The 56608-nt window shown below is 73.0% G+C and carries 52 protein-coding genes and 2 pseudogenes (1 of these 54 running past the window's edge); 23 read left to right on the plus strand and 31 right to left on the minus strand.

Features of this window, described 5'->3' with window-relative positions:
* On the minus strand, positions 1-182 hold the 5' portion of the coding sequence (locus tag CP980_RS35320; protein ID WP_167535907.1) for a hypothetical protein. 466 nt of this gene lie to the left of the window's left edge; only the first 182 of its 648 coding nucleotides appear in the window; its start codon is at positions 180-182; its stop codon lies beyond the left edge, outside the window.
* Positions 183-393: 211 nt separating this feature from the next.
* Between CP980_RS35320 and CP980_RS31425 the strand changes: the two genes are divergently transcribed.
* The gene (locus tag CP980_RS31425; protein WP_229907021.1) at positions 394-2964 is read left to right on the plus strand and encodes a galactose oxidase family protein; all 2571 of its coding nucleotides are present in this window, start codon (positions 394-396) and stop codon (positions 2962-2964) included.
* Between the two features lie 139 nt (positions 2965-3103).
* Positions 3104-4720 carry a serine/threonine-protein kinase gene (locus tag CP980_RS31430; RefSeq protein WP_150529663.1) on the plus strand — a complete coding sequence of 539 codons (1617 nt, stop codon included), beginning with the start codon at positions 3104-3106 and terminating at the stop codon, positions 4718-4720.
* Positions 4721-4742: 22 nt separating this feature from the next.
* On the opposite strand, the gene CP980_RS31435 is transcribed toward CP980_RS31430, so the two are convergent.
* The 3 genes from CP980_RS31435 to CP980_RS31445 are packed head-to-tail and all read right to left on the minus strand — an operon-like array spanning position 4743 to position 7231.
* Entirely contained in the window at positions 4743-5618 is an 876-nt protein-coding gene (locus CP980_RS31435; RefSeq protein WP_132760052.1) for an alpha/beta fold hydrolase, read from the minus strand.
* Entirely contained in the window at positions 5615-6352 is a 738-nt protein-coding gene (locus tag CP980_RS31440) for a TetR/AcrR family transcriptional regulator (protein WP_150529664.1), read from the minus strand. Before CP980_RS31440 ends, CP980_RS31435 begins: the two co-directional genes overlap by 4 nt.
* Before the next feature lie 12 nt (positions 6353-6364).
* The gene (locus tag CP980_RS31445; protein WP_099888139.1) at positions 6365-7231 is read right to left on the minus strand and encodes a class II aldolase/adducin family protein; all 867 of its coding nucleotides are present in this window, start codon (positions 7229-7231) and stop codon (positions 6365-6367) included.
* Between the two features lie 126 nt (positions 7232-7357).
* Here CP980_RS31445 and CP980_RS31450 point away from each other — a divergent pair, with 126 nt between their 5' ends.
* A complete protein-coding gene (locus CP980_RS31450) occupies positions 7358-8026 on the plus strand; it encodes a GNAT family N-acetyltransferase (protein WP_150529665.1) in 669 nt (222 codons plus the stop codon).
* Here CP980_RS31450 and CP980_RS35325 read toward each other — a convergent pair.
* Entirely contained in the window at positions 7915-8511 is a 597-nt protein-coding gene (locus CP980_RS35325) for a VOC family protein (RefSeq protein WP_167535908.1), read from the minus strand. The two genes, CP980_RS31450 and CP980_RS35325, sit on opposite strands and share 112 nt — an antisense overlap.
* A gap of 197 nt (positions 8512-8708) precedes the next feature.
* Here CP980_RS35325 and CP980_RS31460 point away from each other — a divergent pair, with 197 nt between their 5' ends.
* Entirely contained in the window at positions 8709-9815 is a 1107-nt protein-coding gene (locus CP980_RS31460) for a sugar ABC transporter substrate-binding protein (protein WP_150529666.1), read from the plus strand.
* Between the two features lie 12 nt (positions 9816-9827).
* On the opposite strand, the gene CP980_RS31465 is transcribed toward CP980_RS31460, so the two are convergent.
* The 6 genes from CP980_RS31465 to CP980_RS31490 form a co-directional block, all read right to left on the minus strand.
* Positions 9828-11303, minus strand: a complete 1476-nt coding sequence (locus tag CP980_RS31465; protein WP_150529667.1) for a sensor histidine kinase — start codon at positions 11301-11303, stop codon at positions 9828-9830.
* 1 nt (position 11304) lies between these two features.
* On the minus strand, positions 11305-12018 hold the full coding sequence (locus CP980_RS31470) for a response regulator transcription factor (RefSeq protein ID WP_132760129.1): 714 nt from the start codon (positions 12016-12018) through the stop codon (positions 11305-11307).
* Positions 12019-12084: 66 nt separating this feature from the next.
* Positions 12085-12843, minus strand: a complete 759-nt coding sequence (locus CP980_RS31475) for a DUF5666 domain-containing protein (protein WP_132760058.1) — start codon at positions 12841-12843, stop codon at positions 12085-12087.
* A 32-nt stretch (positions 12844-12875) separates the two neighbouring features.
* Positions 12876-14099 (minus strand): ABC transporter permease, encoded by a 1224-nt coding sequence (locus tag CP980_RS31480; protein WP_150529668.1) that lies wholly within the window; start codon positions 14097-14099, stop codon positions 12876-12878.
* Entirely contained in the window at positions 14096-14881 is a 786-nt protein-coding gene (locus tag CP980_RS31485; protein WP_132760060.1) for an ABC transporter ATP-binding protein, read from the minus strand. The genes CP980_RS31480 and CP980_RS31485 overlap by 4 nt, the downstream gene beginning before the upstream one ends.
* Complete coding sequence (locus CP980_RS31490; protein ID WP_150529669.1) at positions 14878-16209, minus strand: efflux RND transporter periplasmic adaptor subunit; 1332 nt, start codon at positions 16207-16209, stop codon at positions 14878-14880. Before CP980_RS31490 ends, CP980_RS31485 begins: the two co-directional genes overlap by 4 nt.
* Positions 16210-16474: 265 nt before the next feature.
* Between CP980_RS31490 and CP980_RS31495 the strand changes: the two genes are divergently transcribed.
* On the plus strand, positions 16475-17068 hold the full coding sequence (locus CP980_RS31495) for a hypothetical protein (RefSeq protein ID WP_150529670.1): 594 nt from the start codon (positions 16475-16477) through the stop codon (positions 17066-17068).
* Between the two features lie 87 nt (positions 17069-17155).
* On the opposite strand, the gene CP980_RS31500 is transcribed toward CP980_RS31495, so the two are convergent.
* From CP980_RS31500 to CP980_RS31510, 3 genes are all read right to left on the minus strand, one after another.
* The gene (locus tag CP980_RS31500) at positions 17156-17638 is read right to left on the minus strand and encodes a lamin tail domain-containing protein (protein ID WP_132760063.1); all 483 of its coding nucleotides are present in this window, start codon (positions 17636-17638) and stop codon (positions 17156-17158) included.
* A 432-nt stretch (positions 17639-18070) separates the two neighbouring features.
* Positions 18071-18433: a VOC family protein gene (locus tag CP980_RS31505; protein ID WP_150529671.1), complete on the minus strand. Its 363-nt coding sequence runs from the start codon at positions 18431-18433 to the stop codon at positions 18071-18073.
* Between the two features lie 49 nt (positions 18434-18482).
* Positions 18483-18845: a hypothetical protein gene (locus CP980_RS31510; RefSeq protein WP_229907022.1), complete on the minus strand. Its 363-nt coding sequence runs from the start codon at positions 18843-18845 to the stop codon at positions 18483-18485.
* 198 nt (positions 18846-19043) lie between these two features.
* Here CP980_RS31510 and CP980_RS31515 point away from each other — a divergent pair, with 198 nt between their 5' ends.
* Entirely contained in the window at positions 19044-19832 is a 789-nt protein-coding gene (locus tag CP980_RS31515) for an ATP-grasp domain-containing protein (RefSeq protein WP_150529672.1), read from the plus strand.
* A gap of 18 nt (positions 19833-19850) precedes the next feature.
* Here CP980_RS31515 and helR read toward each other — a convergent pair.
* A pseudogene (helR, locus tag CP980_RS31520) lies at positions 19851-22095 on the minus strand (RNA polymerase recycling motor ATPase HelR).
* A 249-nt stretch (positions 22096-22344) separates the two neighbouring features.
* On the opposite strand from helR, the gene CP980_RS31525 reads away from it, so the two are divergent.
* Positions 22345-22857 carry a carboxymuconolactone decarboxylase family protein gene (locus tag CP980_RS31525; protein WP_132760068.1) on the plus strand — a complete coding sequence of 171 codons (513 nt, stop codon included), beginning with the start codon at positions 22345-22347 and terminating at the stop codon, positions 22855-22857.
* A 63-nt stretch (positions 22858-22920) separates the two neighbouring features.
* Here CP980_RS31525 and CP980_RS31530 read toward each other — a convergent pair whose 3' ends face one another.
* From CP980_RS31530 to CP980_RS31550, 5 genes are all read right to left on the minus strand, one after another.
* Positions 22921-24267: a ricin-type beta-trefoil lectin domain protein gene (locus CP980_RS31530; RefSeq protein WP_229907023.1), complete on the minus strand. Its 1347-nt coding sequence runs from the start codon at positions 24265-24267 to the stop codon at positions 22921-22923.
* Between the two features lie 219 nt (positions 24268-24486).
* Entirely contained in the window at positions 24487-25092 is a 606-nt protein-coding gene (locus CP980_RS36780; protein WP_373312868.1) for a hypothetical protein, read from the minus strand.
* Positions 25093-25166: 74 nt separating this feature from the next.
* Positions 25167-26441: a serine hydrolase domain-containing protein gene (locus CP980_RS31540; RefSeq protein WP_150529673.1), complete on the minus strand. Its 1275-nt coding sequence runs from the start codon at positions 26439-26441 to the stop codon at positions 25167-25169.
* Positions 26442-26562: 121 nt separating this feature from the next.
* Complete coding sequence (locus CP980_RS31545; protein WP_150529674.1) at positions 26563-27492, minus strand: hypothetical protein; 930 nt, start codon at positions 27490-27492, stop codon at positions 26563-26565.
* A 159-nt stretch (positions 27493-27651) separates the two neighbouring features.
* A complete protein-coding gene (locus CP980_RS31550; protein WP_150529675.1) occupies positions 27652-28062 on the minus strand; it encodes a hypothetical protein in 411 nt (136 codons plus the stop codon).
* Positions 28063-28260: 198 nt separating this feature from the next.
* Between CP980_RS31550 and CP980_RS31555 the strand changes: the two genes are divergently transcribed.
* Both CP980_RS31555 and CP980_RS31560 read left to right on the plus strand, forming a co-directional pair.
* Positions 28261-29430, plus strand: coding sequence for an FAD-dependent oxidoreductase (locus CP980_RS31555; protein WP_341874209.1), 1170 nt, complete (start codon positions 28261-28263; stop codon positions 29428-29430).
* Between the two features lie 272 nt (positions 29431-29702).
* A complete protein-coding gene (locus CP980_RS31560; protein ID WP_150529676.1) occupies positions 29703-30218 on the plus strand; it encodes a GNAT family N-acetyltransferase in 516 nt (171 codons plus the stop codon).
* On the opposite strand, the gene CP980_RS31565 is transcribed toward CP980_RS31560, so the two are convergent.
* Both CP980_RS31565 and CP980_RS31570 read right to left on the minus strand, forming a co-directional pair.
* Complete coding sequence (locus CP980_RS31565) at positions 30219-30764, minus strand: hypothetical protein (protein WP_150529677.1); 546 nt, start codon at positions 30762-30764, stop codon at positions 30219-30221. It abuts the gene before it with no gap.
* A gap of 70 nt (positions 30765-30834) precedes the next feature.
* On the minus strand, positions 30835-31614 hold the full coding sequence (locus CP980_RS31570; RefSeq protein ID WP_150529678.1) for a maleylpyruvate isomerase family mycothiol-dependent enzyme: 780 nt from the start codon (positions 31612-31614) through the stop codon (positions 30835-30837).
* Between the two features lie 192 nt (positions 31615-31806).
* Here CP980_RS31570 and CP980_RS31575 point away from each other — a divergent pair, with 192 nt between their 5' ends.
* Positions 31807-32334 (plus strand): WhiB family transcriptional regulator, encoded by a 528-nt coding sequence (locus tag CP980_RS31575; RefSeq protein ID WP_229907024.1) that lies wholly within the window; start codon positions 31807-31809, stop codon positions 32332-32334.
* A gap of 70 nt (positions 32335-32404) precedes the next feature.
* On the opposite strand, the gene CP980_RS31580 is transcribed toward CP980_RS31575, so the two are convergent.
* A complete protein-coding gene (locus CP980_RS31580; protein ID WP_150529679.1) occupies positions 32405-33217 on the minus strand; it encodes an alpha/beta fold hydrolase in 813 nt (270 codons plus the stop codon).
* 210 nt (positions 33218-33427) lie between these two features.
* Here CP980_RS31580 and CP980_RS31585 point away from each other — a divergent pair, with 210 nt between their 5' ends.
* From CP980_RS31585 to CP980_RS31605, 5 genes are all read left to right on the plus strand, one after another.
* Positions 33428-34036, plus strand: a complete 609-nt coding sequence (locus CP980_RS31585; RefSeq protein ID WP_150529680.1) for a TetR/AcrR family transcriptional regulator — start codon at positions 33428-33430, stop codon at positions 34034-34036.
* Positions 34037-34131: 95 nt separating this feature from the next.
* The gene (locus tag CP980_RS31590) at positions 34132-34368 is read left to right on the plus strand and encodes a hypothetical protein (protein ID WP_099888113.1); all 237 of its coding nucleotides are present in this window, start codon (positions 34132-34134) and stop codon (positions 34366-34368) included.
* Between the two features lie 48 nt (positions 34369-34416).
* Entirely contained in the window at positions 34417-35928 is a 1512-nt protein-coding gene (locus CP980_RS31595; RefSeq protein ID WP_150529681.1) for a class I adenylate-forming enzyme family protein, read from the plus strand.
* A 163-nt stretch (positions 35929-36091) separates the two neighbouring features.
* Positions 36092-36508, plus strand: a complete 417-nt coding sequence (locus tag CP980_RS31600; RefSeq protein ID WP_150529682.1) for a hypothetical protein — start codon at positions 36092-36094, stop codon at positions 36506-36508.
* A gap of 107 nt (positions 36509-36615) precedes the next feature.
* A complete protein-coding gene (locus CP980_RS31605; RefSeq protein ID WP_150529683.1) occupies positions 36616-36816 on the plus strand; it encodes an antitoxin in 201 nt (66 codons plus the stop codon).
* Positions 36817-36960: 144 nt separating this feature from the next.
* Here the strand turns inward: CP980_RS31605 and CP980_RS31610 are convergent, their stop codons facing one another.
* The gene (locus CP980_RS31610; RefSeq protein ID WP_150529684.1) at positions 36961-37740 is read right to left on the minus strand and encodes a dienelactone hydrolase family protein; all 780 of its coding nucleotides are present in this window, start codon (positions 37738-37740) and stop codon (positions 36961-36963) included.
* 134 nt (positions 37741-37874) lie between these two features.
* Between CP980_RS31610 and CP980_RS31615 the strand changes: the two genes are divergently transcribed.
* Positions 37875-38702 (plus strand): helix-turn-helix domain-containing protein, encoded by an 828-nt coding sequence (locus tag CP980_RS31615; protein ID WP_229907025.1) that lies wholly within the window; start codon positions 37875-37877, stop codon positions 38700-38702.
* Positions 38703-38880: 178 nt separating this feature from the next.
* Positions 38881-39003 carry a hypothetical protein gene (locus tag CP980_RS36445; protein WP_260145634.1) on the plus strand — a complete coding sequence of 41 codons (123 nt, stop codon included), beginning with the start codon at positions 38881-38883 and terminating at the stop codon, positions 39001-39003.
* 160 nt (positions 39004-39163) lie between these two features.
* Here CP980_RS36445 and CP980_RS31620 read toward each other — a convergent pair whose 3' ends face one another.
* Together CP980_RS31620 and CP980_RS31625 are read right to left on the minus strand one after the other, a co-directional pair.
* Entirely contained in the window at positions 39164-40813 is a 1650-nt protein-coding gene (locus tag CP980_RS31620; protein WP_150529686.1) for a PKD domain-containing protein, read from the minus strand.
* A 62-nt stretch (positions 40814-40875) separates the two neighbouring features.
* Positions 40876-41523 carry a GNAT family N-acetyltransferase gene (locus CP980_RS31625; protein ID WP_150529687.1) on the minus strand — a complete coding sequence of 216 codons (648 nt, stop codon included), beginning with the start codon at positions 41521-41523 and terminating at the stop codon, positions 40876-40878.
* Between the two features lie 419 nt (positions 41524-41942).
* Here CP980_RS31625 and CP980_RS31630 point away from each other — a divergent pair, with 419 nt between their 5' ends.
* Positions 41943-44012: a phosphocholine-specific phospholipase C gene (locus CP980_RS31630; RefSeq protein ID WP_132760084.1), complete on the plus strand. Its 2070-nt coding sequence runs from the start codon at positions 41943-41945 to the stop codon at positions 44010-44012.
* 151 nt (positions 44013-44163) lie between these two features.
* Here the strand turns inward: CP980_RS31630 and CP980_RS31635 are convergent, their stop codons facing one another.
* Positions 44164-44496: a MazG-like family protein gene (locus tag CP980_RS31635; protein ID WP_099888103.1), complete on the minus strand. Its 333-nt coding sequence runs from the start codon at positions 44494-44496 to the stop codon at positions 44164-44166.
* A 195-nt stretch (positions 44497-44691) separates the two neighbouring features.
* Entirely contained in the window at positions 44692-44898 is a 207-nt protein-coding gene (locus CP980_RS31640; protein WP_150529688.1) for a hypothetical protein, read from the minus strand.
* 280 nt (positions 44899-45178) lie between these two features.
* On the opposite strand from CP980_RS31640, the gene CP980_RS31645 reads away from it, so the two are divergent.
* Positions 45179-47053 (plus strand): serine/threonine protein kinase, encoded by a 1875-nt coding sequence (locus tag CP980_RS31645; protein WP_150529689.1) that lies wholly within the window; start codon positions 45179-45181, stop codon positions 47051-47053.
* 235 nt (positions 47054-47288) lie between these two features.
* Positions 47289-49406 (plus strand): PIG-L family deacetylase, encoded by a 2118-nt coding sequence (locus CP980_RS31650; RefSeq protein ID WP_150529690.1) that lies wholly within the window; start codon positions 47289-47291, stop codon positions 49404-49406.
* Here the strand turns inward: CP980_RS31650 and CP980_RS31655 are convergent.
* Positions 49403-50740 (minus strand): glycoside hydrolase family 15 protein, encoded by a 1338-nt coding sequence (locus tag CP980_RS31655; protein ID WP_150529691.1) that lies wholly within the window; start codon positions 50738-50740, stop codon positions 49403-49405. The two genes, CP980_RS31650 and CP980_RS31655, sit on opposite strands and share 4 nt — an antisense overlap.
* A gap of 220 nt (positions 50741-50960) precedes the next feature.
* Here CP980_RS31655 and CP980_RS31660 point away from each other — a divergent pair, with 220 nt between their 5' ends.
* From CP980_RS31660 to CP980_RS31670, 3 genes are all read left to right on the plus strand, one after another.
* Positions 50961-52568, plus strand: a complete 1608-nt coding sequence (locus tag CP980_RS31660; protein ID WP_150529692.1) for a hypothetical protein — start codon at positions 50961-50963, stop codon at positions 52566-52568.
* Between the two features lie 107 nt (positions 52569-52675).
* Positions 52676-54172: a sensor histidine kinase gene (locus CP980_RS31665; protein ID WP_150529693.1), complete on the plus strand. Its 1497-nt coding sequence runs from the start codon at positions 52676-52678 to the stop codon at positions 54170-54172.
* Positions 54169-54867: a response regulator transcription factor gene (locus CP980_RS31670; protein ID WP_150529694.1), complete on the plus strand. Its 699-nt coding sequence runs from the start codon at positions 54169-54171 to the stop codon at positions 54865-54867. The genes CP980_RS31665 and CP980_RS31670 overlap by 4 nt, the downstream gene beginning before the upstream one ends.
* Here the strand turns inward: CP980_RS31670 and CP980_RS31675 are convergent.
* Together CP980_RS31675 and CP980_RS31680 are read right to left on the minus strand one after the other, a co-directional pair.
* Positions 54862-55548: pseudogene (locus CP980_RS31675) on the minus strand (phosphatase PAP2 family protein); the annotation flags it as partial. The gene CP980_RS31670 and the pseudogene CP980_RS31675 sit on opposite strands and share 6 nt — an antisense overlap.
* 97 nt (positions 55549-55645) lie before the next feature.
* Positions 55646-56509, minus strand: coding sequence for an alpha/beta fold hydrolase (locus CP980_RS31680; protein WP_150529695.1), 864 nt, complete (start codon positions 56507-56509; stop codon positions 55646-55648).
* Positions 56510-56608: the final 99 nt, after the last annotated feature.

Consider the following 56608-nt stretch of genomic DNA (forward strand, 5'->3'; position numbering starts at 1 on the left):
GCGATGGCCTCGCTCGCCGCCAGGGCCAGTACCAACTGCCGCAGTTCCGCCGAGTGCCGCACCCCCGGCCCCGCCCGCCGCCGCACCAGCACCGCGGCCAGCGACCCGGCCCACACCCGTACGATCCCGGCCCTCGTCGGCCGGGCCGTCACGTCCCCCCGCGCCCGCTCCATCGCCGTCACGTACGCGTCCCCCTCACTCTCGTGCCATCGCCTTCGTCATCCAGCCTCGGACCGCTCCGGCACGGCGGAAAGTGATGAATGTCAGGGATAAAGGGCCTACTTGTCATCGGGTGGCGCTGGTTCGCGCCAACTCACCTTGATTCCCTCTGAGTTGTGATGCCACTGGCCTATGTTCTGTGGGGTATGCACCAGTTCACCCCCGGAGGTCAGATTGCAGCACAGGCGACGCTTCCTCGCCTTTCCCCGCGCGTTACGCCGCTCCCACCTGCTCATCGCCTTGGGGCTGGGATCGCTGCTGATCGGGCTGATGCCCTGGATCGCGGTCACCGGTCCGGCCGCGGCCGGGCGCGCTCCCTCGCCGCGGCCCGCACCCGTTCCCTTCGACCAGCAGACCGCGCGGCAGTCACCCCACCACGGCATCGCGCCCGCCAACGCCATGGAGCCCACGGCTCCCGTCCTCGACCGGACCGGCTGGACGGCCACGGCCGGTGACGAGGAGACCTCCGGGGAGAACGGCCGCGCGGCCAACGTGCTCGACGGCAACACCGGCACCATCTGGCACAGCAAGTGGGCCGGTACGCCCGCCCCGCTGCCCCACACCCTCACCATCGACATGCACCGCACGGCCGTCGTCTCCGCGCTCGTCTACCTCCCCCGCACCGACGGACCCAACGGCCGCGTCGGCGAGTACGGCATCAGCGTCAGTACGGACGGTCGGAACTGGGCGGAGGCGAACCCCGTCGCCTCCGGTACGCTCGCGGACGACGGCAGCGCCAAGACGCTCGGCTTCGCCCCGCAGGGCGCCCGCTTCGTACGGCTGACGGCGCTCACCGAGGCCGGCGGCCGCGGGCCCTGGACCTCCGCCGCCGAGATCAACCTGCTCGGCGACCCCGGCACCCCCGCGGCCACCGTCGACCTGTCCCGGACCGGCTGGACCGCCACGGCCGGCGACGAGGAGACCACCGGCGAGAACGGCCGCGCGGCCAACGTGCTCGACGGCGACGCCAACACCCTCTGGCACAGCCGGTGGTCGGGCACCCCCGCCCCGCTGCCGCACAGCATCACCATCGACATGCACCGCACCGCCGCCGTCTCCGCCCTCGTCTACCACCCCCGCCTGGACGGGGGCAACGGCCGGGCCGGCGCCTACACCATCACCACCAGCACCGACGGCACCGCCTTCGGCGCGCCGGTCGCCGCGGGCACCTGGCGCGACGACGACACCGTCAAGACCGCCACGTTCCTGCGCACCGAGACGGCGCGCTTCATACGGCTGACCGTGACCAGCGAGGCCGGCGGCCGAGGCCCCTGGACCTCCGCCGCCGAGATACGCCTCAGCGGACCGGCCAGCCCGGCCGTCCACGGCTCCTGGGACCGGATCACCGGCTTCCCCCTGGTGCCCGTCGCCACCGCGGCCCTGCCCGGCGACAAACTGCTCGCCTGGTCCGCGTACGCCGTCGACCGCTTCGGCGGCAGCAACGGCTACACCCAGACCGCGATCCTCGACCTGAAGACCGGCAAGGTGACGCAACGGCGCATCGACAACACCGGCCACGACATGTTCTGTCCCGGCATCGCCATGCTGGCCGACGGACGCGTCCTCGTCACCGGCGGGAGCAACGCCGAGAAGGCGAGCATCTACGATCCGGCCACCGACCAGTGGTCCGCCACCACCAGCATGAACATCGCCCGCGGCTACCAGGCCATGACCCTGCTCTCCACCGGGGAGGCCTTCGTGCTCGGCGGGTCCTGGAGCGGAACCGCGAACACCGACAAGGCCGGCGAGGCCTGGTCGCCGGACACCCGTACCTGGCGCAGGCTCCCCGGTGTCTCGGCCGTCCCCGCGCTGACCGCGGACCCGGCCGGACCCTACCGGGCCGACAACCACATGTGGCTGTACGCCACTTCGGGCGGCAGGGTACTGCAACTGGGCCCGAGCAAGCAGATGAACTGGATCTCCACCGCCGGTCAGGGCAGCATCACTGCCGCCGGCACCCGCGCCGACAGCCAGGACGCCATGACCGGCAACGCCGTCGCGTACGACATCGGCAAACTGCTCACCCTCGGCGGTTCGCCCGCCTACGAGAAGACCCCGGCCACCCGGCGCGCCTACACGGTGAGCATCTCGGACGGCGGCCGGACCGTACGGGCCGCCCGCACCGGGGACATGGAGCACGCCCGCGCCTTCGGCAACAGCGTCGTCCTGCCCGACGGCAAGGTGGCCGTCTTCGGCGGACAGGCCTATCCGGTGCCGTTCAGCGACGCCACCTCGGTACTGGCCCCCGAGCTGTGGGACCCGGCGACCGGCACCTTCACCCCGCTCGCCACCATGGCCATACCGCGCAACTACCACAGCACGGCCAACCTGCTGCCGGACGGCCGGATCTTCTCGGGCGGCGGCGGCCTGTGCGGTGACTGCGCGACCAACCACGCCGACGGATCCGTCTTCACCCCGCCGTACCTGCTGAACGCGGACGGATCGCCGAAGCCGCGTCCCGTCATCACCGGGGGCGTACCCTCCAGGGCGGCCCCGGGCACCTCGCTCACGGTGAGCACCCAGGCGCCGGTGGCCTCCTTCGTCCTGATGCGGGCCGCGGCCGCCACCCACTCCACGGACAACGACCAGCGGCGGGTCCCGCTCGTCTCCACGGCCACGGGGACCGGCGCGTACACGGTGTCCGTACCGGCGGACACCGGCGTGGTCCTGCCGGGGACCTACATGCTCTTCGCCCTCGACGCCCAAGGGGTGCCGAGCACCGCGAAGTTCATCACCGTCTCCTGATCCCCCGCGCGGTGTCCGGCGGCCGCCGAGCCGACCGGACACCGCCGCGGTGCCCGTCCGCTAAGTTGATCCACCGGACGGCCCGTTCGCCGCGGGCCGTGCAGCAGTCCGTGGGGGACGGGGGAGTTCAGTGGAGTCTTTGCGGCCTGGTGACCTGCCGGAGATCGGTGGATACCGACTGCTGGCGCGGCTCGGCGAGGGCGGAATGGGCGAGGTGTTCCTGGCCCGGACCCCCTCCGGCCGGCCGCTGGCCCTCAAGACCGTGCACCGCGAGCTGAGCCTGGAGCCGGACTTCGCCGACCGGTTCGCCCGAGAGATACGCACCAACGACCGCGTACGCAGTCCGTGGACGGTCTCGGTGGTGGACTTCAGCCCGCCGGGAGTGCTCCCGCAGTGGCTGGCGACGGAGTACGTCCCCGCGCCCTCGCTCGGCGACTGGGTGCGCCGCCACGGGCCGTTGCCGCAACCGGCCCTGTGGTGCCTGGCCCGGGAACTCTCGGCCGCGCTGGTCGCCGTACGGGGGGTGGGAGTCGTACACCGGGACATCAAGCCGGCGAACGTGCTGCTCGGCCCCGAGCGGCCCTTCCTCATCGACTTCGGCATCGCACGCGCCGTACGCGACCCCCGCCACACGCAGACGGGCGCCGTCATCGGCACACCCGGCTTCCTCGCGCCCGAGCAGGCGGTCGGCGCCGTGGCGGAGGCCCCGGCCGACGTGTTCTCGCTGGCCGCGGTCCTCGTGTACGCGGCGACCGGCCACAGCCCCTTCCTGGCGGGCGGCGAGGAGCTCTCGGTACCGGCCGTGCTGTACCGGATCGTGCACGACGAGCCCGTCCTCGACGGGGTGCCCGGGGCGCTCCTCCCCCTGGTACGGGAGTGCCTGGCCAAGGAGCCGGCCGCGCGGCCGACGGCCGAGGAGGTACGGGCACGGCTCGGCGCCGCGCAGGACGGGGACTGGAGCGCGGCCGCGCCGCCGGCCCTGGTCGCGGACGCCGGCCGCCGGGCGGCCGAACTGCGCGGGCTCATGACCGCGTCGCAGCCCGCGGCCGGAGCCCCCGCGGGGAGGGGCCCCGGGCCGCTTCCCCCGCCGCCGCCCCCGTACGCGCCGACGCCGACGCCGACGCCGACGGCGGGTGGGACGGGGAGCGGGACCGGAGGCGGACCCGGGGCCGGGTGGGCCTCCCGGCGGCGGGCGGTGATCGGCGCGGCCGCGGGTGTCGTCGTACTCGCGACGGCCGTGACGCTCGCGATCGTGCTGCACGAGGGCGATGGCGAGCGCGGATCCTCCGCCGCCTCGCCGCCGGCGTCCTCCACGGCGCCGTCCACCGCTCCCTCCTCCCCGGTGTCCTCCGCCGGGTCCTTGCCGCAGACGTGGGTCGGCACCTGGTCCGGCGTGGGGCCCGGGACGCCGAACGCGGACGGGATCACCCGGGCGAGGACGGGGGAGTTCGCGGTCACGGTGACGCTGAACGCCGGGGCCGTGGGGGAGATGGTCGGCAAGCAGGTCAGCAACGTCAAGGAGACCTCCTCCGGGCGGGACCTGGGGTGTACGGAGGCCCTCAAGCTCCAGCAGATCAAGGGGAACACAGCGGTCTTCGCCGCGGTGACCAGCCATCCGAGCGACCGCGCGGCCTCCTTCGACTGCCCCCAGGGCAACCTCTACGTACTGAAGATGGAGTCGGCGGACCGGTTGACGCTCGAAGCGGAGGGCGCCCAGTCCGCCGGAGCCCCGGCGGCCCTGGCCCGCAACCCCTGAGCCCGGTCTCCCGCCCGGCGCCTCAGGGGGCCAGGAACCCGGCGAGGGCCGCCGCCACCGCCTCCGGATCCTCCAGCTGGGGGTAGTGCCCGACGGCCGGCGGGCCCGTCAGCTCCACGATCCGGGCGTCCGGCATACGCACCCGGATCCGGGCCAGTACGTGGGCGCCGCTGATCGGATCGGCCGGGCCCCACACGAACAGCGTGGGGCCGGTGAACCCCTCCAGCGCCGAGACCCACCGGTCATGGTGCACACGCCGTTCGTCGATGTAGCGCAGGAGGCGCGGGGCGAGGCGGTGGCCGCCGGCGCGGGAGGCGGCCAGCCACAGATCGCGCAGGTCCTCGTCATGGAGGGGCCGGCCCAGCACGGTACGCAGGGTCGCCCCGAAGCGGCGCTCCGAGGTGAACGGTGCCAGGAGCGGGCCGAGTCGACCGTGCAGCAGGCGCTGGATCGGCACGGGGCGGTGCAGATCGGGGTAGAGGCCCCCGTTCAGCCAGGCCGTGCGGGTGACGCGGGCCGGGTCGCGGGCCAGCAGTTCCTGGGCGACGCTCACTCCGTAGTCGTGCGCGACCACGGCCGTGTCGCCGATTCCGCATCGCCGCCAGACCTCCTCGACGAGCGAGGCCTGGTCCAGCACCGAATAGCGGTGGCGCCGGGGTTTGTCGCTCTCCCCGAAACCGAGCAGGTCGAGCGTGGTGACCCGCAGTCCGGCCGCGACGAGCACCGGTACCACGGCCGCCCAGTCGTGGGAGGAGGTCGGGAACCCGTGGACGAGGGTGACGGGCGGGCCGTGGGGCGGGCCGTCCTGGCGTACGAAGACGCGGTGCCCGCCGATCCGCGACGTACTGCCGCCTTCGGTCCACCGGTGCAGCGGTGGCAGGACGCGTTCGCCGTTCATGCGGGGGCCTCCTCGGCGTGCCGGTGGTCCAGTCCGTACAGCAGGGTCCGCAGTCCGAACTCGAACTCCGCCTCGGGATCGGGGGAGTTGAGGAGCTCGGCGTGGCGGTGTACGGACGGGTGGGTGAGCGGGGAGAGGGAGCCGAACAACTGGGCCATCGCGGCGCGCTGTCCGGTGGTCCGGGCCGCGCCGCCGGAGTCGAGCACGGCGGCGCCGATCACGAAGTGGGTGATCGTGAGGTAGACGTGGACGGCCGACCGCGGACTCCACCCGTGGGCGAGGAGCTGTCCGAGGGCGTGCTCACGGGCCCGCAGGGCGTTGGGGCCGAGCAATTGCCCGGAGGTCAGCAGCGGGACGACCGCCGGGTGCGCCGCGAGGACCCGGCGGAACTCCAGGGCCCCCCGCTCCAGCCCGGCCCGCCAGTCTCCGCGCAGCTCGGGCAGCCGGATCTCGCCCAGCATGTGGTCGACTGTCTCGATCAGGAGCTCCTCCCGGCTTCCGACGTGCCGGTACAGGGAGGTGTGGCGCACCTGGAGGTGCTCGCCGAGCCGGCGCATCGTGAGCGCCTCCAGGCCCTCCCGGTCGGCCAGTTCGAGCGCGCCGGCCGTGATCCGGTCGAGCGTCAGCCCGCCCTGGCGCGGCCTGCGCCGGTCGCGTTCGGCGTACCGTGCCTGCCACCAGGCGGGGGATCCGGCCTGCGCGGAGGGCGGACCGGTTTCGTGCGGGGGCGTCATGGGTCGCGGAGCCTACTCGAAGAGGTCGGGTTCCGTGCGGACGATCTCGTCCCACAGGGGCTGGAAGGAGAACCACCCCGCGAGCGGGAACCCGGTCTGGTCCCGCGTGTAGCGGGCGGACTCGGGGTCGATGAGGTGCGGGGTGCCCGCGGCCTCGGCGAGCAGCTGCGCCTGGGCGCTGCGCTCCATGGAGATGAACCACCAGGCCGCCTCGTCGACCGATCCGCCGACCGTGAAGATGCCGTGGTTCTGGTGGATGACGGCCTTGTGCGGCCCCAGCCCCGCCGCGAGCTGCCGGCCGGCCTCCTCCTCGACCACCACGGCGCCGGCGCCGTCCCGGTGCACGGCGTGCTGTTCGTACACGGCGCACGCGTCCTGGGTGATGGGGTCCAGCGGACGCCCGAGGCTGGAGAAGGCCTTGCCGTGGACGGCGTGGGCGTGGCAGGCGGCGATCACGTCGGGACGGGCCGCGTGGATCGCGGAGTGGATCACGAACCCGGCCCGGTTGACGGGCCGCCTGCCGTGGCGGACCTGTCCTTCGTGGTCGACGAGGATCAGGTCGCTGACGCGGACGTGGCGGAAGGACATGCCGAACGGGTTGACCCAGAACATGTCGGTGTACTCCGGGTCCCGCACGGTGATGTGTCCCGCGACCCCTTCGGAGAAGCCGAGGCGGCCGAAGACGCGGCAGGCGCCGGCGAGCCGCTGCTTGCGGTGCTCGCGCTCCTGCGCGGGGTCGGTGAACACCGGGGGCAGGGGCAGTTCGAGGTCCTCCTGACGGGGGACGAAGGCACTGCCGCGCCACCCGTTCCCACCGCCTCCCGGTCCGGTGCCCGGGTCCGTCTCGTGGTGTCCGTGGGTGCCCGTCGTACGGTCCATGCCCCGCCTCACTCGATTATGCGTCCAGTGGACGCATATCTTGCGTCCACTGGACGCTTCACGCAAGACCCGGGCCTGTGGCCATGGGGCACCCCGGTCCGGGCATGGAAGATCATCCGGTGCAGAATGAGGCGTATGTCGATGACAAACATGCCGAAACCGGCAACGATTGACGAGGCGTCACAGATAGGCCGCACCCTGGCCCTCGCGTTCGACGACGACCCGATGATGCGCTGGTTCTTCCCCGACGAGCCCGCAGCACCCGAGAGCGCCGGAGCATCCGACGGGCCCGGCGGGGCCGGGCGAGAGGCGCGTCTGGCCCGGTACTTCAGCACGATCTTCACCCGGCAGTACGCGCACCACGGCGTCTGCGAGCGCACCGACGCGGCGGCCGCCTTCTGGGTTCCGCCGGACGCGGCGGACAAGGCCGTTCCCGACGCCGCGACCGTCGAGGAGCTCTCGGTGATCCTCGGCGACCGGGCGCCGCTCTTCCGGCAGGCCGCGGAGGCCGCCGCCGGGGAGGGGCCCACGGAGCCGCACTGGTACCTGGCCGTGATCGGTGCGGATCCCGCCGCCCAGGGGCACGGTCACGGATCCGCCCTCCTGCGCTCGGGCCTCGCCAAGGCCGACGAGGCGGGCCTGCCCGTCTACCTGGAATCCTCCAAGCCGGCGAACCTCCCCTTCTACGGGCACTTCGGCTTCACCGTGCTCGGCGAGGTCCAGCTCCCGGGCGGCGGCCCCACCCTGTGGCCGATGCGCCGCGCGCCGGGCGGCGGCCGCCCGGCCGGGGCCTGAGCACATCCACGACGGGAGGCGCCGCGGGCCCGCAGGCGGCGCCTCCCCGGAAACGCCGGCCCGCTCTCTCTGCCGGCCGGGTGCTGCGGGGCGCTCGACGCGCGTTCCCAGACCCGGTCCGGTTCGACGTCCTCGACCCGGCTCATCACCCACCAGATGTTGCCGAACGGATCCCGCACCCGGCCGCCGCGATCTCCCCACGCGCTGTCGGCTGCCTCGGTGACGACCTGCGCCCCGTGCCGGACCGACGCCGCCATGGCGGCGTCCGCGTCCGGGACGTAGACCCGCAGCAGCGAGGGCATCGCCGGCCAGTCGGGCCGTAGGTCGAAGGCCAGTACGACCGTGTCGCCGACGCGGATCTCGCCGTGGCCGATGGTGCCGTCCTCGACCGGCACCCATGCGAGTTCCTCGCCGTCGAACGCGGCGGTGATGACCCGATCAGGACAATTGCGGTCCTGGATCAGGTGGGAGCATGCCCGCCTCAACTTTTCACGACTTGAATTTTCGCGGCAGTGTCAATCGTGCCGAAAAGAAGGGCTAATTGCCGAATTGCTCCGAAGCGGAGCGTGATGGCAACGTTGCCATCTCGTTAATAGTTCACTTCTTGACGGGGGTGTCGGTGCCGAGTTGACTGCGTCTACCTCGGCCGAAAGGACACGGCCTGCTCAGGGAGGTTTACGTCGTGAACACGCATCTCGCTCGGGCCGTCGTGGCGGTCACCGCCGCCGCGGCGTCCGTCTCGCTCGCCGGCTGCGGCAGTACGGAGGGCGCCGACGCGGGATCCGGCGGCTCGGCCGGGAAGGAGGCCATCAAGGTGGGCCTCCTGCTCCCGGAGGACCAGACGGCGCGCTACGAGAAGTTCGACAAGCCGCTGATCGAGAAGGAAATCGCCAAGTTCACGCGCAATAAGGGCCAAGTGGTCTACGCCAATGCCAAGCAGGATGCGGCTGCCCAGAACGCCCAGGTCGACGACATGATCGCCCGTAAGGTGAATGTGATCATCATCGACGCCGTGGACGCGAAGGCCATTGCCGGAGCGGTCAAGAAAGCCAAGGACGCCCGTATTCCGGTCATCGCCTACGACCGTCTCGCCGAAGGGCCGATCGACGCCTACACCTCCTTCGACAACGAGGACGTGGGCAAGGTCCAGGCCAAGGCTCTGCTGGAGGCGCTCGGCGACAAGGCCGGCTCCGGCCAGATCGTCATGATGAACGGCTCGGTCACCGACCCGAACGCCAAGGGCTTCAAGTCCGGAGCGCACTTCGTCCTCGACGGCAAGGTGGCCATCGGCAAGGAGTACGACACCAAGGAGTGGAAGCCGGAGAACGCCAACGCCAACATGACGGCCGCGCTCTCCGCCCTCGGCAAGGGAAAGATCATCGGCGTCTACTCCGCCAACGACGGCATGGCGGGCGGCATCATCAGCGCCCTCAAGGCCGCCGGAGTCTCCACTCTGCCGCCGGTCACCGGCCAGGACGCGGAACTCGCCGGGGTGCAGCGGATCGTCGCCGGCGAGCAGTACATGACCGTCTACAAGAGCTACGCCCCCGAGGCCGCCGCGGCCGCGGAGATGGCCGTCTCCCTCGCCCAGGGCGAGAAGATCGACGGACTCATCAACCAGATGGTCGACAGCCCGACCACCCAGGGCGTGCCGTCCGTGCTCGTCCCGGGCGTCGCGCTGACCAAGAACAACATCAGGTCGACTGTCATCGAGGACGGCGTCTACACCGTCGCCGAGATCTGCACCGACAAGTACAAGGCCGCCTGCGACGAGATAGGCCTGAAGTAGGCAGGAGGCCGCTCAGGGCCCGGCCGACTCCAGGCGGACGCGGAACACCGCCCCGCCGCCCGGCGCCGTCTCCAGCTCCAGTCCGCCGCCATGGGCCCGGACCAGGGCGGAGGCGATCGCCAGGCCGAGCCCCGCCCCGCCACCCGCCTGCCGGCTGCGCGAGGCGTCCACCCGGTAGAACCTCTCGAAGACCCGGGCCGCCTGCTCCGGCGTGAGCCCCGGCCCGCAGTCGGCCACCTCGATCACCGCGTGGCCGCCCGAGCCGCCCACCCCGATGCGCACGGGCGAGCCGGCCGGGGTGTGGGCGACGGCGTTGCCGACCAGGTTGGCGATCACCTGGCGCAGCCGCGCCTCGTCGCCGCAGACCGGTGCCGGACCGGGCGGACCGGCACCACCCGGACCGGTCAGCGTCACCTCGCGCGCCGGATCCAGCGCCCGGGTGTCGTGCAGGGCGTCCACCGCGAGCGTGCGCAGGTCCATCGGGGCCAGCTCCAGCGGGCGCTGCTCGTCCATCCGGACCAGGGTCAGCAGGTCCTCCACCAGACCGCTGAGCCGCACCGCCTCGCTCTCGATCCGGGCCATGGTCCGCTTCACGTCCGCCTCGTCGGCGAGGGCGCCCATCCGGTACAGCTCCGCGAGGCCCCGGATACCGGCCAGCGGCGTACGGAGCTCATGGCTGGCGTCGGCGACGAAGCGCCGCATCTGCTCCTCCGACGCCGCGCGGACCGCGAACGCCGACTCGATCTGCGCGAGCATCCCGTTGAGCGCGCTGGTCAGCCGGCCCGTCTCGGTACGCGGCGAGGCGTCCGGCATCCGGTGCGAGAGCGGGCGCCCGGCGGAGATCTCCGCCGCGGTCTCCTCGATACGCCGCAACGGGCGCAGCCCGGCCCGTACGGCGAACCAGCCGGCGGCGGCGAGCAGCAGCGACACCACGACGCCGATGAGTTCGAAGGCCGTGGCCAGGTGGTCGAGGGTGGAGGACACGTCGTCCAGCGGGGCCGCGACCACGACCCCGGCCGGCAGCGCCGGATCCTCGCTCCCCACCGGCACGATCAGCACCCACCAGGTGCCGTCCCCGTGATCGCTCGGCACCTCGAACGCCCGCCCGAGCCGGTCCCGCAGCTGCGCCCCGTCCATCGCGGGCCACAGCGGGCGCGGGTCCCCGGCCGCGACGGGCTCCCGGAACTGGTCGCTCACCCGTCCGTCCGCGTCGGCGAACGCCACCACGTACTGGCTCGGCAGCCAGGCCCGACCCGGTCCGCCGCCCGGCCGGCCGAGGTGCGGCTGCGGGGTGCCCTCGGCCCGGACCCGGTACGCCACGGAATCCCCGTACCGTTCCAGCTGCTGGTCCACCCGGCCCACCAGCTGGGCCCGTACCGATCCCAGGACGACGGTGTCGCTGACGGCCAGCCCGAGCGCGACCAGGGCGATCGAGAGCAGCACCAGCCGCGAGCGCAGCGAGAGGCCGGCGAGCCGGAACCCCGCCATGTCAGCCCTGCGGGCGGCGCAGGACGTACCCGATGCCGCGCACGGTGTGGATGAGCTTGACGGCGCCGTCCGCGCCCGAGTCCACCTTGCGGCGCACGTACGAGATGTACGACTCGACGATGCTGAGGTCGCCGCCGAAGTCGTACGCCCACACGTGTTCGAGGATCTGCATCTTGGAGACGACGCGGTCGGCGTGGGTCATCAGGTACGCGAGCAGTTTGAACTCGGTGGGGGAGAGGGAGACGGGCCGGCCGCCACGCAGGACCTGATGGCCCACCGGGTCCAGTTCGAGGTCGCCCGCGATCAGGCGCCCCTCGCCCGTCGGCCCGCCGGTGCGGCGCAGGATCGCCCTGATCCGGGCGATCAGCTCCTCCAGGCTGAACGGCTTGGTGACGTAGTCGTCGCCCCCGGCCGTGAGTCCGCCGATCTTGTCGTCGACGCCGTCCTTCGCCGTGAGGAACAGCACCGGCAGGTGGTCGGCCCCCGACCCGCTGCCGGCCTCCTCGCGCAGGCGGCGTACGACGGCGAACCCGCTGATGTCGGGCAGCATCACGTCGAGCACCACGAGGTCGGGCCGCTCCTCGGCGACGGCCGCCAGCGCGTCGGCGCCGTTCGCCGCTGAGGTGACCCGGAAGCCGACGAACCGGAGCGAGGCGGACAGCAGTTCGCGGATGTTCGGCTCGTCGTCCACGACGAGCAGGCTCGCCTCGGGCATGGCCGTGGCCGTGCCCCTCTCCCTGTCCTTGTCCCTGTTCAAGGGGGGTCCCTCCTCCTCGCGCGCTCAGCCCCGGCCGCCGCCTCCGCCCCCGAACCCGCCCGCGCCACCCTGGGCGACGGTCGTCGCGGCGAGATCGCCGGCGGGGTTCTGGCTGCCGCGCACGGTGACGGTCTGACCCGGCTGGAGGTCGGACACCTTGCCGCTCTTGGCCTGGGTGATCTGGGTGTTCGCATCGGTGGTGACCTTGACGACGTCGCCCGCCGCATCGGTGACGTAGAGGGTGGTGCCGTCGACGAGCTTCACCGTACCGGTGGTCGCGCCGGCCCCGGCGCCCGGGCCGCCCGTCGCTCCGCCGAAGCCCTGCCGCCCCCCGTTCTGTCCGGTCCCGGTACCGCCCTGGGCCGCGCCCGTACGTCCTTGGCCGCCCGCCCCGGCCGCGAAGCCGCGGCCTGCGGACCCGCCCCCGGGCGTGCCCTGGAGATGGCCCTTCTCGACCAGGGCGCCCCCGGTGAAGGCGAGCCCGGCCACCACACCGCCCGAGAGCACCAGCGTCAGCCAGGGCAGTCGCGGCCGGGGTGGCGCGGCGAGCTCCGCCGATATGTCCCGGGTGTCCGGAGGCTCGGCGAGGATCCCCTCGGGATCACCGTCGGGCCCCTCGGCGGCGGGGCCCTCCGCGACGTGCGCGACGGGGTGTTCCACGATCAGCTCCTCCGGGAAGGGGTCCTCACCGGCCGCCGATGCCGTGAACACATCGGCGAACGGCGCGTACCGGTCCTCGCCCGCCTCGGACTGCTTCCCCGGTTCGGTGCGGCGTCGTGCCATGTCAGCTTCTCCCTGTTCCCGCGTGTGCCGGCTCACTCGTGCCGCAGTGCTTCGATGGGCCGCAGGCTCGCGGCCCGGTTGGCCGGGTATCCGCCGAAGAACAGCCCGATCGCCACGGCGATGGCGAAGGCGCCCACGACCGACTCCGGTATGACGACCGGTCTGATTCCGACGATGGTGAAGTGCGAGCCGATCAGCCCGGCCGCGACGCCCAGCCCGCCGCCGATCAGCGAGAGCAGCGTCGACTCGGCGAGGAACTGGCCGAGGATGACGCCCCGGGGCGCCCCGATCGCCTTGCGGATGCCGATCTCACGGGTCCGCTCCGTCACCGTGACCAGCATGATGTTGGTGATCCCGATCCCTCCCACCAGCAGGGAGATCGCGGCGACCGCCCCCAGCAGCACGGTGAACGTCTTGTTCGTCGCCGCCTGAGTGGTCAGCAGCGACTCCTGGCTGGACACCCGGAAGTCGAGGGCGGCCGGATCCTTGATGCCGTGCCGCCCCATCAGGACGGTCGTGATCTCGCTCTGTGCCTCCGCCGTCGCCTCCGAGGACGTGGCCTCGACGAGGATCTGACCGACCGAGCCGAAGCCGGTGAACGCGTTCTGTACGGTGGGCAGCGGCGCGACCACCACGTCGTCCGGGTCCTGGAAGCCGGTACCGCCCTTGGCGGCGAGCACCCCGGCCACGGTGAACGGAGTGCCGCCCAGCACCAGCTTCTTGCCGACCGGGTCGGCCGTGCCGAACAGGTCCGTGGCGGTCGTCGCGCCGATGACGGCGACCTTCCGCGACGCCAGTACGTCGTCGTTGCTGAAGTAGTCGCCCTTCGCCACCTTGCTGTTGGAGGCCTTGAAGTACGCCGGGTAGGTGCCGACGACCTGGCCGACCGTGTGCGAGGTGCCTTCGTAGAGGGCGGTCTCCGCGGTGGTGACCTCGGGGGCGACCGACTCCACGTGCGGAGCCGCCGAGGGGTCGGCGAGCGCCCGCGCGTCCTCGACGGTCAGCGGCTTCGTGCCGGTCGCGGAGGCGGAGCCGGAGCGCGAGCCGCCGAACCCGGTGCCGGAGGAGACGGTCAGGGCGTTGGTGCCGAGCTTCTCGATGGAGTCCCTCACCGCCTGGGAGGAGCCGTTGCCCACGGCGAGCAGCAGGATCACCGCCGCCACGCCGATCAGCACGCCCAGCATCGTCAGCGCGGAGCGCACCTTGTTCGCCGCGAGGCCGCCGAGGGCGAAGCGCAGCGTCTGGAACGGGTTCACCGCAGACCTCCGGCCACGGCGTGCGCGGCCCCGCGCATCGCGGGCGGGGGCCCGCCGACGGGCGCCTGCCGGACGTCCTCGACGATCTGCCCGTCCACCAGGCGCAGCACCCGCTTGGCGTGGCGGGCCACCTCGTCCTCGTGGGTGATCAGTACGACGGTACGGCCGGAGGCGTTGAGCCGGTCCACGAGGGCCAGTACCTCCTCGGTGCTGTGGCTGTCCAGGTTCCCGGTCGGCTCGTCGGCGAGCAGCATCGCGGGGGCGGTCACGAGCGCACGGGCCACGGCCACGCGCTGCTGCTGGCCGCCGGAGAGTTCGTTGGGCCGGTGGTCGAGGCGGTCGGCGAGGCCCACCAGGGTGAGCGCGGCCACCGCGCGCCGGCGCCGTTCGGCGGCCTTCACCCCGGCGTACGCGAGCGGCAGTTCCACCTGGGCGACGGCGCTCGTACGGGGGACCAGGTTGAAGGACTGGAAGACGAAGCCGATCTTGCGGTTGCGGACCAGCGAGAGCTGGTGCTCGTCCAGGCCGCCCACGTCGATCCCGTCGAGCAGATAGCGTCCCGAGGTGGGGACGTCCAGACAGCCGAGAATGTTCATCAGGGTCGACTTGCCCGAACCTGAGCTGCCCATGACGGCGACGAAGTCGCCCTGTTCCACGAGGAGTTCGACCCCCGGCTGGCGGCCCGTCGCGGGATCGCGCGGCCCGCCGAGCGCGCGTACCTCCGAGTCGCCGTGCCCGTACGTCTTGAGCAGCGCGCGCACCTCGATCACCGGCGGCGTCATCCGCGGCCACCCCCGCCCCCGGTGGTGCGCGAACCGCTGCCTCCGGCCCCGCCGCGACCGCGGGCGCCGCCCGTCCCGGCCCCGCCGGGGAAGGCGCCGCCGGGGAAGCCCCCGCTGCCGGTCGAGGACACCGCGGCCAGCTGAACCCGCTCGCCCTCGGTGAGCCCGCTCAGGATCTGGTCGGTGCTGTCGCCTTCGAGGCCGACGGTGACCGGCGTCCGTACGGCGGTGCCGTCCGCCTTGACGACGGTGACGCTACGGTTCGCACCGGTTCCCGACACGGCGGCGGTGGGAACCGAGAGGGCTCCGGACGCCTCCCCGATCACGACCTGGATGGCTGCGCTCAGCCCGCTGCGCAGGTCGTCGGTGGGACTCGTCACGGTGAGCGTGGCCGCGTACTGAACGGCGCTGCCGCTGCCCGAGTTGCCGCCACCGGAGGACGAGCCGCTGCCGGTCGGCAGGGAACTGACCGACAGCACCTGCGCGTTGAGCACCTTGCCGGACATCGCGTTGAGCGTGACGGTGGCGGGCTGGCCCGGCTTCAGCTTCAGCGCGTCGGCCTCCGAGAAGTTCGCGGTCACCTGCATGCCGGACGGGTTGGTGAGCACCACGAACCCGGAGAGGGCGGAGGAGGAAGCGGCACTGGAGGAGCCGGAGTTGCCACCGGAGCCGGAGCCGGAGCCGGAGCCCGAACCGCCGCTGCCGTTCGTGCCGGAGACCGTGTCACCCACCTTGGCGGACACGGAGGCGACCGTCCCGGCGGCCGGCGCCTTGAGCACGGTCCCGTCGACGGCGCGCTGCGCGGCGTCCACGGCGTTCTGCGCCTGGGTGAGCTGGGCGCGGGCCTGGGCCACCTGCGCCGCGTCCACGGTAGGCGTCGGGGCGGGCACCGAAACGCCCTTCGACGAGGAGGAGCCGCTGCCCGACGCCGAACCCACCTGTCCCGCCTCGGCCTTGGTGACGTTCGCCTGGGCCGCCGTGAGTGAGGCCCGAGCCTGCGTGAGCGACTCCGTCGCGGCGGTCGCGTCGACCTTCCCGAGCTGCTGGCCCTTGGTGACCTTGTCCCCCGGCTTGACGTCCACCTCGGTGAGCCGGCCGCCCGTCGTGAAGTTCACCCCGGCGTCGCTCGGCGAGCTCAGCGACCCCGCGCCGGACACCGTCGCGAGGACGGTGCCCTTGGTGACCGCGACGGTCCGGGCGCCGCCGCGCGCCGGCCCGTCGCCACCGCCGGTCACCGCCGCGTACGCGCCGCCGGCGCCCGCGAGGACCGCCACGCCGAGCACCGAGTTGATCAGGGCGGCCCTGCGCCGCCGTGGGAGCACGTTCATGGGGCGGGATCCTGGCCGCCGGGACTTTGGGGGGTCTGGGAGCTTCCTGGGAGTTCCCTGGGAACGCCGCACCCGACCGAAGCGGGCATGGCGTCCCATACGGGACGTACGGTGCGGGCTCCTCCCGCCCCCGGGGCGAGGGAGGCCGCGCACGGTCAGGAAACTCCCAGCGGACGCCCCGGTCGCCCCCATCTCCGTGCGGTTCAGTCACGCTTGCCGGCGCACCCACGCCGCCGGCGGCCCGAAGCCCGAGGAGACGACGGACATGCCCTGGACCACGACCCGGCCGACCGCCGCGCTGTCCGCCGTGGCCCTCGCGGCCTGCGGGCTGCTCCTCGCGGGCTGTTCCTCCGGCGCGGGCGCCGTACGTACGGCCGCCTCCGCCTCCGCCTCCGCCTCGGCTTCGTCGTCCCCGGACGCCAAGGCCATGGACGCGTACCGTCAGTGCCTGGCCCAGCACGGCGTGACGACGGCGCCCCGTCCGACCGGCACCCGAGGGCCCGGCGGCGGTGGCTGGGGCGGTGCGTCCGGCGGACCGGGCCGCAGGGCGTCGCCCGACCCGCAGCGCGGCGCGGCGGCGCAGGCCTGCGCGGACCTGCGCCCGCAGTTCAACGGGCGTGGCGGCGGCTCCGGCGGGGGTGACGGCAGCGCCATGAAGGCGTTCACGAGCTGCCTCAAGGACCACGGGGTCGTGCTGCCGTCGGCTTCCCCCGGCGCACCGGGCACGAGGGGCTTCCCCGGCCTCCCCACCTCCGACCCGCAGTCGGCGCAGGCGTTCGAGACCTGCAAGGCCCTGCTGCCGCAGCGCGGGCCGAACACCCCCGCACCCGGCGTGAGCCCGTCGGCCTCCGCGCTCTGATCCGGAGCCGGAACGCACGGGCCGGCGGCCACACGCTCGTCCGTGTGGCCGCCGGGCCGGTCACCCCGTCAGGGGCGGAATCCCAGGTCAGCCGTTGCGGTGGTGGCGGCGGCCGTCCCAGGAGTCGGAGTCGAGGACGTTGCCGCGGTTGTCGCGGAGCGTGGCGCTGTCGCGCTCGTCCCACACCTGCTGGTGGCGGTCCTGGTAGACGTCGTGGCGGGTGTCACGGCCCTGGCCGGTGTGGACCTTGACGCTGGAACGGCCGTCCAGGCGGAAGTCCTTGAACTGGTAGCGGTTGCCCTGCCGGTCCGTGAGGGTGAAGCCGCGCAGGTTGACGCTGTGGCGGCCGGTGTTCTTCACCTCGACCCATTCCCCGTTCAGGGCGCGGGCGGAGCGGTCGCGACCGGGGCTGTCGTACTGGACGTCGCCGATGACGATCGAGGACTTCGCGCCCCGGTGGTCGCGCCCGTGGTGGTCGGCGGCGGCCGCCGGCAGGGCGGCGGCGCCGACCAGGGCGCCCGCGGCCAGGAACGCGGAGAGGACCCGGCGGGTGGCGAGAGAAGCAGACATGGAGATGACCCCTTCAACAGACAGCGGCCCTCCCCGGCCGCGAAGGCACGGGTGGGCTCCGATCAGTTCCCGGCGTGCTGCCGAGGAGGCACACTCTGGCCCCCAACCGCCAACAAAAGCCACTAACACGGGGCGTGTTACCCAATGCAGACATACCCGTGACTCTTCCTTGTAACGGACATCTGTCAAGGCGGTGCTGACGCGGACCGCGGGAAGAAGGGGAGTGGGCCGTGGCAGGACTGGAGAGAGGGCCGTCGTGCCCGGATGTCCGTCGGATACGGGCCCCTTCGACCTTTGGGCCGAATGGGTCCACCGTCTGTAACGGGTGTTCGGCGGGGCGCCGGGACGGGGGCGGGTTGACGATCCGGGCGGCCCGCGGCGCCCGCGGCCCACGGACCGGCGCCGTCCCGCGCGCCGTCAGCATCGCGGCCGTCACCCCCGCTGTGCGGGCTCCCACAGTTCGACGCGGTTGCCCTCGGGGTCGGTGACCCAGCCGAACCGGCCGACGCCGTCCATGTCCTGCGTTTCCCCGGCCACGTCCGCGCCCTTGGCGCGCAATTGCGCGAGCATCGCGTCCAGGTCGCGGACCCGGAAGTTGAGCATGGTGCGCTGCTCGCGGGAGCCGAAGTAGTCGGTCCCGGACTCGAACGTCGCGAACACCGTCGGCCCGGCCCCCTGCTGCCAGAGGCCGTGCTCATCGGCATCCAGGCCCAGACAGTCGCGATACCAGGCGTTCAGGGCCGCCGGATCGGCCGCCCGCATGAAGTACCCGCCGATTCCCGTCACTCGTTCCATGACGCCATCTTCGCAGGACGGGCAGCGCGCGGGCGGCCCACCGCACCCGTCAGGGGATGAGCACGCAGTGGTTCTCGATCACCCTGCCGCCGCGGTCCAGCCCACCGCAGACGGCCAGCCGCGGGTAGGCCCTGAACTCGCGGTTGACCACGAACCGGGCCTGCGACACGTTGGCCCTGCTGCTGTTGTAGTCGCCGACGAAGGCCCGCAGCGTCCCGGGCAGGCCCTCCCTGGTCGTGACGGTGATGTCCTGGACGAAGTCACGCCCCTGGTAGGCGGTGGCCACGCAGATGTACTTCCCGCAGGTGGCCTTGACCTCGGCGCTCGCCGGCGCCGCGGTCACCAGCGCCGTGGCGCAGGCCGCGGTGAGTGCCGCCGCGACCGTGGCCAGCCGCCTCCCCGCGGGCGTCACCGGCCGTATCGTCTTCCGGCTTGCGAAGTGCATGAGACTCCTCCGAGCTGCGCTGGACGACTGCATGACGTGTTCACCGTGTCACGTTCGGTTGCGCCGCCGCATGCGGCAACGGTGAACATGCGGTGAGGAGGCTGCGGACGCGCGGATGAGGTATCCGCCTACCGCCCGCCCCGCCGCCCTCGTACGCTCGCCGTCATGAACGATCACGCCACGCCCGTCCTGCTCCTGAACCCGCCCCGCACCACCACCGCGGAGCTCCTCGCGCAGGCCGCGGCGTGGCGCGGCCATGACGTCGTCGCCCACGCCCGGCAGGCCGAGGGCCGTGAGACGTACTGGTACGGGGGTCCGCTCGCCGCCGACGCCCTGTCGGGCAGGCTCGGCCTCGGGCTCCTCGAACCCGCCGACGACTGGCTGACGACCGTGCCGCAGGACCTCCTGCGCCGTTCCGTGCGGCTCACGACGCTCGCCGGAGCCCGGTCGCTCGGCCGGCCCGCCTTCGTGAAGCCGCCTTCGGAGAAGATCGACCTGCTCCCGGCCGCGGTGTACGAGGACGCGAGCGCGCTGCCGGCCGCCCTGGACGACGGCACACCGGTCCTGGTCAGCGAGGTGGTGGAGTTCGCCGCCGAGTACAGGCTGTTCGTACGCGACGGGGAGGTCGCCGCCGGCAGCCGCTACGCCGTCCACGGGCGCCCCGACCCCGCCCCGCTCGACCCGCGCGCCGAGGCGTTCGCCCGCGAGGTGCTCAAGGCCACGGCGGACGGCCTGCCCAGCGCCGTGTGCGTCGACATCGGCCGGCTGGGCGACGGCGGCTGGGCGATCGTCGAGGCCAACATGGCGTGGTTCGCGCACTGCTACGCGGCCGAGCCCGACCGCGTCCTCGACGTGGTCCTGCGCGCCGCGGGCCCGCTGCCCCGCGTGTCCGACCGCGACCGGCCCTTCGTCCGCGCACCCCGGACCCGGCCGAACGAGCGGGCGGCCCGTTGACATCCCGCCGAGCGGCGGTCAGCGGAGGATGACGAGCTGCCGGGTCGCCCGGGTCATCGCGACATAGCGGTCCACCGCTCCTTCGACGCCCTCGCCGAACGCCTCCGGGTCGATGAGCACGACCAGGTCGAACTCCAGGCCCTTCGACAGCTCCGGGGTCAGGGATCGGACGCGCGGCGTCGCCCTGAACGACGGGTCGCCGATGACGCAGGCCGTCCCCTCGGCGTGGGTCGCGAGCCAGTCGTCGAGGATCCCCGCCAGATCCGTCACCGCTCCGTACGCCACGGGGATCCCGCTGCTGCGGATGGACGTCGGCACGTTGGCGTCGGGGAGGGCCGCCCGGATGACCGGCTCCGCCCGCGCCATGACCTCCTCCGGCGTACGGTAGTTGATGCTCAGCGAGGCCACGTCGATCCGGTCGAGCCCCACCCGCTCCAGCCGTTCGCGCCACGATTCCGTGAACCCCTGCCTGGCCTGCGCCCGGTCCCCGACGATCGTGAAGCTCCGGGACGGGCAGCGCAGCAGCAGCATCTGCCATTCCGCGTCGGTCAGTTCCTGGGCCTCGTCCACCACGATGTGCGCGAACGGACCGGCGAGCCGGTCCGGGTCGGCGCTCGGCAGGGCCGACGCGTCGATCAGACTGTCCTGGAGGTCCTTTCCGCGCAGCATCCGCACCGCGCCCTCGCTGTCGTCGCCGGCCGAATTGAAGTCGGCGGCCGCCAGGATGTCGTCGATCACGCCGGCCATGCGCTCGCGTTCGGCGGCGACGGCCGCGTCGTGCCGGTGCTTGCGGCGGGCCGCCTCCGGGTCGCCGAGCCGCTGACGCGCCGCGTCGAGGAGCGGCAGGTCGGACACGGTCCAGGCGCCGGCGTCCGCGCGCTGCAGCCTGCGTACGTCCTCGCGGTCGAGCCAGGGCGCGCACAGCCGCAGGTACGCGGGAACCGACCACAGGTCCGCGACGAGGTCGGCCGCTTCGAGCAGGGGCCAGGCGCGGTTGACGGCGGCGACCAGCTCCTCGTCGTGCAGCAGCGCCCTGCGCAGCTGGTGCGGCGACACCCCGTCGTGGTCATCGTCCTCGTCCCCGTCCGCGTCGAGCTTGTCCATCAGGATCGTGAGCAGCGCGTCCCAGATCCGCTCGCGCGCCTCGTTGTGCGGGACGCCCGCCGCCTCCTCGAACGCCTCGGTCCAGTCGGCGGGGCTCAGCCACAGGTCGGCCCAGGGGGTGCACACCGCCATGCCCTCGGCGGGCGGCTCCTCGTAGATCCCGACGGCCTTCTCGATCGCCCTCACCATGTCCGCGGACGACTTCAGGCGGGCCACGTCGGGGTCGGTCTCGACGGGTGCTCCGGCGCCCTCGGGGAGGAGGTCGCGGACCGTGCAGGTCTGCACGCCCTCCTCCCCGAGGCTGGGCAGGACGTCGGCGACGTAGTTCAGGTACGGCTGGTGCGGACCGACGAACAGCACGCCGCCCCGTCGGTGCCCCAGGCGCGGGTCGGAGTAGAGGAGGTGGGCGGTGCGGTGCAGGGCGACGACCGTCTTGCCCGTACCCGGACCGCCGTCGACGACGAGCGCGCCGCGCGCACTGGCGCGGATGACGGCGTCCTGGTCGGCCTGGATGGTGCCGAGTACGTCGCGCATCCGGGGCGAGCGGGTGCCGCCCAGGCTGGCGATGAAGGCGGACTGGTCGTCGAGCGCGGCGTGCCCTTCGAACCCGTCGGCCGTGAACACCTCGTCCCAGTAGTCGCCGATGCGGCCGCGGGTCCAGCGGTACCTGCGGCGGCTCGCCAGGCCCATCGGGTCGGCGTGGGTCGCGGCGAAGAACGGCTCGGCGGCGGGGGAGCGCCAGTCGATCAGCAGCCGGCGGCCGGCGGCCGGCGCCGTCGGTGAGGCCGAGCCGTCCGATGTACACGGGCTCGGCGTCGTCCGCGCCGACGATGCGCCCGAGGCACAGGTCCAGTCCGAAGCGGCGCAGGGCGCGCAGCCGGGAGGTGAGCCGGTGGATCTCGCTGTCCCGCTCCATCGCCTCGCGGCCCAGGCCGCCGGGCGCCCTGCGCAGCTCGTCGAGGCGGTCGGACAGCTCGGCGACGGCCTGGTCGAGGCTGTGGGCGAGGGCGGCGAAGTGCTGCTCGTCGCGGGCGATCAGGGCCGGGTCGGCCTTGGGGGCGAGGTGACCGGGGAGGTCGAACGCGCTGGTGGTCTTCGGAGTCTTCGTGGTCTTCGCGGTCTTCGTCGTCTTCGTTGTCGACACAGGCAACCCGTGCATCTCCTCTTTCCGCTGCTTCTGGCTACGAGCTGCGATTTTGCGGGACGACGGGGGCCTTGCCGCAAGCCCCCCTGTGCGCTATAAGTTGAGAGTGGCAAGGGGTGGGTCTTCCCCCTTCCGCCATCTCCCTCTCCCCGAAGCGGCCTTCAAAAATCTGCCGCGTACTCGTCACACTTCCCGAACGGGATCCGTCAGGCCTATGAAGGCACCGCCGATGACGGTGGTGCGCGACACCTGAGGGAGACGACGATGCAGACTCAGACTCGTACGATCACGGCCGACGTACCGGCGGGACCGCGGATGGCGCAGGACCCCGTGGAACTCGTCCCCGAGCTGGCGGAGGTGTCGGCGGCACTGTTCAAGGCCGCAGGCAACCGCTCCGTACCGCGTGCCACGATCAGCCTGTTGCAGCTGCGGGCCGGCCAGATCGTCGGAAACACCTACCTGACCGTCCTGCACACGGGCATGCTCCGCAAGGCCGGGGAGTCCGAGGAGCGGATCACGGCGGTGGCGTCCTGGCAGGACGCCCCGTACTTCAGCGGCGCCGAGCGGGCCGCACTGGCGCTGGTGGAGGCCGTGCTCCAGCCGTCCGCCGGCGGGGAGCGGGTCTCCGACGAGCTGTACGCCGAGGTGGCCGGGCACTATGACGCGAAGGCGCTCGCGACCTTGATGATCGCGATAGGACAGGTCAACTTCTTCGTCCCGATCGCGCTCATCGCGAAGCCTCTGCCGGGACGGTCGTTCACCGATCCGTGGAACTGAGCGCGGTGGGGACGCGTGCGTCGAGCGACGCGCGCGTCCCCACCGGCCGGCTCCGCGGACGGACTACTTGGGAGTCACCCAGACCTGCCGCTTGTTGGTGTTCGCCGTGTACAGCTGGACCGCGGTGCCGTTGGCGGTCGCGCCGCCGGTGACATCGAGGACCTTGCCCGAGGCGGTGTGCACGATCTGCCCCTTGGCGTTGACCGACCACCGCTGTGCGGCCGTGCCGTTGCAGTCGTAGAGCGCGATCTTGTTGCCGTTGGTGCTCAGATTGCGGGAGTTGTCGAGGCACTTCCCGAGCGCGCGGAACGTACCGTCCTTCCCCAGGATCCAGGACTGCGCGACGGTGCCGTTGCACGTGTACAGCTGGATCTGGGTGCCGTTGTCCGCCTTGCCTCCCTTGACATCGAGGCACTTGCCGCCGAGTCCGGACACCTTGCCCTGAGGGGACAGCGCCGCGCCGGCGCCGGCGGCGAGGAGGCGGAGCCCCTGCACGTCGAACTGCTGGACGTACGTGCCCGCCCGCTTGTCCTTGTAGGCGTACGTCGGCGTGCACATCACGGGGAACTCGCCCGAGTCCGTGCCCTTGACGCAGTCCCCCTTGGTCATGCTGCGGTTCGCGTGGGTCAGGCCCAGCGTGTGCCCGATCTCGTGGCTGATGTGGTTGCGCATGACGGCCTCACCCATGGACGCCGTGGGCTTGCCGGCCGAGGTGAAGAACTCGTCGTCGATGTACGCGTGGCCGCTGGTCACGGTGTCCGCGAGGGAGGAGGAGGTGAACCCGCAGCTCAGGTTCGCGGACCCGGAACCGTCACGGACCACCTTCCACCCGGTGTTGCCCATACTGCCCTCGGCCGCCGGGGGCACGCAGGGCCGGTGCGCGACGCCGATGACGACCTCGCCCCTCGGGCGGGAGTAGTCCCAGCCCACCGGGTGGGTGTCGACGGCGACGGGAATGTTCGTGATGCGCTGGAGGTCCGCGGCCGTCGCCTTGACGTACGGGGCGAGCCAGTCGGCGGACTTCTGGTCGTAGAACTTGATCGTGTAGCCGGTCGCCAGCCACTTGGTGGCCCCGGAGAGCTTCCACCCCTCGCCCTGCGGGGGAGTGGCGGCGGCCACCGCGGCCGACCGGGGCGCCGCGGCCGCACGGCTCCCGCCGATGCTCATGACGCCGTTGCCGAACGAGGTGTGGTCGTCGGCGGAGACGACGGCGTCGCCGTCCGCCGCGTCGGGCGCCTCGCCCTCCGGCAGCGCCGCTTCCTCGGGCGTGGCGGAGGGATCGGCGCCGGCGGAGGCCGTGGTGCCGGCGTCCTCGGTTCCGAAGGCCGCGGGGGCCAGCAGTCCGCCCGCGGCGGCCACCACCGCGCACGCCGCGACCAGAGGTATTCGATACTTAGCGGTGAATCCCAAGTCCTGTTGCCTTTCATCGTGTTCGCTCCCGCTGCCTACGGCGACGCGTCGTGGCCGTGGGCAGCCGGGACCGGAAAGATGATAGGGAACGAGCCAAGGGCGGCCGCCGGCGGGTGAGTTACCGGCGTCCGGCCAGTGCGCTGTCGGCGTTGTCGAGGAGGTTGCGGAAGGTGCGGGTGATCACCGGCCGTACGAGGCGGCGGGTGAGGAAGGTGCCGATCACGGGTACGGGGATCTCGGCGCGGGTGGTCCAGCGCACGTGCGTACCGCCGTCGACCTCGGTGACGTCATCCGGCCGAGCTCGTGCCGGGACGGCGGCGGGCTGCGATCGACGACGTACTCCGTGGCGTACGGAGGGTCGTAGAGGGTGATGCGCTCACGGGACCGGCCGGTCGGCCAGAGGTGGTCGCGGACCGCGCCGACCCCGTACGGCGCCTGCGCGCCCCGGCGGGTGGCGACTTCGCCCGAGCCCCGCCAGGAGTCGTCGAGCAGGAGCCGCGCCGAGGCGGCGATGTCGTACGCCGCCTCGGCGCTCGGCGCGGCCGGGTCGGCCGGCGCGAGCCAGAAGACGGCCTCGGCGCCGGCACACGCCCGGTCGATCACGGCGGCGTCGCCGTGCGAGCCCACGACCTCGGTGCGCTCGCGTACCTGCGGTGCGAGGCGCGCGGGGTCGCGGACGACGAGGTGGCGTCGAACACCCTTAGCCGGCCCGGCGCGTGGCGCCGGATCCGCGACACCGGGTCGGGGCTCGCCGCCGAGTTCGCCCGCGAGTCGCGCGGTGTCGTGGGCACCCCCACTCTCTGCCGCCGCGAAGCCCACGACCATGCAAGGATCGGCAAGCAATCCTTGACTCAGAGAGAAAAAATGCAGGTCGGCTCGGGTGTGACTCAGTGACGGCGTCAGCTGCTCCGGGGAGCGACCGGCTTGTGGCCGGGATACACGTGAGCGGGCGTCACGATGGAGGTGACCGCCTGGCCGAAGAGCGTGCTGGGCTCCTGGTTCTGGTACTGGTCATCGGTGTTGAGGAGGATGACCATGGTCGCCCGGGCCGGCGGCAGGTAGACCGGAAGGACCTCGTACCCGGGGATCGATCCGTTGTGTCCGATCCAGCCCTGGACGTCGAAGATGCCCAGCCCGTACCCGTCACCGGGAAGGTTCATCGGGGTCGTCTTCAGGCGCTCGGCCTGGGTCGCGGGCGTCAGCAGCCTGCCGGTGGCCAGGGTCTGGGCCCAACTGCGCAGGTCCTGGAGGTCGGAGACCATCTCGCCCGCCGCCCAGGCCCAGGAGGGGTTCCAGTGGGTCGAGTCCTCGATCCTGCCCGAGGCCGTCTGGTCGGTGTAGCCGTGCGCGTACGGCTCCGGCAGGGCCGCACTGGTCGGGAAGACCGTGTTCCGCAGCCCGGCCGGTGCCAGGACGTCCCGCGTGATGACCTCGTGGAGCGGGCGGCCGGTGACCTTCTCGACGACCAGGCCGAGCAGGATCAGGTTCGTGTTGGAGTAGTCGAACCGTGCGCCCGGCGGGAACTGCACGGGGTGCCCGAAGGAGTAGCCGAGCAACTGCTGCGGTGTGAAGCTCCGTTCCGGGTCCGCCTGCAGCTTCTTGATGAAGCCCTCGTCCATGCTGTAGTTGAAGAGGCCGCTGCGCATGCCGGCCAGTTGGCGAAGGGTGATGCGCTCCCCGTTCGGAACCCCTTGGACGTACGTGCCGATCGGGTCGTCCAGGCCGATCCTCTTCTGGTCGACGAGCTGGAGGAGGGCGGTGACCGTGAACGTCTTGGTCTCGCTGCCGATGCGTACGTGCAGGTCGGTGGTCATCGGTGCGCGGGTCGCCCGGTCGGCCACGCCGAAGGTCTTCACGTAGCTCCCCTTGCCGGGGGCCCACAGCCCCACGGTCACCCCCGGCACCTTCGTCTCGCGCATGACCTGGCGTATGGCCGCGTCCAGGCGCGCCGCGACGGCCGGGGTGAGCTGCGGGAATTGGGCGTCGGGGTCCGGGGTGGGGGTGGAGGCGGTGACGGACACCGCCCGGGCGGTGGTCGTGCCGTGGGCGCTCGTCGTCCTGTGGCCGGTCGTCGTGCCGGGGCCGGCGGAGCCGGCGACCGTCGGGCCGGTGAGCAGGCCCGCGGCCGCCACGGCCGCGCAGGCCCGGACCAGCAGGATGTGGGTTGGCTTCACGGCACGTTCTCCCGCCGTCCGAGGGCCCCGGGCAACGTCACCAGCGTAGGCCCGCGCCGCCGCGGTCGCGCGGTGAGCCGTGCCGGGGGCAGGGCTCACCGCGCGGGCCGCCAACCGCCGGTCAGGTTCCGCAGAACGGGGCGGTCCGTACGTATCCGCCGAGGTTCTCGTCGTCGGTGCCGAGGAGGGCGTCGCCGGATCCCGGCGGGCACTCGACCGCCTCGATCTTGTACTGCGGAAACGTGCCGAGCAGGGTCGGGGAGGGCGCGAGCGTGACCCGTACCCGGCCCGTCGCCGACACGCTCACCCGGCCCGCCTCGCTTACCGCGGAGTCGAACGGCCCGTCGTCGCCCGCGTCCGCCGCCGAACTCACCAGGATCCGCCCGGAGTCGGTCACCGAGATGTCGGAGATGTGCCGCGCGGCTCCGGCGTCCGGATACGGTGCCCGGTACGTGCGGCGGGTGACGCCGCCGAACTGCGGCTGCCCCCACGACGCGAACGTGAGCGGAGCCGAGTACAGCGTGGCGGGACGCTCCGCGCCCGCTCCGCGGTCCGCCCAGAGGGCGGCGAGGTTCCCGTTCCGGCCCACCAGCGCGAAGCCCTCGAAGTCGTCGCCCTCACCGATCGACGGCAGCGGCGCGTAGTCGACGACCGTGGCGGTGTCGCCGACGACCTTCAGGCGGTAGACGATGCCGCGACTGGCCACCGCCATGTACTCGGAGGGCATGCCGGGGATGGCTTCGATCGCCTCCAGGTCGGAAGGTTCCGGCCCGTCCCAGGTCACCGGGGAGATGTCGTCGGAGCCCTCCCGGTGGGTGATCCGGGACAGGCGCCTCTGCCCGCTGCCCTTGTTGTCGTGCACGACCAGCGCCTGGACCTTCGCCCCGTCCGCGCTACGGCCTTCGAACGCGATGCCGCTGACACCGCCGAGGGCGTCGGCGCCCACCTTCTGCCATGGGGCCGCCGCGCCTGCCTGGGTGGTGCCGAGCATCGTCAGCAGCGCCATCGTCGCGGCCGGCCAGGCCGCGCGCTGCACCATCGGGAGCTTCACTGGGGATCGTTCGCCTTCCCTCCGACAGACGCGATGTCACGCGCCGGAAGGCAGGCTATTGATCATGGTCGGTGCAGCTCAACGACCGTTGCGCCATGTGGGGGGAGCGCGAAGGGGCGACGGCGCCGGGCCTCCGCGCCCCCCGGTGCGGCCGTCGGCTCAGCGGATGGTCACGGTCGTGGACGGGGAGGTCCAGTTGCCGGCCATCACGCGCAGCTCTTCCTTGCCCTTGGTCTTGAAGGTGTTGTCGAAGGAGAAGCTGGAGCCCTGCTTGATGAGGGTGTTGGCGTGGAGGGTGGTCCACTTGGAGCCGTTCTTGTGCTGGAGGACCACCTTCGTACCGATGGGCAGGCCCTTGGAGCGGCCGGTGAAGGTGACCTTCTCACCGGCCTTCACCTCGGTCGGCGCGGCCTTGAGGCTGATCTCTCCGGCCGGTGAAGGAGCCTGCGTCGCCGCGGCGGCGGACGTGGTCGCACTCGCGATCACGGTCGCGAGCCCTCCACCCGTCAGCAGGGCCGTGGACAGGGCACCGGAGGCGAGGAAGCGAGCGATACGACGTGGTGTGGCCATCTGGTCGGACTCCCGTCTGGAACGGATTCACGTTCCCCCACGCGGTTCGAACCGCTCCGATGCTAGCTGCGGCCCCTCCGGACGGGCGACTTGATCATGGGAAAGCCCTGTTCACAGCCCCGATCAAGGTACGTGAGTGTGGCGGATTCAAAAGTGTATCGGTTGCACTTTTGTATCCGTTGTGCTCTTCTGGAGTGCATGAACGCTTCCACCCCGCCCCGTATCGCGATCATCGGCGCCGGTCCCGGCGGCCTGGTCTGCGCCCGCATCCTGCAGCGTCACGGCATCTGCGCCACCGTCTACGACCGGGACGCCTCCCGCTCCGCGCGCGACCAGGGCGGCACCCTCGACATGCACCCCGAATCCGGCCTGAAGGCTCTGCGGGAGGCCGGACTGTTCGACGAGTTCACGGCGTTGGCCCGCCCCGAGGGCCGGCAGATGCGCCTGGTCGGCCGGGACGGACGCGTCCTGTTCGACACGACCCCGCCCGCGGCGGACGGCGGGACCGGCACCGGCGGCGGCACCGGCCCCGACGCCGGCAACCCCGAAATCGACCGGGGTCAGCTGCGCGACCTCCTGCTGGACTCGCTCCACCGCGACACGGTGCGCTGGGGCAGCAAGCTCGCGCACGTCGAGCCCCTCACGCTGGGCGTCCACCGCCTGCACTTCGCCGACGGCACCACGACCGACGCCGACCTCGTCATCGGCGCCGACGGCGCCTGGTCGACGGTCCGCCGGCGACTCTCGGACGCGACACCCGTCTACACCGGCGTCACGTTCGTCGAAACCGGCTTCGACGACGCCGACATCCGCCACCCCGAACTCGCCGCGCTCACCGCAGACGGCACGATGATGGCCCTCGACGACAACCGCGGCTTCATCGCCCAACGCAACAGCCACCGGCACGTACGCGTGTACGTCGGCATGCGAACCGGCGAGGACTGGCACCGGGACGCCGGCCTCGACCCGTCCGACGAAATCGCCGTACGCGAGGCGCTGCTCAAGGAGTTCACCGGCTGGAGCCCCGACCTCCTCCGCTTCATCACCGACACCGACACTGGCTACACCAACCGGCCCCTGTACGCCCTGCCCGTCCCTCACACCTGGACGCACACCCCCGGCCTCACCCTCCTCGGCGACGCCGCCCACCTCATGTCGCCCTTCTCCGGCATGGGCGCCAACCTCGCCATGCTCGACGGAGCCGACCTCGCCCGAGGCCTCGTCGCCGCCCCGCCGCGACCGATGAAGCCGTCCGCGCGTACGAGGAGCTCCTGCTGCCGCGTTCCGCGGCGGCCGCCGAAGGCGCGGCCGAGGGGATCGCCGGCGCCTTCGCACCCGACAGCGCCGCCCAGACCCTCGCCCACATGACCCGGCCCCACTGAAGCCGGCACGCCGCCCTGCCGTTGTTCCGAAGGCGGAATGGCGGCCTCGTGGTAGATTCGAGCGGTTCGTGCACGCACAGACGAGGGACGAAAGGGAGGTGGGGTTGATGACCGCGCACCAGGCCATTGCGCAGCGCAGCGTCCGGAGCACCCTCACGTCCCGGGCGACGGTCTGACCCGACCCATCCCGCTTCGCCGAGGGCGTGAGCTCGCGAGGCCGTCCCCGTACGAACCACCGTGGAACGGATTTCCATCCTCATGCGTACCCACAGCAACTGGATCACCCGCGCCGAGACCCGCGCCGACGCCCCGGCCGTCCGCGCCATCCACCTCGCCGCGTTCGAGACCCCGCTGGAAGCCGACCTCGTCGACGCCCTGCGCGCCGACTCCTCCTGGATCGACGGCCTGTCGATCGTCTCCGTCGGGGCCGACGGTCGGCCCGTCGGCCACGCGCTGCTCACCCGCTGCCACATCGCGGACACCCCGGCCCTGTGCCTGGCCCCCGTGGCCGTGCTGCCCGCGTACCAGAAGACCGGCGCGGGCGCAGCCGCCGTCCGCGCGGCCCTGGAGGCCGCCAAGGACAAGGGCGAGCGGTACGTCACCGTCCTCGGACACCCGGCGTACTACCCGCGGTTCGGCTTCGCCCGGGCTTCCGCCCACGGCATCGGCCTGAGCATCGAGGTACCGGACGAGGCCATGATGGCCCTCGCGCTCGACGAGGCCCACCCGCTGCCGAGCGGCACCGTCCGCTACGCGGCCCCGTTCGGGATCTGATCAGCCGACGCCGAGGTCGGTACGCATGACCGCGCGCAGCTCCTGCCCGCGGTTCCAGAGTTCCTGCAGCTCGTCGTGTATCTCCTGGAAGGAGCCGCCCGGCACCGGGCGGCCCTCTTCCAGGCGCCGCGTCCGGCCGTACAGCTCGGCCAGGGCCGCGGTCATGACGTCCAGTTCGGTCATCACCGGGGTCGAGGCGATCATCTGCGCCTCGGCGAAGGCGGCGTGGTGCGCGTGCCGGGCGCTCTCCATCGCCTGCCGGCCCTCCGGGGTGATCTCCCCCTTCTCCACCAGCCAGAGATAGTTCATCAGCTCGATCCGGTAGCGGCGGTACGCGGCGTTGGCCGCGACGTAGCACTCGCGGCGCCGGTCCTCCTCGGCGAGCTGCTGCTGGTGGAGGCGCTGGGTCCGGTCCGTCCGCTGCTGGCGCTCGAACTGCTCCGCCTGGGTGCGGGCCGTCAGGCGCTGGGAGAGGACGGGCGCCAGGAGCGTGCCGATCACGCCGACGCTGGCGGCGGCCAGCGCGATCAGAGCTGTGCCCACCATGCCTCCAGATGATCCGGGACGGTCCCGCGAGGCGGCCGGCGGCCGCCCGCGACCAATGTAACGGCCCCTGCTAGAAGGCCGAGTGGGTGAACCAGTGGGTGAGCAGCTCCTGGTCGCCGAGCAGGTCGAAGGCGTCGCTGCCGCGGTCCAGCCGACCGTAGAGGAGCAGCAGCAGATCCTCGGCGGTTCCCCGTACGCTGGCGTCCGCCGTGCGGCTCCCGGCCTCGTCGGTGATCAGCGCGAAGCCGTCCGGGCGCAGGCCGATCAGCCAGTCGCCGTCACCGTCACGGTGACCGTCGCCGTCCGTGCAGCTGAAGCGGACGGTCCGGTCGGGAGCTCGCAGGCCGGCGGTCAGCGGCGCGAAGGAGGCGGCGAACGGCAGGTTGGTGAGGAACTCGTCGATGCCGTCGACCGCCAGTGCGCGGTCGATGTGCGGGGAGATCCCGAGGGCGAGTTCGGCGTCGGCCCGGTGGACGAGGGTCTCGAAGAGCATGCGCCGGACCCAGAACCGGGCGTGCTGGTCGACGCCCCAGGCCCACATCGGTGCGTCGAGGTCGGTGACGGCGAACACCTCGGCGGCCTCCGCCGCGCTCACGGCCAGCCAGTCGGGCAGTCCCGCGGGCTCCTCCGGCAGGCGCAGGTCCACGTCACGGCTGGTCGGCGGCTGCTGGACACCCCGGCGGAGCAGTTCGGTGAACCAGCGGTGCACGCTGCCGACGTGCCGGGTGAGGTCCGCGAGGGTCCAGCCGGGGCAGGTCGGCACCGGGGCGGACAGGTCCGCCGCCTTGACGGTGGCGACGAAGCCGGCTGCTTCGGCGGCGACGGCCGCCGTGTGCTGGGCGGGGTTCATGTCTGGGCCCTTCGTCTGGTGCTGCTGCTCCGATGGAGAGGATACTTAAGAATATATATGATTGACATCCTTAAGTAGTCGCCCCTGATCAGGGCGGAATGATCCAGCGCGACTTCTGAACCCTCTCTCGACATTCGACGTTTCCTGTGTAGGGAGCCTCCCTGACGTCGTCGAACCGAGAGGGGATTCACTGTGATACGTCCGGTTGTCCAGAGCGGTCGGAGCGTGATCGAGGCCGGTGCCCCGGCGGTCTTGCCCGGACTGTCCGCACCGGCCTGCCGGAACGCCGATCCGGCCCTGTTCTTCCCGGCGTACGGCTTGCAGCTGAGCCACACCCAGATCGCGGCCGCCAAGGAACTGTGCGGCGGCTGCCCGGTCCGTGAGGAGTGCCTGGCGATGGCCGTCCGCTCGGACGAGAGCGACGGCATCTGGGGCGGCACCACACCGCTCGAACGGCGCCGGATGAGGCTGCAACTGGCGCGCATGCGCCAGGGCGCCGAGCTCGCACGGGCGGTGGTGTCGGGGGAGGAGCCGCAAGTGCTCCCGGGCCTGTGGCCCGCCGTGGTGCACAGCCTTTTCCGCATGGGATGGAACGCCGAGCGCATCGCCGCCGCCCTGGACATGACCTCCAGCCAGGTCCAGCAGGCGCGGGCGATGGCGGCTCGGTCCCAGGCGTTCCTCGCACTCATGGAGCGGCACTACCCCAAGGACTGGGCCTGACCGTCGGCGATCGTCCGGGGGCGCGTAGGCCGTCGTCCTCGTGTTCGAGGACGTGGCCGCGGAGGCCGGGTCAGCGGTTCGGCCCGCTGGGGGCGTGGGCCTCGGCGAAGTCCCAGACCAGGGTGAGGAGTTGCTCGGGGGTCTCGATCTGGGGCAAGTGCCCGGTGCGGGGGAGGAGCGCGAACGCGGCCCCGGGGATCGCCGCCGCGTACGCGCGTCCGTACGCGGCGTCCACCACCCGGTCGCTCTCGCCCCACGCGACGAGCGTCGGGTGGTCGACCTCGGCGAGGCGTCCGCGGAGGGTGGGGTCGGCCATGGCGTGCGGGCCGGAGTAGGTCTGCAGCGCGGCGCGGTTGGCGGCCATGGCCGTACGGGCGGCCTCGGGAAGGGCGGCGAAGTCCACGGCGTGCTGCGCGGGGTCGTGGAAGGCGAGCCGGGACAGTTCGGCGGGGCTGAGGGAGAAGGCGTCGGCGACGGGGTGCCCGGGGACGTCGATGCCGACCGCGTTGACCAGGATCACGCCGCCGACGCGCTCGCTGCCGAGCAGGGCCAGTTCGGCGGCGATCCAGCCGCCTATGGAGTTGCCGACGACGGTGACCCCGGTGAGGCCGAGCTCGTCGAGCAGCTGGGCGTAGGCGCGGGCGAGCAGGCGGACGTCGCCCAGCCAGTCGGGCCGGGCGGTACCGGCGAAGCCGGGGTGGAGCGGGGTGAGGACCCTGGCCGGCCGCCGTTCGGCGAGGAGTCCGGCGAAGGGGGTCACCGTCTGCGGGCCGGCGCCGCCGTGCAGGAGGAGGAAGGGGCGGCCCTGGGCGCCGCCCTGTTCGTCGACGGTGACGTCGAGGGAGCCGGCGGGGAGGGAGAGGGTGTGGACGGTGCTGGGCATGGCTGTCCTTCGGGACGTGGGCGGGACGCGTCCGGACCCGGCCCGGCCGGATCCTCCTCGGACGTCATCGCGCCTCCTGCTGAGACTGCTCGTGAGAGTGCGCTCTCACGAGAGTAGAAGGTCCACTCTCTTCGTGCAAGTGGACTCTCATGAAGAGAGTGGCCGATGGTAAAGTGGGGCCGTGGACGGAGACGGGGCGAACGGACGGCGATGACAGAGACGGACACGGGGCGCAGCAACCAGAAGAAGCGCACGCGAACGGCGATCGTCGAGGCCGCCCGCGATCTCATCGGTACCGGCGCCGAGGTGACCATGCCGGCGATCGCCCGCGCGGCCCTGGTCTCCGACGCGACCGCCTACCGCTACTTCCCCGACCTCCCGTCGCTGATCGGTGAGGCGCTGGCCGGCGTCTGGCCCGCACCGGCCGATGCGCTCCGCCCGGTCGAGGGCTCCCGGGACCCCGTCGAACGCGTCGCCTTCGCGTGCGAGTTCCTGTTGCGCGGCGTGCTGGCCCGGCAGGGGGCGGTGCGCGCGATGATCTCCGCCACCATCACGCGCCCGGAGGCGGCGTCCGGCCGCCCCGGCATCCGCTTCGGCCTCATCGACGAGGCGCTCACTCCACTGCGAGGGACCTTGGGGGCGGCGGATCCCGAGGCCTTCGCCCAGCTCAAGCGGGACCTCGCGGTGGTCGTCAGCGCGGAGGCCCTGTTCAGCCTCACCGACCTCTGCGGACTCGACTCCGACGAGGCCGTCGCCAGTGCCGTGCGTACGGCGCGGACCCTGACGGAGGCGGCGGTCCGGGCGACCGGCGAGGGGTAGCGCAGCCGTCCCGGCGGGACGGGCGGGAAAGCCGAACGGCCCCTCGGAACGTGTCGCCGCACCCGCCACCGGCCCCGGCGTGGAACCGTTTCCGCATGACTGAAGGATCGGCACCTCACCTGTCCCCGGCACGGATCACCGTCCTGGGCGTCCAACCCGGCAACCCGCCCTTCCGCATCGTCGAGATCGACGGAGAGTTCGTCGGCAGGGCGATGTCGATGACGGACGTACTGCTGATCGCCGCGGAAGTCGGGATCCCGATCCACGACCTCGACGACCTGGACGTGGTGCGCTGGGTAGGCGGCGGCAAGTTCACCTGGACCCCGCACTAGGGTCGGGTCGGTCCCCGGCGCGGGGACGGGTCTGGAGGCGGTGGAGCGGTGGGCGCACGGTACGTGACGGACCTCATCGGGGCGTTCGAGCGGTACGCGGAGCGGCCCGCGATCGGGGCCGGGCCGGCCGTCATGGAGTTCTCCGAGGTGCTGGCCGGTACCTACCGACTGGCCGGCGCCCTGGCCGAGCTGGGGGTAGGCCGCGGGGCGGGGCTGGCCTACGTGACGGACGGGAACCGGCCCGAGGCGCTGCTCGTGCGGCTCGCCGCGCACGTGCGGGGCGCGCGGCTGACCCACGTGGTCGTCGGACCGGCCACCCACGGCCTGGACTTCATGCTGCGCGACTGCGCGCCGGTGCTGGTGGTGCACGACACCCCGGTCCCGGACACGGGGGCCGCGCGCGTCGGGGCGGCGGAGCTCATGCGGCTCGCCCGCGACCGCGCGGGCGAGCCGGTCGCCGTGCAGGCCCGTGAGGACGACGTGGCGCGCGTGACGTACACGGGCGGTACGACGGGCAGGCCCAAGGGCGTGGCCTCCACGTTCGCGGCGATGGCGGGCCGGACCGACACGCGCGGCAAGGGGGGCAAGGGTGGCGGCGGGTCCGTCGAGTCGGTCTACCTGTCGGTCACCTCGCTCGCACAGCGCTCCGGAGGCCGGTGCCTGGAGCACCTGCGCGGGGGAGGCCGGGTGGAGATCCTCGACCCCTTCTCCCCGGGGGAGTTCGCCGCGGCCTGCCGACGCCTCGCGCCCGTCTCCACGTACCTGACGCCCCCGATGGTGTACCGACTGCTGGACGATCCGGAGACCGCCGGCGGCGTACCGGGGCTCGCCCAGGTGTCGTACGGCAACTCCCCCATCCACCCGGGTCGGCTGCGGCAGGCGCTCACCCGGTGGGGCGGGCGGCCGAGGTGGCGGCAGGGCTACGGGATGAACGAAGCCGGCGTGATCTGCAGGCTGTCGCCGGCCGATCACGACGCGGGGGTGAGCGACCGGCCGCACCTGCTCGGGTCCGTCGGTCGCCCCGCACCCGGTGTCGAGGTGCAGGTGCGGGACGAGGGCGGGGCGCAGGCGGAGCCGGGACGTACCGGGGAGGTGTGGGTGCGGTCCGGGATGACGATGGCCGGGTACTGGAACCAGCCCGGCCTGACGGCCGAGGTGCTGAGGGGCGGATGGCTCCGGACCGGGGACCTCGGCCACTTCGACTCCGACGGCTACCTCTACCTCGACGACCGGGCGAAGGACGTGGTGATCGTGGACGGGGTGAACATCTACTGCGGTCCGGTCGAGGCGGCCCTGACCCGGCACCCGGCGGTGACGGATGCGGCGGTGGTGGGCAGGGCCGACGATCGGACCGGCGAGGAGGTGTGCGCGTTCCTGGTGCCGTCTCCGGGCCACGCCCCCACGAGCGCGGCGGCCGACGAGGCGTGCCTGCTGGTGGCCGAGGCGCTGGCGCCGGCCCACCGGCCGACCACCGTCTTCTGGTTGACGGCCCTTCCCCTCACCGACCGGGGCAAGCCGGACAAGCGCCTGCTCCGGAAGCGGGCCGCGGGATCGGACTGACGCGTGTCACGACCGTGACGACCCTTCGCCCTCGCTCACGGTCTCGCCGTCCGCGTCCCCGTCGCCTTCGGCGCCAGACCTGACGGCCGTCATCGAGCGGACCCGGAGCCGGCTCCAGGCAGCCGAGTCCGGGGGTCCCGACGCACCGGGCCCCCAGGGGTTCATGCTGGCAGAGGCGTGGCCGAACGGCGCCGCCTTCGTCTGGGAGACCTCCGATCAGAGGCTGTGCCACGTCTCCTACGGCCTCATGTCCGAGCGGGCCTGCGCGAGCAACCCTCTGGATCCGCCCGTCAGGACGCCGACGGGGGTCAGCCCCGTGGCGACGCTCTTCACCGACGGCTGGGTGCAGCTGTTCGCCGCCGACCACGCGGAGGTGATCTCCGCGACCTGCGGCAGCGAGCCCGTGGAGGTCCGCCGGGTCGGCACGGCCGCGGGAGGCGCGCGCACGCTGTACACCGTGAGGTTCCCGGACTACACGAAGGGCAGCGTCGGGCTCCGGCTGAGCCACGACGGCACGACCGCCGAGGACCGGCTGCGGCTGGGTGACGTGGGGGAGCGCAGCTGCGAGCCGGTCGCCTGACCGCGCCGGGGTGGAAGGAGCCCGAGCACGGGGTCCGGCGCGCTCGGGATGCGGATCACGGCGTATGCCGGGATGCTGGATGCGCCAGCATTTCCAAGGAGGCCGTAATGTCGATGCTTGACAAGCTCAAGGGCATGCTCAAGGGCCATGAGGACGTGGCCCGACAAGGGGTGGACAAGGCCGGCGACGCGATCGACGCGAAGACGGGCAACAAGTACCAGAGCCAGGTCGACATGGCCCAGCAGAAGATCAACGAGCAGCTGGGAACCGACAACAAGCCGCCTCGGGACACCCCGCCGCAGCCCTGACCCCTTGGCAGGCACCCGGCACCCGGCACCCCGGCGCAGCCGCAAGCCGCCCGAGCCCCCGTACGGCCCGGCCCTCCGCGCCCGGAGCGCCGGGCCGCGCGCATGCTTTTCGGGCACGCGGTGCGCCAGCGGACGCCGCGGGTGTCAGGCGGACCGGGCTCCGGAGCCGGAACCTCGGCCGCCGGTCAGGTTGCGGCCGAGGAGGGGGAGCAGCTGGTCCCAGTGGCGCTGCGCCGCGGAGGCGTCGAAGGCGTCGGTGTCGGACATGGTGAAGCCGTGGAGGGTACCGGGATAGATCTCGATGGCGTGGCCGACGCCCGCGCCGTCCAGGGCCCGGCCCAGCTCGTCGATGCCCTCGGGCGACAAGTCGTTCTCGGCCAGCCCGAGGTGGACTTCGGCGGTGAGCTTGCCGACGAGGCGGTGCGGACTGTCGGGCGCGTCGGTGACCAGGGGGCCGGGGTGGAATCCGGCCGCGGCGGCGACCCGGTCGGGGTGGGCCGCCGCCGTACGCATCGCCAGGACGGCGCCCATGCAGTAGCCGACCACGCCGACCGGCCCGGAGCTGACCTCGGGCTGGGCGGTGAGGAACCCGAGGTAGGCGTCGGCGTCGCTCAGGGCGCGTTCGGTCGTGTGCGCCCGGATCAAGGGCATCAGCTCGGCGAAGACCGCGGGCCGCATCTCCGTCGTGATGTGCCCGGGAAGTTCGGTCACCGGTGCCGGGCCGTGCCGGTAATAGAGGTTGGGGACGAGCACGTAGTACCCGTGCCCGGCCAACGCGCGCGCCTTCTCCTCCAGTTCGGGCCGCAGGCCGATGGCGTCCATGTACAGCAGCACCCCCGGGTGCCGCTCGCCGTCGTCGGGGAAGGCGGCGAAGGAGTCGGCCTGGCCGTCCGCGGTGGGTATCTGTAACGTCTTGGTGGGCATGCTGGATCTTCCTTCCTCGGATGGGTGCCAGTAGATCACTCGCCGCGGCGGCAGAGCCAGCGCCTCGTCGCCAGGGGAGGGGGAGGGACGTGCAGGTGGGTGCGTACGCGGGCACGACGGGTCGGGGGGTCCGGATGACCCGGGTGGGTGGCCGGTGGCGGGTGACCCGGCCGTGGCCCGCCCCGTTGCGCCCGTACGTGCACAGCTACGCCGGCTACTGGGAGGCTGGTACGACGCCCTACCGCGTGCGGTTGGTCCCCACGGGCCGGGCGGTCGTGGTGATCAGCCTGGGGGAGCCGTTCACCCAGGTGCGCCGCCTCGGGGACCCGGGCCCGAGCACCCAGGTGACCGGTTCGCTCGTCGCGGGTCTGGAGGACGGACCCCGGGTGTGTGACCATCCGGGCGGGCAGGAGGCGATCCGGCTCGAACTGACCCCGCTGGGCGCCTACCGGCTGTTCGCCTTGCCGATGAGCGAGCTGACCAACCGGGTGGTCGGGCTGGACGACGTCCTCGGGCCGGAGGCCGGCCTGCTGGCGGAGCGGCTGGCGGGTACCGCCGACTGGGGAGCACGCTTCGACCTGCTGGACGTCGCGTTATGGGCCCGGATCGAGAGCGGCCCGGTGGCAGCGCCGGAGGTGAGTCACGCCTGGCGACTGCTGGTCCGCGCCGGCGGGACGATCCCGGTCGCCGGGATCGCGGCCGAAGTGGGCTGGAGCCAGGGCCACTTGGTGCGCCGCTTCACCGAACAGGTAGGTCTGACGCCCAAGATGTCCGCCCGCGTACTGCGTTTCCACCGGGCCATGAGGCTGCTCACGCGTGAGGGCTCGAACCTGGCCGAGGTGACGGCGGCCTGCGGCTTCTACGACCAGGCGCACCTCAACCGGGAGTTCCGCGCGCTGGCGGAGACCACTCCGGGCCGGATCGCCGCCGCCCGCGTGACGGAGGGGGCGCTCGCCCTGTGAGGGCCGGGGTCAAATTTGTCCAAGCCAGGGCGTGTGCGCGTCGCTAGTGTCTCGGTTCGTAGTTGATCAGGCACCCGAGCCCGGGAAGCGCTCCGGCCGCGCGCGGACGAGGTCTTCGGCCGGCGGCCCGGGGCGGAGCCGGGCAGGGGTGACCTGGCCCGGACTTGGGGAGCATTCGATGGAAGACCTGCTGCGCATCCTGGTGGCCGGCGCGCTGAGCGGCGGATTGATCGGTCTGGCGGGAGCCCTCGGCCGAAACCGCCGCAGGCGCCGGGAGAACGGCGGATCCGACCACCGCTGACCCGGCGCGGCCGGACGCCGACGACGGCGAGGGTGCCGCCGACCGGCTCGCGCCTCACCGACTGCGAGGAGGCGGCCGACCGCCCGGATGTCGCCGAGCACGGGGGTGTCGGCGACATCCGGCGTCAGCGTCCGGCGTCAGTTCTTCACGTGGGTGCCCGTCAGTTCTTCTCGTACGTGCCGAAGATGTCGACGATCAGGTCGGTCGGCTCCCAGCCCCGGTTCCAGATGTCGACGACACCGCTGGTGCCGGTGCTCGCCTGGACCAGGTTGGAGACGGTGGCGCCCTTCGTCCAGTTCAGGACGGAGGAGTCCGGAGGGGTCGGCCGGACCGCCTTGCCGGCGATGCGGTCGGCGACGGTGCTGGGGTCCGGGGCGACCGCGAGGTGTCCGCTGCCCTGCGTGTTGGTCACCGTGAGGTTGAGGACGACGGCCTCCAGCGCCCTGCCGCTCGTCCACATGGTCTCGTAGTGGTAGTCCTGGCCGGCGAGCGGCCAGGTGCCGGTCCGCGAGTCGAACCTGCGCTCGGGCTCCATCGGCAGGTAGGCGGCCTTGCCGTCGGCGCTGTAGTAGCCGGTGACGTCCACGATCACATCGGCCGGGTCCCAGGCGCCGTTGCGGATGTTGATCTTGCCGTCCGGTCCGACCGGCACGATCACCGCGTTGGCGACCGTCTGGCCCGCGGTGAAGTTCACGCTCGACGTGGACGGCGCCTGCTGACCGCTCGGGAACGCGGTCAGGTGGCCGGAGCCCTTGGGTCCGGTGGCGGTGATGTTGAGGGCCACGGCCGTGACGCCGGCGGCGGGCAGCCCGCCCTGGCCGGCCACTTGGACGCCGAAGGTGGTCCGACCGGCGACCGGGCCCGCGGCCGCGCCCAGTCCGGTGCGGGTGTCGACGAGCCGGGACGGCTTGACCGAGGTGTATCCGCTCGCGGCGGAGCGGGTGAAGTAGCCCGTCACGTCGGCGATCAGGTCCACCGGGCCCTCGCTGCGGTTGGCCAGCTCGACGTACCCGTCCTCGCCGACCGGAACGATCGCCAGGTTCGGTACGGTCTGCCCCGCCACGAAGTTGACGTTCGAGGTGGCCGGCTGCTTCGTGCCGGAGGCGTAGGCGATCACGTGCCCGCCCGAGGAGGCGTTGGTGGCGGTGATGTTCAGGGCCACGGCGGTCACGCCGGCCGGGATGCCGCCGTTGCCCGCGATCTTCACCCGGGTGGTGGTGTACGGGGCGACGGGCCGGCCGGCCGGGGCGCCGGTACCGGTGCCGTCGCGGGTGTCGAGCAGTCGGGTGGGCGTGTGCGGGGTGAACTCGGAGCCGTCCAGGACGATGTCCTGGGTGGTGGTCGCGCTCACCTTGTGGTAGGTGTCGGTGGCCGTGATCGTGATCTTGTGGGCGCCGACTTCGGCGTACCTGTGGTTCACGTACACGTTGGTGCCGGCCGGGCCGTACTCGCGGTCGATGGTGCCGTCGCCCCAGTCGATGTCGTAGGCGACGAAGCTGTTGGTGAGGTCGGTGCTGGCGGATGTAGCCAGTCCCACGCTGTGCGCGTTGGAGTTGACCGCGCCCATGAACACGTCGAAGTACTCGCCCTGCCGCGCGCCTGCCGACGCGGCGGATCGGGCCGTCGCGTCGGCCTTGGCCTTCGCCTGCTGCGCGGCGAGGTCCCTGACGGCGGCGTCCTTCGCGGAACCGGCAGCGGGGGCCGGTGAGGTGGCGGTCGCGGCCCGGCCGGGGTCGGCGGACGGTCCGGCTGCCTGGGCCGTGACGGGTACGAAGCCGACGGCTGCCGCGGCGACGGCGGCGGAGATCATGACGCGGTGACGGTACACCGGCCCCCCAATTTGTTGAATCAGTTCAAAAAGTCATGATCAGATTACATGAGGCCGGAGGGCCCTTCCTTGGGCAGGGGCAGCCATTCGGGGCGGTCGAGGAAGGCGAGTACGGCCCGCTTCTCGGGGAGGTGGACCTCCGGCAGGTCGATCTCGGGCAGCGTGATCTCGCCCTGCCGCACGAAACCGATCCGGCCCAGCAGGGCGATCGCCTTCTCGTTGCGGGCGTCGGGCTCGCCCACCGCGCGCAGGACGGCCGGGTCGCGGAAGGTGAAGCGGAGGAGCGAGGTGATGAGGGTCCGGCTGAAGCCGGGGCGGGGCCGGCCGGAGATCGGCGCGAGCATGAGGTGGACGCCGATGTCACCCTCCCGCACCTCGTAGCACTCGCTGACCCGGTCCTCCTCCGGCTGGTACGTCTGGAAGAGCGCCACCGGCTCGTCGTCGAGCCGGACCATGTACGCGTGATGGGTGTCCCGGCGGTCCACGTCCTCGTAGATCTCCCGCACCAGCTCCCGGCTGGCTCCGTTCATGCCCCAGAATTCGGCACGCTCCTCGGCGACCCAGGCGTGCAGCACGGCGGAGTCCGCGGCCGGGTCGACGGGGGTGAAGCGGACGGTGCCGAAGTCCTCGACCGTGTCGGTGAAGACGTCCGCGCGCGGGGTGGTGGTGAGGACGGTGGACTCGGGTCTCATGCGGTCTCGGTTCCTTCGTGACGGCGGGTCCGGTCGGCGACGGGCGTGCCGGCCCCACGAGATCATTAGGTTAGGCTGGCCTAACTATAGATCCTGATTGGCTTGATCTGGTACGCGGTGGTCGCGAAATGGCGTCGAAGCGCGCCCGGCTCCGCTCGATCAGGCCGCCGGCCGGTCGTGTCGCCGCCGCATCGGTCTCCTGTGTGTCCCACAGGCCCCGCGCGAGTTACTGCCGCGTCGGGAGGATCGACGCGCGCCGCCTCCGCCGGCGGGAACATGGCCGAACTCCTTCGAAATCCGACTGCCGTTCGTCTGGCGTATCCACCGCCGTCACGTCAGGCTCCCTCTCCGGTAGCCCCGGCACGTTGTCCTGGGTGCGCTCAAGCACTCCTCGATCAAAAGCAGAGGTCACTCTCGCCATGGCAGAACTGAACCGCCGCCGCTTTCTCCAGCTCACCGGCGGCGCCGCCGCCCTGACCCTGCTCAACGAGAGCATCGCGCGCGCCGCCGCCATCCCCGCGCAGGGGACGACCGGGACGATCGCGGACGTCGAGCACGTCGTGGTCCTGATGCAGGAGAACCGTTCCTTCGACCACTACTTCGGCGCGCTCCGCGGCATCCGCGGCTTCGGCGACCCGCGGCCGGTGACCCTGCCCAGCGGCAAGTCCGTCTGGCACCAGAGCGACAATGCCGGCAAGGAGACGCTGCCCTTCCGGCCGCCGTCGGACGACCTCGGCATGGAGTACCTCCAGGGCCTCAACCACGACTGGGCCGGCGGCCAGAGCGCCTTCAACAAGGGCAAGTACGACAATTGGGTGCCCGCCAAGACGCCGGCCACCATGGCCCACCTGACGCGCGAGGACATCCCGTTCCACTACGCGCTCGCCGACGCCTTCACCATCTGCGACGCCTACCACTGCTCGTTCATCGGCTCGACCGACCCGAACCGCTACTACCTCTGGTCCGGCCACACCGGCAACGACGGCAAGGGCGGCGGCCCGGTCCTCAACAACGCCGAGGCCGGCTACAGCTGGACCACCTACCCCGAGCGCCTGGAAGCGGCCGGCGTCTCCTGGAAGGTCTACCAGGACATCGGCGACGGCCTCGACGCCGCCGGTTCCTGGGGCTGGATCAATGACGCCTTCCGCGGCAACTACGGCGACAACTCGCTGCTGTACTTCAACAACTACCGCGGCGCCCAGCCCGGCAATCCGCTGTACGAGAAGGCCCGCACGGGCACCAACGCCAAGGCGGGCGAGGGCTACTTCGACAAGCTGCGCGCGGACGTCACCGCCGGCACGCTGCCCCAGGTCTCCTGGATCGCCGCGCCCGAGGCCTTCAGCGAGCACTCCAACTGGCCGGCCAACTTCGGCGCCTGGTACATCGCGCAGGTCCTGGACGCGCTGACGTCCAACCCCGACGTGTGGGCCCGGACCGCGCTGTTCATCACGTACGACGAGAACGACGGCTTCTTCGACCACGTCGTGCCGCCGTACGCCCCCGCCGACGCCAACCAGGGCCTGTCGACCGTGTCCACCACGCTCGACGTCTTCCCCGGCAAGGCCGGCTACGTCGCCGGACCGTACGGTCTGGGCCCGCGCGTCCCGATGCTCGTCGTCTCGCCGTGGAGCACCGGCGGCTACTCCTGCTCCGAGACCTTCGACCACACCTCGGTCATCCGCTTCATGGAGAAGCGCTTCGGCGTGCAGGAGCCCAACATCTCGCCGTGGCGCCGCGCCGTCTGCGGTGACCTGACCTCGGCCTTCGACTTCGCGCGCACGGACACCAACGCGGTCCGGCTGCCCGACACCGGTCCGTGGGAACCGCAGGACCGCGAGCGCCACCCCAACTTCCTGGCCACCCCGCCGGCCGTGGGGGCCATGCCGCGCCAGGAGAAGGGCCTGTGCAACACCCGTCCGCTGAAGTACGCCCCGTACGTGGACGGCGCCGCACTCACCGGCGAGGGCAAGTTCCGGCTGACGTTCAGCGGCGGCCCGGACCTGGGTGCGCAGTTCTACGTCACCTCCGCCAACCGGACCGACGCCCCCTGGACGTACACCACCGAGGCCGGCAAGTCGATCTCGGACACCTGGAACACCGTCTACTCGGCCGGCCTCACCGACCTGACCGTCCACGGTCCCAACGGCTTCCTGCGCGGCTTCCGCAACCCCGGCACCACCCCCGGCCCGGAGGTCACCGCGCGCCACAACGCCACCACGGGCAACCTGGACCTCACCCTCACCAACGCGGGTGCGTCCACCGCCACGCTCACGGTCACCAACGCGTATGGCGGCGGGCCGAAGCGCCTCACGGTCGCCAAGGGCGCCACCACCACGTACAGCGTCCCGCTGCGGAACACGCGTCGCTGGTACGACGTGACGGTCACCGCGTCCGAGTTCCCGGACTTCGGCCGCCGCTTCGCCGGCAAGGTGGAGAACGGCGCGGCCGGCCTCTCGGACCCGGGCATCCTGACGGAGCAGGGGTCCTGAGGAACCGGCCCCGACGAAGGCCCGGTCCGGCTGACGCGTCGACGCCGAGGCCGAGCTGACGCCGACCCCGATGTCGAGCTGACGCTCCGCCGCCGGCCCGAGCCCTGCTCCGCGGAACCCTCCGCGGAGCGGGGCCACCCGCGCGGCGCGCTCATGCCTCCCGGGCGGCCAGGGTGCGCGCGGCGGTCTTCTCCAGGTGCGCGCCGAACAGCGCGGCCGGGTCCTCCACGCCGAGCCGGTGGAGGGCGACCATCGCCGTCACCAGTACGTCGCACACCTCCGCCTCCACGTCCTGCCACGAGTGGGACCGGCCCTTGCGGGGATTGGTGCCGGTGGCGCCGATGACGGCCTGGGCGGCCTCGCCGAACTCCTCCCCGATCTTGAGCACTTGCAGGATCCGGCGCTGCTCGGCGGGGACATGGGCGGTGGCCTCGTCCAGGAAGGCGGCGAGCTCCCCGGTGACGGCCCAGGCGTTCTTCTCCACGGTGGTTCCCCTTCGTCCGGCTGGTGTCGCTTCTCAGTGCCAAGAACGAACGGGACGGCGTTCCGGATGCTCTGCCGGAACCGTGGTGCACCTCACGGCGGGACCGACCCGGTGCGCCCGCGCTCGTCCCCCCGCGCCCGCCAGGAAGAAGCGGCCCGCCAGGCCCAGGGCCGCCTCGACCTCCGCGGGCGCGGACTACGGGTCCGGTCCGAAGAAGGCGGGCGGACCGTCCACGACCATGCTCACCCACCAGGCGAGGGCCCCGTTGAACGCGAGGGCCGGCCAGGACAGGACCCGCACGGCCTGTGCCGGTCCGCCGTCCGGCGGGCGCAGCAGGAGCAGGCGCCGCAGCCTCCCCGGTCCTGCGCGGGGGCGGCGCGCCGCCTCCTCGAAGCCGCGCACCGACTCGTAGCACTCGTCGAGCCTGTGGCCCGGCTCCGGGCGTCGCGCCGGTCCCTGAGGACGAGGCCGATCGCGCCGACCGCACCGCTCCGCCCGGCCGTTCGGGTGGTCGCCGCGGGAGCCGGATGCGGAGCACGGACCGGACGCCACCGCGCGCGGGCACTCGCACGGGTGCCGGGGATCGTGGACCGCGCTGGGGGCGGGCGGTGAAGTTGGGTACCCTCTCGGTTGGCTTCGGGGCTTCGGCGGGCTGAACTGCCGTGACAGGGGATGGAATTTCATGAGCGCACCTTCTACCGACCTTTTTCAGCCGCTCAGGCCCGAGGACCCGGCCACGGTGGGCGGTTACCGGCTGGCCGCCGTGCTGGGCGCGGGCGGCATGGGCAAGGTGTACCTCTCCTACACCCCGGGCGGCCGGCCGATCGCCCTCAAGGTGATCCGGCCCGAATTCAGCGAGGACCCCGAGTTCCGGCGGCGCTTCCAGCAGGAGGTGCGGGCGGCGCAGCGGGTGCAGGGCCTCTACACCGCGCCCGTCATCGACTTCGACACCGAGGGCTCCCAGCCCTGGCTGGCCACCGCGTACGTTCCGGGCCCCTCCCTCTCGCACGCCGTCGCCGGGTACGGCCGGCTGCCGCTGCGCAGCGTGCTGCTGCTGGCCGTCGGGGTCGCCGAGGCGCTGCACGTCATCCACGGCGCGGGCATCGTCCACCGCGACCTGAAGCCCGCGAACGTGCTCCTCGCCGGCGACGGTCCCCGCGTGATCGACTTCGGTATCGCCCGCGCGGCGGACGCCACTTCCCTGACCGGCAGCGGTGTCAGCGTCGGCACTCCCGCGTTCATGGCCCCCGAGCAGGCCTCCGCCGGTACGGTCACCGCCGGCACCGACATCTTCGCCCTCGGCCAGATCGTGGCGTACGCGGCCATCGGCGCGCCCGCCTACGGGGAGGGGTCCTCGCACGCCGTGCTGTACCGCATCGTGCACGAGGACCCGGACCTCAGCGCGCTGCCGGAGGAGCTGCGGCCCCTGGTGACGCGGTGCCTGAGCCGCGATCCCGCGGACCGGCCCACCCTCACCGAGATCATCGAGATGTGCCACGACATCGCCCCCGCCCCCCTCCGGCAGGGCGAGGACTGGCTGCCCCAGGCGGTCGCCGGTTCCATCACCGAGCGCCTCCAGCTGCCCGAGCCGGCGAGGACCCCGCCGCCGCAGCCCGCCGTGGCCCCGACGCCGACCGAAGTCTCCCCGCAGCCGCCGGCGCAGGGCGTGTCCCCGTACGCGCCGACCGGTCTCGGCGTCGCCGCCGCGCCGACGCAGAGCGCCCCCGCCGTTGCGCCGCAGGCGCCGACCGGTCCCGCCGCTCCGGGCCTGCCGCCCGGCTACCCGACGCCCCCGCCCGGGTACCCGTCGCAGCCCGGCCACCGGACCCCGCCGCCCGGCTACCCGACCCAGCCCGGCTACCAGACGCCACCGCCCGGCTACCCGCAGGGGTACCCCACCCCTTCGCCGGCCCACCACCCCGGCTACCCGCCCCCCGCGCCGCAGCGCAAGTCGAAGGGGCCGGTCATCGCCGGCGCCGTCGTGGCGGCGGTGATCGGGCTCGCGGTCCTCGGCTCCCTGCTGCGGGACGGCTCGGGCGACAAGAACGAGGGCAGTTCCTCCGCCTCCGGCGCAAGCGCGAGCAGCGCGGCCCCCAGCGGCGCCTCCCAGAACAAGGGCGGGAAGCCGGCCGACCCCACCCCGGCCTCGTACAAGGGCATCAACCTGACGGCCAACTACCAGCTCATGCTGGCCGACAACCCGCCGCGCCCCGGCACCGGCGGCAACGCCGGGGTGCTGTACAACCACGGCGACCTCTACTTCTACCTCGACACCCTCTTCGGGGACACGAAGGTCGGCACCGACAACGGCAAGCTGGTCGTGCTGAACAACTCGCAGAAGGGTTCGCTGGAGACCTGCCGGGCGGAGACCCGCTACACCGAGAAGATCGGCCTCGACCAGCTCACGGACGGCTCGGAGATCTGCGTGCTCAGTGACGCCGGCCACATCGCGGTGGCGACGTACCGGGGCAAGTCGGGGGCGAACGACCCGAGCAGCTACATCACGCTCGACCTCACCATCTGGCGCAACGCCGAGGAGCCGAAGAAGAAGAGCTGAGAACGGAGCCGAAGGAGCGAGCCGAGGCGGGAAGTCCGATAGTACCCAAAATGGGCATATCGGCCATTCCTGTCATTTAACTCAGTCGTCAACATATGCCTTTTGAGGGTGTGTCAGCCGCAAAGGTGCGGGGCATAATCGGGCCCGGTCGTGTCCGGAAGCAGTGGAGCCATCGGGAAACCGACCGACCTCCCAGGCGGGTTCCCGCACCGGACCGATCCTCAAGGCGCTGTACATGTCCCTGGCCAGCCGCACTCGCCTCGCGGCCCTGCTCGCGGCGGTCTCCGTCGGTGTGGCCGGCGTCACGACCTGGGCCTTCGGTCACGGCAGTGGACGGGAGCCGGTGGCGGCCGGGGCGGTCGTCCGGCCGAGCGTGACCGAGGGCTCCGCCCTCCAGGTCGTCGCGCACCCCGACGACGACCTCTTCTTCATGAACCCCGACCTGAGCCGCTCCATATCGACGGGCATCAAGGTCACCACCGTCTACCTCACCTCCGGCGAGTCCGACGGCCGCAACGAGGCCCACAGCCCGCACCTGGACGACGCCGCGGGCCCGGCCGACCGGGCCGCCTACGCCGAGGCCCGGCAGAACGGCATCCGCGGCGCCTACGCGCAGATGGCGACGGGCGACCGCACCAGCGCCTGGCAGCGCCGGTCCATACCCACGGCCGGCGGGGGCAGCGCCGAGGTGGACGTCCTCGTCGCCCGGCCCGAGGTCAACCTGGTGTGGATGCAGCTCCGCGAGGCCCGCAGCATCTCCGGGGACAATCCGGACAGCCTGCGCGGCCTGTGGGACGGCCGGATACCGGCCCTCGGCGCCCAGCTGACCTCCGGCACGCCGGTCAAGGATCCGTTCTCGTACACGAAGGACCAGGCGATAGCCGCCATCGCGGACGTGTTCGCCCAGTACAAGCCGACGACGATACGGACGCAGGACCCGACCCCCGGAAAGACCGGGGGCGGCGCCTTCCTCGACCACCAGGACCACATGTACGGCGCCCGCTTCGTCCAGGCCGCCGCCGAACGCTACGCCCGGACCACGGACCGGCCGCACTTCTCCGTGCAGAACTACATGAGCTACCAGAACAGCGCGCTGCCGCCGACGCTCGACCCGCAGACCGCCGAGGAGAAGCTCGGCTACCTCAAGACGTACGCCTGGATGGACCACGACGACTGGTGCGGCAGCCCCGCGGGCTGCGGCGACCGCAAGACCGCGACCAGGCCCACCGGCGCCGGCTGGAACCAGACCATCCGCTACAGCCGGGGCGACGGCACCTCCTGGATGACCGAGGGCGCCGCCGGACGGCTGTGGGCCTTCGCCGTCCTGGACGGGCGGATGGCGTACTGGTCGCGCAGCGGCCCGAAGACCGCCTGGCAGGGCCCCCGCTTCCTCCCCGGTACGGGCATCGACGCCGGGGCGACCACGGTCCGGCTCCCGGACGGCCGGATCGCGGTGTTCGCCACCCGGACCACGCTCGGCACGACCCCCCAGGACTACGGCCGCGACCTCGTGTACTGCGTCCAGGACGGCGCCGACGGGGCCTTCGGCCCCTGGCAGTCGCTGGGGACCCCCGACCCGGACACCGCGGACACGTCCGTCACCTCGGCGATCAGCGGACCGGCCGTCGCCGTGGACCCGGCCGGCCGGATGACCGTGTACGTACGCGACTCCCGGCGCACGCTGCGGGCCCTGACGCAGACGGCCCCGGACGGCCCGTTCGGCGCATGGCAGTCGCTCGGCGGCGCCGGACTCCTCGGGGATCCGGTCACCGCGACCGACGGGGCGGGGCGGCGCCACGTGTACGCGGCGACGACCGGCTCCGTACTGGCCTGGGTCGAGCCGACACCGGGTGCCCCGCTGGCCGGCGCCTTCGCGACCGGGCTCCCGCAGACCACCGGCGTGCTCTCGGTCCGCCCGGAGGGCGACGGGGCCCGGCTCTTCTTCCGCCGGCCCGGCACAGGCACGGTCGGTACGAGCCTGGCCACCGCGGGCGGGCCCGCGCCGGAGTTCTCCCCGGTGGCCGAGGCCGGCGGTCCGGGCGGCTACGGCGGGGTGGGCGTCGCGGGCCCGCTGCTCGCGGGCCGTACCGGCTCGGGCACGGTCGGCGTGGTGGGCGCGGGCGGCCCGGAGTCCTGGCAGGAATCCCAGATGCTGTACACGGGGGCACCGGCGGGGGTGGCCGACCGCTCCGGTACGGCCGTCGCGGCGGCCCTCGGCCTCGACGCCGACCTGCACATCGTCACGACGCCCGCACCGGCCGGGACGCGGCCGGCCGGGGACCCGGTCCCCTCCCCGTGGCACCGGGCGGTCCAGCCCCCGATGCTCGCGCAGGCGGGCCGAGACACCCGCTAGAACCGCTGCGGCGGCGTGGGGAGTCCCTTGTCGTCAAGTGCCACCAGGGACAGGACGGTGATCGAGCCCGTCCAGGCCAGCGGCGCCACCGACGACGGCATGCCCGCACCGTTCACCTTCTCCGGCAGCTCCCCGAGCGAGTTCCGCTTGGCGAGCACCCAGTCCAGGACCTGCCGCGCCTTCGCCGGCCTGCCCGTACCGGCCCACGCGAGGGCGAAGAACGAGGTGCTCGGCGTCCAGGCGTTCGCACCCCACGGCGCCGCCGGATCGTTTCCGGGGGTCAGGCCCCCGTTGGGCAGGAGCAGGGCCTCGTACGCGGTGTCCAGCGCCCGCGGCAGGCCGGCCGGGGCGGCGTTGAAGGGCGGAGCCATGAAGGCCACCGCGCTGTCGTGGCCGTGCCGCCCGTCGATGGTGCGCTGGTAGCCCAGCGGCGCGAACTTCTCGGCTATCCCCGAGGAGAGCCGCCTGGCCGCGCGGGCCCAGCGCGCCGCGTCGCGCGGCTCGTTCAGCTCCTTGGCGAGGTCCGCGGAGGCGTTGAGCCCGGCGAGCAGGGGCGCCGCCGTACCGATGTTCGGGGTCGTCGTCGCCAGCTCCCAGTAGTCCGGGGAGGCCGGCGGCAGTCCGTCCGCGCGCAGCGAGGCCGCCGCGTGGTCGGCCGCCTTGCGGATCATGGGGTACAGGGCCGTCAGCCGGGCGTGGCGGGTGGCCGGCGGCGCCGTCCAGTACCACTGCCACGCGGCCCAGGGGACCCAGCCGTTGGCGTCGAGCTGCCACTGCCTGCCGTCCGGCGGCCCGGAGCCGTCGAGCTTCGTCCGCGCCTCCCAGGTGCCGTCCCCGCGCTGGGTCGCGGCGCTGTAGCGCAGGATCCGGTACGCCTCGGCCTCGTGGCCGGTGTGCGCGAACGCGGCGCAGGCGAAGCTGGAGTCGCGGGGCCAGGAGTACATCCAGGCGGGGGACCAGCCCGCGGCCATGGCCCCGTTCGGCCGGAGCAGGGCGCGCATGGTCAGCAGGGCCCGCTCGGCCGCCGCGCGCTGCGCGGGCGTACCGCCGGGCACCCGGCCTCGCGCCAGCCAGGCACCGCTCTCGGCTATCTGTTTGCGGGCCCCCGGATCCTCGGCGGCCACGGTCGCCGCCGACGTCCGGCCGCCGGGGAGGTACTTCCACCGGCCGGACGGCAACCGCAGTACGTTGCTCCGCGCCACGTACCGCGTGCCCTCGGCCAGGGACCGCGGGATGCCCTCGGTCGAGGCGGCGTTGGTGAGGAGACCGACCGGGGGAGCGGCCTCGTCGGTGTGCCGGTCGGCGGGTCCCGCGGCGAACGTGGAAAGGGTCACGGACACCACGGCCGTCGTGATGACCGTGCAGTGTACGAGCAGGCCGGCCGGCATCGCGGCTCCCTCCGTCCGGCATCCGCGCGTGCGGTGCCCGGAATTCCCAGCGTGGGGGAGGCCCGGAGAGCCCGCCACGACACACCAGCCACTCGGGTGACCCCGGATGCCGGTGGGCCGCGCACCGTGCACATTGGTGTGACCGGCCCCTGCGAAGGAAGGGTGAATGAGTACTACTTCGACGGAGCGCGAGGGCGCGGGCGAGGCCGGGGGCGCGGGGCCCGGCGCGGGCGCGGGCCCCGGCGGGGGCCCGAGCACCGAAGCCGCCGACGGCCCGGGCCGGGCGAGGGGCCACCGCGCGGTCCCCGGCCGACTGCTGGTGGGCGCGGTCGTCACCCTCGTGGCGGCGGCCGGAGCCCTCGTCGCCGTCGGATGTTTCCTCGGCCTCTACGTGCGGCCCACGTCCGACGACTGGTGCGCCGCCTGGAAGTCCCGTGACCTGGGTGTCCTCGGCATCACGTCCGACTTCTACTCCACCCAGAACGGGCGCGTCACCAATGCCTTCCTGAGCGGTGTCGTCTACGCCGACGGGTTCGCCGGAATCAAGGTCCTGCCCACCGTCATCGTCGTCACCTTCACGGTCGGTCTCGTCCTGCTCGGGTGCGCGTTCGTCCGGCTCCTGGGCGCGAGAGCCCGGGTGACGACGGTGATGGCCCTCACCGCCTGCGCCCTGGCCGTCCAGGCGCTCGTCTACTACGCCGGCACCCGCAGCTACCAGGTGCTGCTGTGGGCCCCGGCCACCATCTCCCACACCGTCCCGAGCGTCATCGGGGTGTGGGCGCTCCTGCTGGCCATGCGGACCGTGCGCGAGCCCCGCGCCCCCGTCCGCGCGGCGGGCTTCGCCGCCGCGTTCGTCATCGCGTTCGCGCTCGGTACCCTGAGCGAGCCGTTCGCCCTCGTCAGCGGCCTGCTCGCGGTCGGCGTCGGCCTGCTGGCGCTGCCCCGCCTCGAACTGGCACGGACCTGGCGCGCGTTCACCTGGTGCGTGATCTGGTGCTCCGGGCTCGTCTGCGGCCTGATCGTGCTCTACACCTCCCCCGGCGCCCGGTGGCGCCGTGCCCAGCAGCCGCCCAGGGAGTCGATGCTCTCCCCGGGCGAACTCGCGGGCACCTTCCGGGACTGGCTCCACATGTGGGACGCCGTCACGGGCCAATGGGCCTACCTCGCGGCCGCGGCCGTCGGCGTCCTGCTCGGCCTGGTGGCGGGGCTCCGCGCACCGGTACGCGCGCAGGGCACAGGGCGCCGGGCCGCCGTACCGCGCCCGATGCTCGTCGCCGCGCTGCTGCTGCCCGTACCGGTGGTGGTGCTGGGCTCCTTCGCGGTGGTGCTGGGCCTGCGCAGCGGCTACGGTCCGAGCGGGTGGACGTACGCCCGTACGTGGACGAACTACCTCGTGCCGATGGAGCTGGCGCTGTGCGCCTACGGAGCCCTGCTGGGGGGCTGGGCCCGGCAGTTCCTCGCACGCCGAGGCCACGCCCCGGTGGCCGTGTCGGCGACCGTCGTGGCCGCGGGCGCGCTGACGCTGGCCGCACTGGCCTCGCTCGTCCCCGGCCTCCAACAGCTCACCACGGCCACGGTCAGCCGCTCGGTGGCCTGGGACGCCCAGAACGCGCGCATCCGGAGCGAGGCGGCGCGCGGCGCCACCGACCTCGGGTACCGGCCCCTGTACATCGGCAGTCTGGCCGAGCCCTTCTTCACCTCCGCCTACGAGCGGGACTGGGTCGCCGGCTGCATGTCGAAGTGGTACGGCATCACCCGCATCCACCGCCTCTGAGGGCGGACACGCGCCACGGCGGGCGGAATGGGCGGGCGGGATGGGACTTTCGGCGGATACGGGTGCGGCGGCGCTTGCGTAGGGTCGGGGCCGTGAGGCGAACGATCATGGAATTCCGCATACCGGCGCACCTGCTGCTCGCGGGCGCGGCGCTGTCGGCCGCACTGACCCCGACCAGCCTGTGGTGGGCGCTGCCGACCGCGGTGTGCGCCTTCCTGGCGGGCTGCCGGCCGGGCCGGACGCGGAGCACCGCGCTCGCCCTGCTCGCGGTGGTCCTGGCGGCCGTGGCCGTGGTGGCGGCGGTGCCGGCCTGGATGGTGTGGGGCGGGCGGTTCGTGGTGGTGCTGGTCGGGGCCGGGATGCTGCCGTGGTTCGGAGGGCGGTTCCACCGGCAGTACCGGGAACTGGTCCGGGCCGGCTGGGAGCGGGCCGCGCGCCTGGAGCGGGAGCAGCGGCTGGTCGCCGAGCAGGCGCGGCTGCGCGAACGGACCCGGATCGCCCAGGACATGCACGACCTGCTCGGCCACGACCTCACCCTGATCGCCCTGTCCGCCGGCGCGCTGCAGCTCGCTCCGGATCTGCCGGAGGAGTACCGGACGGCGGCCCGCTCGATCCGGGCCGGTGCCGGGGGAGCGGTGGAACGCCTCGCCGAGATCATCGGCGTCCTTCGCGGTGGCGGCCCCGGCGATTCCGCAGCCACGGCCGAACCGGGTGATCCCGCCGAGCCGGGTGATCCCGCCGATACTGCCGATCCCGCCGGTCCGGGTGATCTCGACGGCCTGGTCCGGCGGGCGGCCGCCGCGGGGCTCGACGTACGACTGCGGACCCTCGGACGGGCGCCGGACGAGCTCCCGCCGGCCGTCGAGCGGGCCGTGTTCCGTGTGGTGCAGGAGGCGCTGACCAACACCGTCAAGCACGCGCCGGGCGCCGCCGCCACGGTGTCGGTCCGGTACGGGAGGTCCGGGGTGGAGGTCGCCGTGACGAACGGGCCGCCTGCGCGCGGTCCCGGCGGTCCCGGCCGCCCCGGAGCCGGCGCGGCGGGTTCCGGGTCCGGGCTGGTGGGGCTCGACGCACGGGTGCGACGGGCCGGCGGCAGCTTCACTGCGGGCCCACGGGGCGGCGGCTTCAGGGTCCGGGCCCGGCTCCCGTACGCCCCGGCCGCCCCCGCATCCGCCCCCGCATCCGCCGCCGGCACCGCCCCGCATCCGGCGGCCCTCACCGCCGCCGAACAGCGTCTGGGGCGCAGGGGACTGGGGCGGACGGCGCTCGCCGCGGTGCTCGTGCCGATGGTCACCGCCGTGCTGCTGTTCGTCGGGCTGCGCGCCTGGGACGTACTGACGGCCCGCCAGTCCGTGCTCCCGGCCGAGGACTTCGGCCGCCTGCGCGTCGGGCAGCTCCGCGAGGAGATCGCCCCGCTCCTCCCCGGCCGCCAGACGACGGCCCGCCCCGCCCGGCCCACCCCCTTCCCGGAGGGGGCCGCCTGCGAGCATTACGTGGCCACCGCCGACCCGTTCGACGACCTGTCCGGTGACGTGTACCGGCTCTGCTTCCTGGACGGCCGCCTGGCCTCCGCCGACCTCTTCACCGGAAGGGCCGCCCTGTGATCCGTATCCTCATCGCCGACGACGAGCCGATGGTCCGGGCCGGCGTACGCGCCGTGCTGTCCACCGACCCCGACATCAGTGTGGTCGCGGAGGCCGGCGACGGGCGCGAGGCCGTCGCACTCGCCCAGCGGCACCGCCCCGACGTCGCCGTACTCGACGTCCGCATGCCGGGCCTCGGCGGCATCGAGGCCCTGGCGGAGATCCACCGCACCACCCCCGGGACCGGGGTGCTCATGCTGACCACGTTCGGCGAGGACGACTACATCCTGCGCGCCCTGGGCGGCGGGGCCTGTGGCTTCCTCGTCAAGTCCGGCCCGCCCGAGGAGCTGATCGCGGGCGTACGGGCCGTCGCCGACGGCGCCGCCTACCTCTCACCCAAGGCCGCGGCCCGGGTCGTCGCCCACCTCGCGGCCGGCGCGGCGGGCCCCGGGGCCGACCGCCGCAGCGCCGCCCGTGCCCGGGTCGATGCGCTGACCCCGCGTGAACGCGACGTACTGGCCTTCCTCGGCGGCGGGTTGTCCAACGCCCGCATCGCCCGACGGCTGCACCTGGCCGAGGGCACGGTGAAGGCCCACGTCAGTTCGATCCTGGCCCGGCTCGGTGTGCAGAACCGGGCCGCGGCCGCCGTCGTCGCGCACGAGGCGGGCGTGGTCCCCCCGGCCGCCGCCGGCGCCCCGCCCCGCGACCAGACCTGAGACCGCGCGCGCCGCCCACGGGCGTACGCCGGCCAGGAGGCCCGCCACCACGGCGGCGCCCAGCACCGCGCCCGCCAGCACGTCGTGCGGGTAGTGCACCCCGACCGCCACGCGCAGCAGCGCCGCCGAAGCGCCCAGCGGCAGCGTCGCCGCGGCGAGAGCGGGCCGCAGCAGCGCCACCCCGACGGCCAGTGCCACGGCGAGCGTCGCGTGGTTGCTCGGGAAGGACCAGTCGCCCGGCTCCGGGCACACCGCCACCACCACCGCGTCGCGTACGGCGCGGCACGGGCGTTCCTCGTCGACGAGCGTTTTGACGGCCTCGCTGCACACGTACGCGGCCACCACCCCCGCCGCGACGAGCGCCGCGCCCGCGATCCCGTGGGCGTCCCGCCGGCGCAGCGCGCGCCACCCCACCGCGGCCAGCAGCAGCCCGAGGAGGACGAGCGTGCCCTCCGTGGCCGCCTCCAGCAGGGTTCCCGTCCAGCCCGGCCCGTCCGCCACCCACCCGGTCACCGCGCGGTACCCGCGGGCCGAAGGCCCGTCCGCGGGCACGGGCCCGTCCGGCGCGAGCCACATCAGGCCCAGCGCTCCCGCGATCGCGGCGGCCGCCGGAGCCAGGACCGCCCTGCGTGCCGTACCGGGTGTCCGTGAGCGCCGGTGGTCGTGTATCTCGTTGTCCATGCCCCCGACGCTAGGAACCCGGGGCGGCGGGCGCCCCGGCCGAACGGCGGCCCCGTACCGCGCCTTTCGTCGGGGTTGTCCGCACCGGGACCGGCTGCTACGCGGCCCCGTCGGTGTGCGCGAGGATCTCGGCGACCGCGGTGTCCCAGACCTCGGGCGGCGGCATCTGGTGTCCCATGCCGGGGAGCGGGACCAGCCGCGCGCCCGGGATCTCCCGGGCCAGCGCCTCGGCGTGGCCGTACGGGAAGAGGGGGTCGGCGGTGCCGTGCAGGACCAGCGTCGGGGCGGTGATCGAGCCGAGCCGGTCGCGTACCGGGGGACCGTCCTCGACCATCCAGTGGTTGCCGGCGGCGGCGGGGACGGGGCTGCGGTCGAACGCCCGCCCGGCGGTCCGCCGCAGGCGGTCCTCGTCGACCGGAATGGTGCCGGCGAAGGCGCGCTCGGCGGCGAGGAAGTACGCGACGACGGCCTCACGGTCGGTCCAGTCCGGTGACGCGGCGGGCTCCGCGAACGTCTTCGCCAGCGCGTCGCTCATGGGCGGCAGGCCGGGATGCCCGGGGCCGCCGGGGCCGCCCGGACTCGTGGAGATCAAGGTGAGCGTCGCCACCCGTCGCGGGTGATCGACGCCGAGCCGCTGGGCGATGCCGCCGCCCATCGAGATGCCCACGATGTGCGCGGCGCCGATCCCGAGCCCGTCCAGGACGCCGACCGCGTCGCCGACCAGGTCCGCCTGCGTGTACGAGGGAGCCCCGACCGGCCAGGTCGTGGAGCGCCCGGTGTCGCGGGTGTCGTACCGCACCACGTACCGGCCGCCGTCCACCAGCCGGGCCACGAACTCCTCGTCCCACCAGTCCATCGTCGCCTCGGCCCCGGAGACCAGCAGGACGGCGGGCGCGGCCGGATCCCCGAACGCCTGGACCGCCAGGTCGACTCCGTGCACGTGCAGTGTCCGCTCAGGCATCTGCAAGACCGACCTCCGCGGTTCGCCCAGGTTCCCCTCCCGCTCCTCCACCCTAGGGACGGGGTCGGGCCGGCGGGGCGGGACACCCCGCCGGCCCCG

The sequence above is a fragment of the Streptomyces vinaceus genome, assembly GCF_008704935.1.
Taxonomy (GTDB): Bacteria; Actinomycetota; Actinomycetes; order Streptomycetales; family Streptomycetaceae; genus Streptomyces; species Streptomyces vinaceus.

Coding starts and splice junctions, on each gene's coding strand:
- CP980_RS31435 (WP_132760052.1), bottom strand. CDS start 5,618: ATGAACGGCGAACGCGTCCTGCCACCGCTGCACCGGTGGACCGAAGGC.
- CP980_RS31440 (WP_150529664.1), bottom strand. CDS start 6,352: ATGACGCCCCCGCACGAAACCGGTCCGCCCTCCGCGCAGGCCGGATCC.
- CP980_RS31445 (WP_099888139.1), bottom strand. CDS start 7,231: ATGGACCGTACGACGGGCACCCACGGACACCACGAGACGGACCCGGGC.
- CP980_RS31450 (WP_150529665.1), top strand. CDS start 7,358: ATGAGGCGTATGTCGATGACAAACATGCCGAAACCGGCAACGATTGAC.
- CP980_RS31465 (WP_150529667.1), bottom strand. CDS start 11,303: ATGGCGGGGTTCCGGCTCGCCGGCCTCTCGCTGCGCTCGCGGCTGGTG.
- CP980_RS31470 (WP_132760129.1), bottom strand. CDS start 12,018: ATGCCCGAGGCGAGCCTGCTCGTCGTGGACGACGAGCCGAACATCCGC.
- CP980_RS31475 (WP_132760058.1), bottom strand. CDS start 12,843: ATGGCACGACGCCGCACCGAACCGGGGAAGCAGTCCGAGGCGGGCGAG.
- CP980_RS31485 (WP_132760060.1), bottom strand. CDS start 14,881: ATGACGCCGCCGGTGATCGAGGTGCGCGCGCTGCTCAAGACGTACGGG.
- CP980_RS31490 (WP_150529669.1), bottom strand. CDS start 16,209: ATGAACGTGCTCCCACGGCGGCGCAGGGCCGCCCTGATCAACTCGGTG.
- CP980_RS31495 (WP_150529670.1), top strand. CDS start 16,475: ATGCCCTGGACCACGACCCGGCCGACCGCCGCGCTGTCCGCCGTGGCC.
- CP980_RS31500 (WP_132760063.1), bottom strand. CDS start 17,638: ATGTCTGCTTCTCTCGCCACCCGCCGGGTCCTCTCCGCGTTCCTGGCC.
- CP980_RS31505 (WP_150529671.1), bottom strand. CDS start 18,433: ATGGAACGAGTGACGGGAATCGGCGGGTACTTCATGCGGGCGGCCGAT.
- CP980_RS31515 (WP_150529672.1), top strand. CDS start 19,044: ATGAACGATCACGCCACGCCCGTCCTGCTCCTGAACCCGCCCCGCACC.
- CP980_RS31525 (WP_132760068.1), top strand. CDS start 22,345: ATGCAGACTCAGACTCGTACGATCACGGCCGACGTACCGGCGGGACCG.
- CP980_RS36780 (WP_373312868.1), bottom strand. CDS start 25,092: ATGGTCGTGGGCTTCGCGGCGGCAGAGAGTGGGGGTGCCCACGACACC.
- CP980_RS31550 (WP_150529675.1), bottom strand. CDS start 28,062: ATGGCCACACCACGTCGTATCGCTCGCTTCCTCGCCTCCGGTGCCCTG.
- CP980_RS31555 (WP_341874209.1), top strand. CDS start 28,261: ATGAACGCTTCCACCCCGCCCCGTATCGCGATCATCGGCGCCGGTCCC.
- CP980_RS31560 (WP_150529676.1), top strand. CDS start 29,703: ATGCGTACCCACAGCAACTGGATCACCCGCGCCGAGACCCGCGCCGAC.
- CP980_RS31565 (WP_150529677.1), bottom strand. CDS start 30,764: ATGGTGGGCACAGCTCTGATCGCGCTGGCCGCCGCCAGCGTCGGCGTG.
- CP980_RS31570 (WP_150529678.1), bottom strand. CDS start 31,614: ATGAACCCCGCCCAGCACACGGCGGCCGTCGCCGCCGAAGCAGCCGGC.
- CP980_RS31580 (WP_150529679.1), bottom strand. CDS start 33,217: ATGCCCAGCACCGTCCACACCCTCTCCCTCCCCGCCGGCTCCCTCGAC.
- CP980_RS31585 (WP_150529680.1), top strand. CDS start 33,428: ATGACAGAGACGGACACGGGGCGCAGCAACCAGAAGAAGCGCACGCGA.
- CP980_RS31590 (WP_099888113.1), top strand. CDS start 34,132: ATGACTGAAGGATCGGCACCTCACCTGTCCCCGGCACGGATCACCGTC.
- CP980_RS31600 (WP_150529682.1), top strand. CDS start 36,092: ATGCTGGCAGAGGCGTGGCCGAACGGCGCCGCCTTCGTCTGGGAGACC.
- CP980_RS31605 (WP_150529683.1), top strand. CDS start 36,616: ATGTCGATGCTTGACAAGCTCAAGGGCATGCTCAAGGGCCATGAGGAC.
- CP980_RS31610 (WP_150529684.1), bottom strand. CDS start 37,740: ATGCCCACCAAGACGTTACAGATACCCACCGCGGACGGCCAGGCCGAC.
- CP980_RS31615 (WP_229907025.1), top strand. CDS start 37,875: ATGACCCGGGTGGGTGGCCGGTGGCGGGTGACCCGGCCGTGGCCCGCC.
- CP980_RS36445 (WP_260145634.1), top strand. CDS start 38,881: ATGGAAGACCTGCTGCGCATCCTGGTGGCCGGCGCGCTGAGCGGCGGA.
- CP980_RS31620 (WP_150529686.1), bottom strand. CDS start 40,813: ATGATCTCCGCCGCCGTCGCCGCGGCAGCCGTCGGCTTCGTACCCGTC.
- CP980_RS31625 (WP_150529687.1), bottom strand. CDS start 41,523: ATGAGACCCGAGTCCACCGTCCTCACCACCACCCCGCGCGCGGACGTC.
- CP980_RS31630 (WP_132760084.1), top strand. CDS start 41,943: ATGGCAGAACTGAACCGCCGCCGCTTTCTCCAGCTCACCGGCGGCGCC.
- CP980_RS31645 (WP_150529689.1), top strand. CDS start 45,179: ATGAGCGCACCTTCTACCGACCTTTTTCAGCCGCTCAGGCCCGAGGAC.
- CP980_RS31650 (WP_150529690.1), top strand. CDS start 47,289: ATGTCCCTGGCCAGCCGCACTCGCCTCGCGGCCCTGCTCGCGGCGGTC.
- CP980_RS31660 (WP_150529692.1), top strand. CDS start 50,961: ATGAGTACTACTTCGACGGAGCGCGAGGGCGCGGGCGAGGCCGGGGGC.
- CP980_RS31665 (WP_150529693.1), top strand. CDS start 52,676: ATGGAATTCCGCATACCGGCGCACCTGCTGCTCGCGGGCGCGGCGCTG.
- CP980_RS31680 (WP_150529695.1), bottom strand. CDS start 56,509: ATGCCTGAGCGGACACTGCACGTGCACGGAGTCGACCTGGCGGTCCAG.